Consider the following 57290-nt stretch of genomic DNA (forward strand, 5'->3'; position numbering starts at 1 on the left):
GCGTGCCTGCTCCGCCTGAGCCCAGAATGACACCCATAGGCCGGACGTTATCGATTTATGTACCGGTTCTGTCGTTACTCTGGACGGCGAACATGATGGCAATGACTAGATCAGCTTTGAAAAGGCGAAGACCATGCTCCGCTTCCGTGGGCGACAAAAAACGATGGCGGCGGTCAAAGCCGAATTCGTCGACAAAGTGCCAAAGCGTCATCAAAGCATTGAGGTGAATGGCTAGGGCCGATGCTATCCGAAGTTACGCGTGAGTATCGCCCTGCCCCCGAAAACGGGACCGTTTGAAGCGGGAGTTTCCGGCTCAGATTTCGCGTCTGGGACAGGAGTGGAAACCCACGAAAGCATCGAAGTTCACGGCATGGTTGGCTGAAACGCTGCGATCTCCACAAGGGCAATGCAACGGACTGCGCAAGAGATATAAGAGTCTGGCGATGCAATGCACCGCCAGAGTTCACCGTTTTGAGGCACGGGTTTACCCCGCTTTGATCATATCGGCCGCTTTTTCGGCCACCATGATTGTCGGAGCGTTGGTGTTGCCCGCCACGACAAACGGGAAGATCGACGCATCGACGACGCGCAAGCCGTCAACGCCCCTCACCTTAAGGCTTGGATCAAGAACAGACATCTCGTCCACGCCCATTTTGCACGTGCCGTTCTGGTGGTGATAAGACAAAACAGCGGACCGCGCATAAGCAGCCAGTTCCTCATCTGTTTGAACATCCGCACCCGGATAGATTTCACGGCCGCGCCATTCATCCAATGCCGGTTGCGTCGCGATCTCGCGCATCTGCTTGATAGATTGCACCAAAATATCAACGTCATATTGGGTTTGCAGGACCTGCGGATCGATGTCCATCATGTCGTCCGGATCGGCCGAATTCAACGTGATCGACCCGCGCGATGTCGGTTTTACGCCAGATGCAAGCAACGTAAAGGCATTCCCCGTCGGGGCCTCTTGCTCAGGCGTGTAGTAGGGCACGTGGAAAAACAACGGCTGCATGTCGGGGCCGGAACGGCTGTCGTTTGAGCGGGCAAACAGATGCGCATGTAACACTTGGATCGCCATATCCGAGGGCGGCGGAATATCCTTTGCACCCTCATAAATCACCGGACACAGCGTGTGGTCGTGCAGGTTTTTGCCCACACCCGGCAAATCAACCTTGGTCTCGATCCCGATTGCCTCCAGCTCGTCCTTTGCGCCGATGCCGGAAAGCATCAAGATACGCGGGCTTTCCACTGCACCACCGCAGACCAATACTTCGCCCTTGGCACGCAGGGTCATGGTTTTGCCATCCTGCATGACAGTGACGCCGGTCGCGCGGCCATCGTCGATCTCGACCTTCTGCACCCGTGCATTGGTGATCAGGGTCAGGTTCTCGCGTTCCAGCGCGGGGCGCAAAAACGCCGAGGCCGTCGAGGCACGTTTACCGTCCTTGGTGTTCAGATCGGTGTAGGCCACCCCATAAGGATCGGCGCCATTGGTGTCCTCATTGAGTGGCACGCCCGATTGAACGGCCGCCTCAACGATAGCCGCAGTCACCGGATGGGGGGTAAATTCGGTGGTCACATGAAGCGGCCCGCCTGCCCCGTGGAACTCATTTTCGCCGCCGGCATAATCTTCGGACTTTTTAAAATACGGCAGGACGGATGCATAGTCCCACCCCTCACAGCCAAACTCATTGGCCCATTGGTCGTAATCCGCAGCACAACCGCGCACATAGATCATGCCGTTAAGTGACGAAGATCCGCCAAGGGTTTTGCCGCGTGGCCAATACAGCGAACGCCCGACTGCATGCTCTTGCGGTGTGGTGCTGTAGCCCCAATCATATTCGGTACCCCACAGTTCAATCAGGCGCATGGGCGTTGAAATCATTTCAGAATTATCCGGCCCACCGGCCTCGACGATCAGCACAGATGCGCCGTCCTCGGTCAGGCGGTTGGCCAAGACGCATCCTGCCGACCCCGCGCCGACGATGATATAGTCATAGGCCGCGTCTTGGGCGTTGGCCGGATTGACGCTTGCGCCAAGCAGCCCGCCGCCCAAGGTCAAAACGCCCGAGGCTACTGCGGTTCGGCCCAAAAAGCTCCGCCGCGTCATGGTTTTATTCGATTTCGTCGTCATCAAGTTTTCCTCCCGTTGATGCCGTAAGAACGGCCTATTGCTATCCTCCCAGAGCGCAGCAGGCCGATGTTTGGATTAGCTAAAGATCACTTGGATATCGGTGTATTCGGTGAGGCCTTCCTCGCCGAACTCCACGCCAAGGCCCGAAGATTTCACACCGCCGAACGGTGCATTGGGTTGGATCATGCCGTGTTTGTTGATCCAGACCGATCCGCATTCCATCCGCGCTGCGATCTTCTTGGCGGCGTCAAGGTCATTGGACCACACCGAGCCACCCAATCCATTGGGGTTGTCGTTGGCCATCTTGATCGCCTCTTCGACATCCGAATAGGCGATGATCGGCAAGGCGGGGCCGAATTGCTCTTCGTCCACCAGCGGATCGCCGTTCGAAAGGCCCGAAATCACGGTCACAGGAAAGAACAATCCATCCCCCGCTTCGCCACCACACAGGACTTTGCCTTTGGTTTTGGCGTCCGCCACCAAGCGCGTTACCTTGTCGAACTGCATCTGGTTTTGAACGGGGCCAAGGATGCTGTCCTCGCTCATGCCGTCGCCCATCGGGATGGCTTTGGCGAATTCGGCCAAGGCGGCACCAACTTCGTCTGCGATGCTTTCGTGCACATAAAGACGCTTCATCGCGGCGCAGGTCTGGCCGTTGTTGATGAAAGCGCCCCAAAACAGACCCTCGGCAATCGCTTTGGGATCAACGTCGGGCAATACGATACCTGCATCATTGCCACCCATTTCAAGCGTCAGACGCTTCATGGTTTCAGCCGCCGAGCGCATGATTTTTTGGCCCGTGCCGCAAGAGCCGGTAAAGACAATCTTGCGGATGTCGGGATGCGAAGACATCAACGCACCAAGATTTTCCGACTTGTCATCACTGGTCACAACGCTCACCACGCCTTTGGGCAATACATCGTTAATGATTTCAACCAACCGAATGGTCGACAACGGGGTCAGCGGCGATGGTTTGATCACAACCGTATTACCGGTGCGCAGCGCGGGAATAATGTGCCAAATCGCAATAAGAACAGGAAAGTTCCAAGGCGTGATGGAGCCCACCACACCGACAGGTTTGCGGTGCAGTTCTACGCGGCCTTCTTCGTTGTCTTGCAAAACCTTAACCGGCAACGAAAGCCCCGTGGTGTATCCCGCCCAAGCGCCCGCGCCGCCAATTTCCCAACGTGACCCAAGCCCATTGAGAGGCTTGCCCTGCTCAAGCGTGACCAGCTCTGCCAGTTCCGCCGAATGCTCTTCGATCTTTGCGGTGACGCTTGCGCAGGCTGCCTGCAGCTCTTCATCGCTCTTGAGTGACCATGTCTCAAATGCGGCCTTGGCGGATGCCACTGCCGCGTTCAAATCCGCGCCCGTCATGTTGGGCGCATGTCCGGCGACGGCGCCGGTGGATGGGTTGATGACAGCAAAAGTGTCGCCTACGCTGTCACCTGCATCCGATTTGCCGGTGAGTCGGCGCATGAGTTTGTTCATTGATTTTCCTCCCAAAATTCCCCGCGCCCCCCGCGCGGGTGTCTTGGAAGGATAAGCCGTCGATCTTGCAAAAACTTGGGCAAGGCCGTCAGGTCTTTTGGATTAATGCGTCAATGGCGCGTCACAACTTCGCCAGGCGCCACGCCGTATTTCTTGCGAAATTCACGATAAAAATATGACACATCATTAAAGCCGCAATCTAAAATCACGTCTGTGATTGTTTGCTTTGACCCTGCGATGAGCGCGCCGGTCAACCGTCGATGTGCCAAAGCCAAACGGCGCATCAAGATCCGTTGTCCCGGCGTTTCTCCGAGCGGTTGAAAATGGCGCTGTAAGGTACGTTTCGACACGTTAAGCGAGGTTGCAAGGCTGCTCGGTCCAAAATCGGGGTTGCTGCAATGCTGGTCGATCAACGCCAAGGCCCGCGACAACAACCGTTCAGAGTCCGATGGATCTCGGGCGTTTCGCGCGCCGACAAAATAGCCGCCAAGCAGGTTGAAAAATGCTTCGCCAAGGTGGCTTTGGTGCTCCTGACCATCGATCATTTTAGAAATGACCGCGTTGATTGCCAACCAAAGCGGATCGTCCCGTGAAACCGTCGTGCCGCCCTTGACGGATTGGCCAAACCGCCCGAGCATTTCCGAACGCGGAATGTGAAATGAAAGCTGGTGCGATAGAGACTGATCGTAATGAAACACCGAGGCTTGGGTCGAATCCACCAAGAACATATCGCCCTGTTTCAGGACGACCTCCTGTCCGGCCTGCACGACACGGCTGGTGCCGCTGCGTTGGGTAAGCAAAAAGAAATGCTCTCCGGGGTCGCGTTTGATCGCCTGCGCATCGCGTATGATGCGCAGATGGCTCAATGCGACTCCCACGGTTTGGAAAGGCCCAACAGGTTGCGCCGACACGCTGCCTTTGATCGTGCCGCTTGACGCCGCAGGTTCCAAATCAAAGCGGCCACAGAACTTGCGAATGTCCGCTTCGATGATTTCTTTTGGGACCTCTTGGTGAGGCTGTAGCATTAATGAATTCATGACCCCCCCAAAGTTCACGCCGATGGTCAAGCAGTATTGTTGCCGCAACATCGAAAATCAAGTTCAACTTAATTTCAAGCGCGCGTTCATTGGCTTTTGACCGAGTGGCGATGAAAGACACCTAATATGTTACAAAATTTACCACATCAAGAATTTTGGTAACTTTAAGCTTGATCGCAGGCACAGATTCCAGTATGCCGACCATGAGGTCGATTAATTTGGGGAGGATTTGCAATGGACGCATTGATATGTGATGGCGTGCGCACACCGATCGGGCGATATGGCGGCAAGCTGTCCTCGATTCGTACAGATGATCTTGCGGCGTTGCCCATCGCCGCTCTGATGGCGCGCAATCCAAATATTGACTGGTCGAAAGTTGACGAGGTGATTTTTGGCTCTGCCAATCAAGCTGGCGAAGACAACCGAAATGTTGCGCGTATGGCGGCCTTGCTTGCTGGTCTGCCTGTAGATGTCCCCGGCACGACGGTGAACCGTCTTTGCGCCAGCGGAATGGACGCGGTAGGTTTTGCCGCGCGCGGGATCAAGGCGGGCGACTATGACCTGACCATCGCCGGTGGCGTTGAAAGCATGAGCCGCGCGCCCTTTGTGATGCCCAAGCCCGAAGCCGCGTTTAGCCGGTCGAACGCTGTCTATGACACGACAATTGGCTGGCGCTTTGTGAACTCCAAGATGAAGGCGCAATATGGTGTCGATTCCATGCCGCAAACAGCGGACAATGTCGCCGCTGATTACAACGTCAGTCGCGCGGATCAGGATGCCTTTGCCGCACGCTCGCAGGCCCGTTGGGCCGCTGCGGAGGCGGCAGGCGTATTCAGGGACGAGATCGTTCCGGTCGCTGTGCCACAGCGTAAGGGGGACCCTGTCATCGTCGATACGGATGAACACCCCCGCCCTGGCACCGACGCTGCGGCCTTGGCTAAGCTTCGAGGCGTGAACGGTCCAGATTTGTCGGTTACGGCAGGCAATGCCAGCGGCGTTAATGATGGGTCGGCTGCTTTGCTGCTCGCGTCGGAGGCCGCCGCCAAGACCTACGGCCTGATCCCGATGGCGCGGGTTGTCGGCATGTCGTCTGCGGGGGTCGAGCCGCGCATCATGGGCATTGGCCCCGCCCCAGCGAGCGAGAAAGTCCTTGAGCGCGCGGGTCTGACGGTCGACCAGATGGATGTTATTGAGCTGAACGAAGCCTTTGCCTCACAGGGGCTTGCGACGCTGCGCCAGCTGGGTGTGGAGGATGACGACCCGAGGGTGAACCCGCATGGCGGGGCCATCGCGATGGGCCATCCGCTTGGAATGTCTGGTGCGCGACTGGTTCTGACCGCCGCGCACCATTTGAAACGCACTGGCGGGCGCTACGCACTTTGCACGATGTGTGTGGGTGTGGGCCAAGGCACTGCAATTATCATTGAACGCGTCTGACCCGAAAGGAAAACGACATGTATGCACAGATGGTTAAATCCGAAGCAACGCGGGAAGATCCTGAAATGCTTGCCGCATTTCAGGCCCGCATTGACGCTGGCGAAAAGATCGAACCGAAGGACTGGATGCCCGCAGGATATCGCAAGACGCTGATCCGTCAGATCGGTCAGCACGCGCATTCCGAAATTGTCGGCCAACTGCCCGAAGGCAACTGGATCACCCGCGCCCCGACACTGGAGCGTAAAGCAATCCTGCTGGCCAAGGTGCAAGACGAGGCGGGCCATGGGTTGTACCTTTACTGCGCGGCAGAAACCCTTGGGGTCACGCGCGACGAGCTGACGGAAATGCTGCTCGACGGGCGGATGAAATATAGTTCGATCTTCAATTACCCGACGCTGACTTGGGCCGATATGGGCGCGGTCGGCTGGTTGGTCGATGGCGCGGCCATCATGAATCAGGTGCCGCTGCAGCGCACGTCCTTTGGTCCCTATTCGCGGGCGATGATCCGCGTTTGCAAGGAAGAGTCCTTTCACCAGCGTCAGGGCTACGACATCATGATGAAAATGGCGCAGGGCACCGCGCAGCAAAAGGCGATGGCGCAAAACGCGCTGAACCGGTTCTGGTATCCATCGCTGATGATGTTCGGCCCGTCAGACGCCGACTCGGTCCACTCCGAACAGTCGATGGCATGGAAAATCAAGATGAACAGTAACGATGAGTTGCGTCAGAAGTTTGTCGATCAAACCGTGCCTCAGGCCGAGTATCTGGGCCTGACCGTTCCGGACGAGACCCTGAAATGGAACGAGGAAAAGGGCGGTTACGATTTCGCCGAGCCGAACTGGGATGAGTTCTTTGACGTGATCCAAGGCAATGGTCCGTGCAACACCGAACGTCTCGGCGCGCGTAACAAGGCGTGGGACGACGGCAAATGGGTGCGCGACGGGCTTTTGGCCCATGCCGAGAAAAGCAAGATCAGAAAGGTAGCAGCAGAATGAGCTCTTCCAAATCCGCACATCCCGACACGCCCGAAACCCAAACCAAACCCAAGCGCCAAGAATGGCCCCTGTGGGAGGTGTTCATCCGCGGCCAACACGGCATGAGCCACCGCCACGTCGGCTCGCTTCATGCGCCGGACGAGGAGTTGGCGATCAAGAATGCGCGCGATGTTTATACCCGCCGCAACGAAGGGGTCAGCATCTGGGTCGTTGAGGCGCGCCATATCGCCGCCTCGTCGCCCTCGTCCAAAGGCCCGCTTTATGAACCGTCGGAAAGCAAGGTTTACCGGCACCCGACATTTTTCGACATTCCCGACGAAGTGGGAGCGATGTGATGTCAAGCGTCAACCAAGCTCAACTCTTTGAATTTATTTGTCGGCTGGGCGATAACACGTTGGTTCTGGGTCACCGTGTCAGTGAATGGTGCGGTCATGCTCCGGCACTGGAAGAGGATATCGCGCTGGCAAACACAGCGCTTGACCTTATCGGGCAGACACAGATGTGGCTTGGCCTCGCCGCGGATGTCGAGGGCAAGGGCCGCACAGCCGACGATCTGGCGATGCTGCGCGATGTTTGGGATTTCCGAAACGTCTTGCTTGTCGAACAGCCTAACGGCGATTTTGGCCAAACGATGATGCGCCAGTTTCTGTTTGACGCTTGGCATTTGGCCATGCTTGAGGCGCTGACCAAATCATCGCACGAACAGATCGCTGCCATTGCCGCAAAGTCGATCAAAGAAGTTCAATATCATGTCGAACGCTCGGGCGACACGGTCATCAGGTTGGGCGACGGTACATCCGAAAGCCATGCGCGGATGCAGGCGGCGCTGACTCTCCTGTGGCCCTATGTGGGCGAGATGTTTGTCGCTGACACGGTGGACGAAGCCATGACCGCGGCCGGCATTGCGCCCGACATCGCCGCCATGCGCGAAGGATACGATGCACAGGTCGGGTCTGTTCTGGCTGAAGCGACCCTGCGCATCCCCGAAAGCGGCTTTGCCCATAAGGGCGGCAAATCGGGTTTTCAGCATTCCGAACATTTGGGTCACATGCTGACACAGATGCAATGGTTGCAGCGCGCCTATCCCGGAGCTTCGTGGTGATATGAAGCCCGAAATGTCGGAAATTTGGAGTTGGCTGGACGACGTGCCAGACCCTGAAATCCCGGTGATTTCTGTGGTCGATCTGGGCATCGTGCGCGATGTGGCGTGGGATGGCGACACGTTAGAAGTCGCCGTCACCCCCACCTATTCCGGCTGTCCGGCCACCAGCGTCATCTCGATGGACATCGAAACGGCCATGCACGACCGAGGCATCGAGCAGGTGCGCATCAAGACCCAGATCAGCCCACCGTGGACCACCGATTGGCTGTCGGAAAAGGGGCGTGCAAAGCTCATGGATTATGGCATCGCGCCGCCCCGTGCCGCAGGGGGGCCGGACTGCTGCCCGCGGTGCAAATCAATTAATGTCACCCGAATAAGCCAGTTCGGATCGACCCCCTGCAAGGCGCAATGGCGCTGCGCGGACTGCCTCGAACCCTTCGACTATTTCAAATGCATCTAAGGAGCACATGTGATGGCGCGTTTTCATCAATTGTCCGTCACTGACGTCACCAAAACGATCCGCGATGCGGTTGTCGTGACGCTAAAGCCAGTGAACGGTGGCGATTTCGATTTCACCCAAGGTCAGTATCTCACCTTCCGTCAGGATTTTGATGGCACCGAAGTGCGGCGCTCTTATTCGATCTGCGCAGGCAAGGACGACGGTGTCTTGCAGGTCGGGATCAAGAAGGTAGAGGGCGGCGCATTTTCCACCTGGGCCAATGAAAACCTTCTCCCCGGTATGACCCTCGAAGCGATGGAGCCAATGGGCAGCTTTCACGCGCCGATCACGCCGGAGGTCGCAAAAACCTACCTCGGCTTTGCAGGCGGGTCAGGCATCACGCCGGTTCTGTCGATCATGAAAACCGTTCTGATGCGCGAACCCGACAGCACCTTTACGCTGGTTTACGCCAACCGCGGTGTGAACACGATCATGTTCCGCGAAGAGCTAGAGGACCTCAAGAACCTCCACATGGGCCGGCTGACGGTCATCCATGTGCTGGAAAGCGACGCGCAGGATATCGACCTGTTCACGGGTCGCGTCGATACAGACAAATGCAAGGCTCTGTTCGAGCATTGGATCGACATAGACAGCGTCGACACCGCGTTCATCTGTGGGCCGGAACCGATGATGCTCGGCATTGCCGCGGCCTTGCGCGACCACGGGCTGACAGAGGATCAGATCAAGTTCGAACTCTTCGCAAGTGCGCAGCCCGGACGCCTCAAGCGCAAAGCCGGAACAGGCGTCGCGGGTATCACCGCCAAGGCGACCGAGGCCACCATCTCGATGGACGGATCGGCCCGCAGCTTCACGATGGATAAGGATCAATCGATCCTTGATGCCGCCCTCGAAAACGCGATCGACGCACCGTATGCTTGCAAGGCCGGCGTTTGTTCGACCTGCAAATGCAAGGTGCTGGAGGGCGAGGTCGAGATGCTCGCGAACCACGCGCTTGAGGATTATGAAGTGGCGCAAGGCTACGTGCTTTCGTGTCAGGCCTATCCCCTCACCGACAAGGTCGTCGCAGATTACGGTTAATCAGGAATACGACCGTGACCGACACGGTGGTGTCACGCAATACCTTGCCACGCGCGCCCCTTCGACCAAGCCCGCAAACCTGCCGACACGCGACTGCGCCGCCCCGCTCAACGGCCTTTAGCGAAGCAGCCGCAACAGTATTTCAGCAAGGTCATGTACCGCATCGTCTGGTCCGACCTCTATATTTGTAAGGTGGCGATCATCCGCGACAACAAGCATCAAAGCCCCCGCAGAAAACAGCAACCGGAACGCGGCATTGGCGCGCGCGCGCGGGCAATCAAAGCGCGCCGTTAGCCACGCAATCACGTCGTGCCCGACACTTTGGCTCGCGCCAAAGCCCTGTTTGGCAAGCGCGTCGATGCTCCTGCCTTCAATCATAAAGGCGCGCAAAGCCCCTGCGTGTTGCTCAAAAACCGCTCGGTTTGCCGCCGCCAGAGCACGCAAAGCGTTTAGGTCACTAAGATCCGGACCGATGCTGTCCAAGGCCGCGTGCATCTGGGTCTCGATCTGCGAGAGCATCCGCGCCGAGGCTGCCTTAAGCAAGCTTTCACGATTGCCAAACCGATGATATAGCGCGCCGTTTGAACAGCCCGAGAGCGCCGCGATCCGCGCAATTGTAACCGCGCGAAGCCCATCCGTCTCGGCCAGCGCGAGCGCGGCATCGACCATCTTATCCGTAGAATCTTCGCTGCGCGATTGAACCGGTGCTTTCATGTTTGCTTTTCATCATGTTTGCGCTTAACAATCAAGAATAGAGTGCTCGTTCTATTTTGAGAAACCAGCTATGGGACCGGGGAGGGAACCACATGCCAGACATCATTTTTACGCCGCTCACACCTCTTTCAGACAAATATTCGCGCTATAAAGGCCCGCCCAATCCGCGCACGGAACGGCTTGTTGCCGGATACCAATACGCCAAGGGCGGGCGCCGTTTAACCTGCGATATACTTGTCGATCGCGATGTGGCGCTGACCATGCGCGATGGCGTGCGGCTCTATGCCGATGTGTTCCGCCCCGTAAGCGATGCGCCCGTGCCCGCAATCATCAATTGGGCCCCATACGGCAAAGGCGATACGGGCTATTGGACGCTTGATGAGAGCGAAGTTTTTCCAAACCGTTTCGGGATCAAACGCGGAGCCGTTTCGGGCCTGCAATCTTGGGAGGGCAATGACCCCGCCTATTGGTGTGCCCACGGCTATGCCGTCGTCCAGATCGATGCTCGCGGCGCGTTCAACTCCGAAGGCGATGTTTGGTTTTTGAGCCAAGGCGAGGGCCGCGACGGGGCCGACGCCATTGAGGAACTTGCCACGCTTGATTGGTGTTCGGGCAAGATCGGCATGGCGGGAAATTCATGGCTGGCAATGTCACAGTGGCGCATTGCGTCCGAGCGCCCGCCGCATCTCACAGCCATCGCGCCTTGGGAAGGGCTCTGTGATCCGCACCGCAACAGCACCCTACGCGGCGGCATTCCCGCACTGGCTTTCCCGAATTTTATTCGCAACAAAATGTATGGCGCGGGCAAGGTCGAAGACATCACGGCAATGGCCGAACGCGAGCCGCTTTACAACGAATACTGGGCCGACAAGACCCCGCCCATCGAGCGCATAGACGTCCCCGCCTATGTGGTCGCCAGCTATACAAATCAGGCCCATACCGGCGGAACCTTTAGCGCGTGGAACCAATTGACCAGCCCCAAATGGCTGCGCATTCACAACACCCAAGAGTGGCCCGATTTTTATAACCCCGCCTATACCGACGATCTGCGCCGCTTCTTTGATGCGACCCTGCGTGGTATCGAAAACGGTTGGGAGAAGACCCCTAAAGTGCGCATGTGTGTGCTTGATCCGGGGCACAAGGATATCATTGATCGTCCCGAGGCAAGCTTCCCGCCGCAAGGGGTTTCCTCGCGCACCCTGTTCCTTGACGCGGGGAGCAAACAGCTTTCCCCTGCCCTCCCATCAGCCGAGAGCCAAACAGGCTATGCGCTCCAAGACAAGCACCCCGAAGTCGACTTCCTGCACCGGTTTGACGCGGACATTGAGATCGCCGGAACGCCTCTGCTGGCGCTTTGGGTTAGCGCTCAAGGGCACAATGATCTCGACTTGTTCGTTTATATCCAGAAGCTAAGTGCCTCTGGCAAACAGCTCTGGCATCAAACGGTCGACCTTGGCCTGCCGCTTGGGCGCATGTGGATGCCAAAGGTGTTTGCTCTCGGGGCAAAGGCCATGGCGCCGGCGTTCTTTGGCGGGCCGGATGGATTGCTCCGTGTCTCGCGGCGCGGGCTTGATCCCGATGCCCCCGCCCACCAGCCCGAGCTGTTGCTGGATAAGGAGCGCTTCATCCCTGAAGGCGACATCGTTGAGGCGGAGATCCCCTTCTGGCCTGTCGCGATGCGCTGGCATAAAGGCGAACAATTGCGGCTGAAAATCTCTGGCAAACATCTGTTGCCCGGCCTCTTGCCCGATTTACCAGAGCCACCCATGCAGCGCGGCAAGACCCATACAATCCACACCGGCGGGCAGTATCCGTCGAAATTGGTGCTGCCGTTTAACCCTGGCTAAGGCGTGCATTTACGTCTGTTCCAAAAAGCGCGCGGAGTGTTGCACTAAACGGCTTCATGGATCAGTCGGGGCTTCAATAAGGCTCGGTATGACCGGCAAGTCTCGCGTCATATGCCGTCGTTTCTCCGCGGTCATATCAGAGCACCGCCGATTTTCTCGCCGAGTGCGGCCGAGCAGTTGAACGTTCGGCGGTGTATCGATGGGTCCGCAGGTTCGGGCCTCGGACCGGCCACGGCATCGGAACGCGCCGCCAGTGGGTCGGTCTGACTTGGCAGGTGGACGAAACTTGTAACCGTGCCTGCGGGAAATGACACGGCCTGCGGCGTGCTATTGATCGGCACGGACGGTTGATTGATTTTCCCTGACGGCAGGCGATATGAGAAGCCCGTGAGAACCTTCCTTCTCAAGCCTCCTACGAAGTTGCGAGACAGCCGAATTGAGCGTGACCAGCCCCCTTTGAAAGGGCATCTTGGGTGGGCCATAAAGGACTGGTCAGCCCCATCTGAGTGGTCCGGCTTGAGTGTTAGTGCATGACCGGCCTCGGGTCCATCGGGACGATGGTTTCCGGTGCTGGTGGGCGATAGCCCAACGCACTGTGCGGTCGTTTCGTGTTGTAGTGTTTCCTCCATTGTTCGATCAGAATCTGGGCTTCCCTTAAACTGTAGAAGATCTCGCCATTGAGCAGCTCATCGCGGAACCTCGCGTTGAAGCTTTCGCAATATCCATTCTCCCAGGGCGACCCGGGTTCGATGTAGGCCGTCTTTGCCCCGACTGCGCTGATCCATTCCTGAACCGCTTGAGCGATAAACTCAGGACCGTTGTCGGAGCGTATGAACGACGGTACGCGGCGCAGGATGAACAGGTCGCTCAATGCATCGATTACATCTCCCGAGTTCAACCGACACTTCACCTTAATGGCGAGGCACTCCCGGCTGTGCTCATCCAGGATGTTCAGCGTTCGGAAGACCTTTCCGTCCTCGGTCCGGCAATGAACGAAGTCGTAGCTCCAGACATGGTTTCGATGTTCAGGCCGGAGACGAACACAAGATCCGTCATTCAGCCAGAGCCGCCCCTTTTTCGGCTGCTTGGTAGGCACCTTCAGCCCCTCACGTCGCCACAGTCGTTCGACACGCTTATCGTTCACCTCCCAACCCGCTTCTCTCAGCAAGGCCGCGATGCGACGGTAGCCATAGCGGCCATACTGGCGAGCCAGCTCAATCATGTCCGCGACCAGTTGGTCCTCATCGGACCGACCTTGAGGAACCTTCCTCTGCGTCGAGCGATGCTGCCCGAGAACACGACAAGCGCGTCTCTCAGACAATCGGAACCTTGTACGGACATGATCGATGCAAGCCCGGCGACGCGCGGGGCTCAGTAGTTTCCCCCTGCAGCCTCCGCGAGGATGAGCTTGTCCAAAGTCAGGTCAGAAACTGCCTTTCTAAGTCGCTCATTCTCTTTCTTAAGGCGTTTGAGCTCCTTTAGCTGGTCGGCCCCCATCCCACCATATTGCTTGCGCCAGCGGTAGTAGGTCTGCTCGGTAATACGAACCTGTCGGATCGCATCGACACGCGCTGCGCCTTGACCGACAAGTACTTCAACCTGTCGCAACTTCGTAACGATCTCTTCCGGCTTGTGACGTTTCATAGCCATCTCGGCCCTCCGTTTTCCTAAATAATACGGTGGACCACTTCAGTGGGGGAGGACCAGTTCATGAGATTACTGTTCCATTGGACGCGGTTGGACGGCCACCCGATTGCGCAGATTCCGGTTTCAAAACGCAAAGATCGATCCGTGCCGGAGGCTTTCGCGATACCTTGGCGACCTTGCGCTCGTCATCGGCAAAGACCACCAGACCGCATCGGCTTTTTGTGCGTCTTGCATCGGGAGCACGGGTTTTCGCGGTCATGCGCATGGCGGCTTCTCCTGTGCTGGGCTATTGGTCAGGCCACTTGCACCGCGGGGCTTGGCATCTTTTCCAGTGCTTCGATGAAGAACGGGCGGAAGCCCTCAGGGTGTTCACTCATCGGGAAGTGGCCCAGTTCATCCATGACCGCCAGCGTGGCGCCCGTTATGGCCTTGGCCGTGCGTTCGGCGTCTTCGGGCGTACATGTCAGGTCGTAGGCACCGACGATCATGTGCACCGGCGTTTGCTTCGTATCAATCGTTGGCAGGCGCGGGATCAAACTGTCATCGCGGGTATAAAAGCTTAGATCGCCGCGGAACACGCCCGGGCCGCTTTGCATAAACATCCAAAGCGTGTTCCAGCGCTCGGCCTTGGGCGCATATGGCGAGATATTGGCAGATACGAGAGCGGCCCCCATCTCGCCGCCATGGGCATCAGGCCTGTGGAACCAGTCGATATCGTACCATGCAGGTTGGAAATCCGAGGCCTCTATCGCGATGAAGCCGCTGAATTTTTCCGGATGCAGGGCTGCCAGTTGCAGCGCAATCCGCCCGCCCATCGAACAACCTGCCAGAACCGGACGGTCAAGGCCCAGCCCCTCGATCACGGCCAGAACCGTTTCGATATAGGCCTCTGTCGTCAGCAAATACTCCTGTGTCTCGAACCCTTCGGGCGGCAGGGATTTTCCGTGCCATGGCATGTCGAAGGCGATCAGGCGATTCGATACGGTGATCTCTGCGTCATTCATCAGATGACGCCACTGGCGGGTGTCGGCGCCGGCGGTGTGCAGGCAGATGATCGGACGCCCCTGCCCCGATTCTTCGAAGTAAATACGGTGCGCGACACCGCCCACGGAGATGGTGACATAGCGCCCTGTGATCGGTTCAATGCTCATACTGCCAACTCCTCTTGCGCACGGGCGAGGCCTAGGACCTCTTTGAAGAAACGCAGGTTCTTGACGAGGCTCAGAATATCGCCGTCGATCCGGCCACGGCCGATCTTTACCAGCCCGAAGATGTCATGGAAGCCGGGCTCGGGCCGGGCTTCCCAGACTTTGTTCAACGCTTCGGCATCGGTCCGCAAAGCAAAGCGCCAAGGCGTCTTTCGGCTTGCACCTTCCTTGACCGACACGATGTGTCCCTTCTCGAAGGATAGGTAGAACTCCACCCCCCCCACATCGATGAGCACGGTTTCGGAAAACAGCCGGCCAAGGCGCAGCAAATGCGGTGTTGCCTCAAGGCGGGTTTGAATTTGTGTGAAGGTATCGATCACATTTGCCTCCCATACGGTCATAAGCTGGGGACTAGCTGCCATGACCGAGGGTCTCTGGGCCATGCCAGCGAGAGTATGGGGCAATACTCTGCATTGCGACTTTTCAAGAAATGCCTCGCCCACAATGCGCCTCTCATCGGCGGTATCACCCCATACCGTGGCGGGCATTGGGCTGCGCGACGGATTGGGCAATGGCTATAGGACGAGAGGCGCGACGGCGTCTCACCCCGAATACCTAATGTTTCAGGAGGAGGAACTACCCATGGGCATCGTCAACCAAGACAACATTACCGACGTCGTGATCGCGAGCCTCGGCAAGCATGGAGACATCACCGAGCGTCAGCGCCAACTGGCCACGGGGCTGGTCACGCATCTGCACGCCTTCATCAAAGACGTGCAGCTGCAGCATGACGAATTCCTGTTCGTTTGCGACTATCTCGCCCGCGCGGGCAAGCTCTGCAACGACAATCGTCAGGAGTTCATCCTTCTGGGCGACATCCTCGGCGTCGAAGTTCTCGTCGACATGATGACCAACCCTGTCGATGGCAACGAAAGTGAATCCACCGTTCTGGGCCCGTTCTACCGCGAAAACCCGCCGGTTCTGCCCAAGGGCGGTTCGATCATCCAAAAGCACTATGACAACGAAGAAACCGCCTATTTCGAGGGTTACATCAACGATGAGAACGGCAACGGAATCGCCGGTGTGACGATGGATGTCTGGGAAGACGCACCGAACGGCGTCTATGAGAACCTCGATCCCGATCAACCCGAGTACAATCTGCGCGGACGGTTCGAAACCGACGAAAACGGCCATTACGCATTTATCGCGGTCCGTCCCGTCCCCTATCCGATTCCGGACGATGAAACCGCCGGAGAGCTGCTGCGCTTCATGGGCCACCACCCAAACCGTCCGGGGCACATGCACTTCATCATCTCCAAAGACGGCTATCGCCCGCTGATCAGCCAGATCTATGATGCGGACAGCGATTGGCTCGAAGAGGACAGCGTCTTTGCGGTCAAGAAAAGCCTGATCGGAAAGTTCCAGCCTGCGTCTAAGGAACTGGGCACTGACCTGCACTTCGAATTTGACTTCGTTCTCAAGACTGCGGCTGACGAAAACGCAATCGCCGCAGAGTAATCCCCGATACTTCCCAGAAGATTGGCCCTCGCATGCCGGGGGCCTGTCTTCATTTACGGGTATGGCGTATCATGAGCTCTTGGGAGGACGGCAAAATTGAATTTCAAACAGCTGACCTATTTCATCGCGGTTGCGGACGAGCTGCATTTCGGTCGCGCTGCCGAGCGTCTCGATATGGCGCAACCGCCACTCAGTCGACAGATCAAGCAACTCGAGGAGGAGTTGGAAGCCACTCTTTTCAACAGAGGCCGAAGCGCGATCACCCTCACACAGGCCGGTGAGCGGTTGCTCAAGCGTGGCAAAGCTATCCTCGCAGAACTGGAAGACATGCAACTGGAAGTGCGCCGCTTGGGACAAGGGGCCGAAGGACGGCTCAGGATCGGCTTTGTCGGTTCTGCGACATTCGGAATTTTGCCCAACATCATCCGGTCCTATCGAGCAAATTATCCCGAAATGAACCTAAGCCTGATCCCGATGAACACGGCCGAATTGCATCGGGCCTTGGTGTCGCGCGAACTCGACGTGGTCTTCGCTCGGCCAACCTTGAAAGATCCGGAATTCCTGTCGAAGCACTTGGTCGAGGAAAAGCTGATCCTCGCCTTGCCGGACATCGTCGATACAGGCACCCGCACGGTGGCCAAGCTCGAACGGCTGATGACACATCACCTGATCCTATACCCCGAACGGCCTAGGCCCAGCTATGCGGATATGGTTCTCAAAGCGGTTGAAGCTGCGGGGTTCAAAGTGCCGCTTCGCATCTGGTGCATGGATCTGCAAACCGCCCTGAGCCTTGTCGCGGTCGGCGAAGGCGTGTGTATCGTCCCCGCGTCTGTCGCAAATGCGCCGCGCAAGGGTATGAAATTTCTCGACATCGAACCCGAGATTGCGCGGACCGAGCTTTCGATGAACTATCGACTGGATGAACAGGGAGTCCATGTCCAGAATTTTGTCTCCTTGGCTCAGAAGGTCGCACGAAAGAGCCCTTTGAAGAAGTGATATCAGGCCCTGCGGCACGTCACGATGCCGAACATGCGATCCCGCGTCAGCAGATAGCCGTCGATGCCCAAATCACTCCTCGTTTGCTTGGCCCGACGGCGGCAAATCTCCTCCGCTTCGGCAGCGGTTGTCTTGCCCTAGAGGTTCGCTTGGCGTCGCCCGAGCCAGTTCATTTTCGGGCCCCTCAGCAGCAATATATTTGGACGCTACCGCCGTGTGGTTTCAATCATCTTCACCCTGAGCGCCATGTTCATACCCCCAGCCATGTATGCTGGGCCTCCTCGTCAAGCTTGATGGCTTCGGCATCACCGGTCCAAACAATCTGACCTTTGCTGACCACAACAACGTCATCCGCCAAAGAGGTTGCAAAGCCGAAATTCTGCTCGACGATGATCATGGACAGTCCTGCCATTTTGAGGTCTTGCAGCTTGTCGTGGATCAGTTTGACGATGATCGGAGCTAGGCCCTCGGTCGGTTCATCTAGGATCAGCAGCTTGGGGTTCATTAGCAAGCCGCGCGCGATCGCCAACATTTGCTGCTCTCCGCCCGAAAGCTGCGTGCCGCCGTTGTCCAAACGCTCCCCCAATCGCGGAAACAGATCGAGCACCCGCTCCATCGTCCATGCAGCCTCTGACCCGCCGAACCGCTTGCTCGCGATTTCAAGGTTCTCACGCACGCTAAGCGACGGGAAGATGTCACGTGTTTCGGGCACATATGCGATACCGCTTTTGGCGATATCAAAGGGTTGCCCTCCGATCGGCTCCCCGTTGAACAGGATCTCGCCGGACGTCAGCGGCAAAAGGCCCATGATGGTTTTGAGCGTTGTGGACTTGCCAGCACCGTTGCGACCAAGGATCGCCATGACCCTGCCCCGCTGTGCCCGAAGCGACAATCCATACAGAACCTGCGTTTCTCCATAGCCGGATTCGATTGCATTCAGTTCAAGCATCTTCCCAGCTCCCCAGATAAATGTCCTTGAGCAGAGTCGATCCTCGCGCCGCGTCGGGCTGACCATCGAAAACCACTTCGCCGTAGTTGAGCACCGTAATCGTGTCGGCCACGTCAAAGGCAAGGTCCATGTCGTGCTCGATGATCAGCATGGTCAGGTCGCGCGGCAGATTGTTCAGCAGATCGTGAAATCCTTTGGACATTTCCGGCCCGACACCGCTGGTCGGTTCATCCATAAGCAGGACAAGAGGCTTTGTGGCCAGTGCCACGCCGACCTCAAGCTGTCGACGCACACCATAGCTGATCTCGGACACTTTCGCGTGAAGAAAGGGCATTAGATTCACCTGCTCGGCGACCTCCTCCACAATTTCTCGGACTTCGGATTTTGCTAGGCTGTCCGACCAAAGATTTGTCCCATTGCCCGTGTGAACCGCCGCGGCAAGGCCAAGGTTTTCCTCGACCGTCAAACCGTCAAACAGCGTGTTTTTCTGGTAGCTGCGCGAAAGCCCGCGACGGGCGCGTTTGGCAACCGGCAGCGCGGTGACATCCTCACCAGCAAGATGGACCGATCCGCTGTCGGGGGTCAGTTCACCAACGAGCTGATTGAACAATGTCGTCTTGCCCGCCCCATTCGGTCCGAGGATAACACGGCGCTCGCCTCGTTCCAGCTTCAACGACACGTTGCGCGTGACGTGGACGGCGCCAAAGCTTTTGTCCAGATTGCGTGTCTCAAGCATCGGTCAACGCCTCCTCGGTTTCGTGTTTGCGGGTTGCATCAGCAAGACGGCGGTCGAATACGCCGCCCCATCGGGCCTCGATCCAGCCGAAGATGCCGTTGGCGCGGCTCGTCACGACGGCGATCAGGATGACACCGACAACAAGGTGCCAATAGGTCGTGACTGAACTCAGCTCATGTTTCAGGACGACAAAAGCCGCCGCTCCGATCAGGGGGCCGACAAGCGTTCCAAGCCCTCCGAGGATCACAACAACCAGTGCCTCGCCTGAAACGGTCCAGCTGAGCAGCCCCGGCGAGATATACATGATGTTCTGCGCGGCCAGCGCACCGGCAAGGCCCGCGATCATGCCGGACAGGCCAAACACATCGGCCTTTACACGCCAGACCGTCAGGCCAAGCGCGCGCATCCGCTGCTCATTGTGCATGACACCGGTGAACGAGCGGCCCAGACCGGAGCGCAAGATCACCACCGACGCGCCATAGACGGCGCCAAGCACGCTCAGGCAGAACAGCGCAAAGCTGCGACTGTCATTCAGATCAACGCCGATGAAACCCAGATCCAGTCGGGAAATGCCGCCCAGCCCATCGTCGCCACCAAAGATCGGCGCCTCGAATACATAGGAATAAGCCATTTGTCCGAAAGCAAGTGTCGCCATGATGAAATAGATACCGTGACTGCGCGAGCCGATTGCACCAATGGCCCAAGCAGCCGCGCCAGTCAGCCCGATGCTGCCAGCCATGGCAACCGGCGGCGCGATCCCAGCCTTTGTCGACAGGATTGCATAGGCGTAGGCCCCGATCCCCATCAAAGCGCCATGGCAGAGCGAGACCATGCCCCCAAAGCCCGCAACGACGTCAAGCGCCAGAACCAGCATGGCAAGGATCACGATCTCGGTCAGGATCTCCAGCCCGAAATATTCGGCGGTGAATGCTTGAAAGAGAGCACCGGCCGCAAGGAGGGCCAGAGCGGTGTAACGAAGAGTGTTGTGGCGAAACATCGTCTATCCTTTCGCGGGAAAGAGGCCTTCGGGCTTGATCACGAGGACCGCAGCCAAAAGCGCGTAGATGAGGACTGAGGCCAGCCCAGGGGCCAGAACGGCACCAAAGGTCTGCACAATGCCATAGATCAGCGATCCGGCGATGGCCCCCTTGAGCGAGCCGAGCCCCCCGATCACGATCACGATCAGCGTCGGTATCAGAATCTGCAGTCCCATATCAGGCGTCACACTCAAAAGCGGTGCCGCGACGGCCCCCGCTAGGCCTGCAAGGGCACAGCCCACACAAAAGACGATGAAGAATAGCCGTTCCACGTTTATGCCCAGACAGGCAGCCATGGCATCGTTATCGACACCCGCGCGGATCATTGCGCCGATCTGGGTTCGGCTCAGCACGAAAGCAAGTGCGCCGAAGATGGCGAGCCCCAAAACGATGATGAACAGCCGGTAGGTCGGATAGGCGACACCAAGGACGTCAAGACGACCGCCAAGCAGCGCTGGCACGTCGATCGCGAGCGCCAGATCCCCCCAAAAGATGCGTGTCAGATCGAGCAGGACAAAGATCAGACCGAATGTGACGAGAACCTGTGCCATAGGTCCCGATTTCCGCATCCGTTTGATAAGGCCGGAATAGAGGAGGATCCCCACCCCGGCAACCGCCACAGGTGCCAGAAAGAACCCCATCCAGTAGCCGCCCACAGCCGCCAGCGAGGCCGCGAAATACGCACCAAGAGCATAAAGCGAACCATGCGCGAGGTTAACGAAATGCATCAGCCCGAAAATGACCGTCAGGCCGATGGAAAGTAAGAACAGAAGCATGGACAGTTGCAAGGCATTCAATGCCTGAAGTGTCCAGAATCCAAGATCGTGTGCCATGAGCTAGGTCCTCCTCGGACGTGATGCCTCGGCCGCAGGCGTGCGGCCGAGGCAATTTAATCATTTGGAGACCGGTGCCATTTTGCATCCGTTGACCAGGTCAGCTTCTGCGGGAAGCTGAGCGAGAATTTTCTGCGTCAGTCCAGCTTCGCCTGCGACCGTTTCATAGACATAGACGGATTGGATGATATTGTTGGTCGCGGGATCAATCGATAGCTTGCCGCGCGGCCCTTCGAAGCTAACCTGCCGCAACGCGTTTGCCAAAGATGCTCGGTCGTTTGCGCCGCTCTTGGTCGCCTCAATCAATGAACGAGCCGCATCGTAACCCTGCACTGCAAATTCCGAAGGAACCCGTCCCGTTTCTTCCATGAACGCGTCAACGAAAGCCGCGTTCAGACCGCTGTCAATTGTCGGAGCATAATGTAGTGCCGTGATTACGCCCTTGGCAGCATCGCCTTGCGCGTTGACATACAACGGAGAGGTCAGGAAACCCGAGCCATAGAGCGGGAGGTCGGATTTCAAACCAAAACTGTCATATTGCTTGACGAAGGAAATCGCCTCGCCGCCCGCATAGAAAACATAGACTGCATCAGCACCGCTGGCCTTGGCTTGGGCGAGATAGGGACCGAAGTCTTGCGTCTTTTGGAACGGAGTGAATTCCTGACCTGCGATCTCGCCGCCTGCGGCGGTGAAGGTCTCGGTGAAGGCATTGATCATCTGGCGACCAGCGGCGTAGTCAGGCGCAAGCGTGAATACCTTCTTGACGCCTTGTTGCGCCATCCAGGTGCCCATCGGGCGATTGATCTGACCGTTGGAGAACGACATCCGCGTAATGAAGGGCGAGCAGGACTCGCCAGTTGCTGCGTCATTGCCAGCATTCGCGACGATGAGCGGCACACCTGCACCATGCACCATGTCGCGCACCGCGCCCAGAACACCGGAACTGACGATCCCGACCATGACATCGACCTGATCCTGCAAGATCAGTTTCTTGGCCTTGCCAAGCGCGACAGGCGGCTTCACCTCGGTATCTTCGCGGGCGACCTCAAACGTCACATCGGTTTCGGAACCGAACTGCCGCAGCCCGAGGTTGAAGCCGGTCTCGATTTCATTGCCAAGCGACGCGTAGACGCCCGAGAAAGGGAGCAACAGGCCCACCTTGATGTCTTCTGCTGCCACAGCAGGCAAAGCGAAGCTGGTGGCGAACCCGAGGGCCGCCAGGATTGTGCGTTTCATTGTGAATTTCCTCCAGTTGGTTACTGACCCCTCCTCAGGGCCTATCCTAAGTCGCCCCCGCCCACCGGCACGGTAACGCCGGTGATGTAGGAGGCCTCGTCCGACGCAAGAAACAGGATTGGGCCTGCCTGTTCGTCGAGCGTTCCGTATCGTTTCATGAACGAGGACTGGATCGTCTGGTCGACGATGGTTTGGTACCAATCTTCGCGTTGTTCTTCTTCGGCGTTTGGGTTTCGCGGCACGACCCGTGGCGGGGCTTGGGTTCCGCCTGGAGCAGTCGCAACCACACGCACCCCCCGTTCGGCGACTTCCCAAGCCAGGCTCGCGGTGAGCGCGTTCACTCCGCCCTTCGCCGCCGCGTAGGGCACGCGATTCAAGCCACGGGTCGCAATGGACGACACATTGACGATTGTCCCTGAGCCTTGCGGCAGCATCCGTTCAATGGCTGCATGGCAGCAGTAAAGTGTCGGAAACAGCGACCGTCGCACTTCGGCGTCAATCTGCTTGGGTTCGTAATGCTCATATGGCTTGGCCCAGATCGTGCCGCCAACATTGTTGACGAGGATGTCGATCCTACCCCACAGATCCATCGCTTTCTGGATGGCTTTGTCGCACCCAGACCATGTTTCAAGGTTCACCGAAATCGCCTCGGCCGTTCCCCCTGCGTTGCGGATCGCACTCACCGCGTCTTTGCGAGCAGGAGAGCGGTCGACGATCAGCACCTTCGCACCTTCGCATGCGGCAAGTTCAGCAACTCGGCGACCGATACCCTGAGCGGCCCCTGTCACGACCATGATTTTACCCTCGAAACGGTTGGTCATGCGGCCTCCGCTTCCGCTTCAGTGGGGTTGAACTTCTCATAGTAGAAATTCGCCGGATCTACGCCAAGCTTGCCGAAGTGGTCGCGAACGGCGTCAACCATCGGCGGCGGCCCACACAGGTAAACGTCGCAATCCCCGTCGTTGAGATCATCCCCGCCGAGGTGATCGGTCACGAAACCCTTGCGCTCATGCGCGTCTTCTTCGGCGGCCAGAACGGTGATCACGGTGACGTTGCCGATGTTTTCAGCAAGGGCGTTTACTCGGTCCAGTTCCACAAGGTCGGCGGCACGGGTCACGGCATAGTAAAGGGTAATCGGGTGCTCCGCGCCCTGCTCTGCCACCTGCTCCAGCATCGACAGGAACGGGGCCAAACCAGTGCCGCCAGCGAGCCAAACCTGCGAGCGCTCGATTGGCCTAAGGTAAAAAGTTCCCATCGGACCCGTTGCAGTGAGAGCATCGCCAGCCTTCGCCTGCTCGCCAAGATAGCGGCTCATCACCCCGCCCGGTAGGTTGCGGATCAGAAAGCTGGCCTCCTGCGCACCCGGAGCGGATGAAAAAGAATACGACCGGTGCTTGTCCGTGCCGGGAATCGACAGGTTTACATACTGCCCCGCCAGAAAGTTGATCGGCTTGGCCAGCTTTACCCGCAAACCAAAGGAGGTCTCGGACAGCTGATCAACGCCCTTCACCTCAGCCTCGATAGCCTCCGGCGCGGTCTTGCAGATGGCGGACGAGACCGGAACCTGAACAACGCAATCGCTCTGTGGGGTCATCTGGCAGGTGAGCGCATAGCCTTGTGCGGCTTCATCGTCGCTCATCGACTCGTCCATGTAGAATTCCAGCTCGTATTCACCTTTTTCGATAAAACACTTGCAGGTGCCGCAAACGCCATCGCGGCAATCCATCGGCAAGTTGATTTTTTGACGGAAGGCCGCATCGGTCACCTTCTCATCGTCATCGCATTGGATGACGCGCGTGACGCCATCTTCGAAATTCAAGGCAACGTTATAGATCGTCAAGGCATGCTCCTCCCTTGGCCGCGCACCCTGATGTGGATGCGCAAAGGTCTTTAGGCTCCCGAAATGAACGGGCTTAGGTGTGATAGACGTCGATCACGTGGTGGATGTGATCGTTCTTCAGGACCACCTTCTTGTCGGTGATCAACAATTTGGGCCCACTGGTATCGAGCGTGTAGAACGATGTGCCCCAGTGCTGGTCGGTTTTGCCGTAGCGATAACTCAGCGTTTGCCAGTTGAAGCGCAGCTTGATTTGGCTGCCTTCACGGCTCACCACCTCGATACCGGACAGGTAATGGCTGGTGCGCGGTTCCGGCAGCGAGGTCGCAGAAGACCGGTCCGTCTTGATCCGAAACACACGATCTTCAATCCCCTGCTTGTTGGGGTAGTACATCAACGACATTTCGTTCAGCGGGTCCTCGGTGAGTGTGTCGTAGTCATCCCATGCGGGCATCCAGAACGGGCAGTCCTTGTGATAAAAGGTCAGCCATGTGTCCCATTCACGATCATCCAGCGCGCGCGCCTCGGCAAAGAGGAAGGCCTGAATGTCTTCATAGCTCACTGTCGTATCGGCCGTGCGGTCAAGCGTTGCAGTTGTCATTGTCTTTCCTCCTCACTCGGCTGCCACCGGCGCTTTTGGCGCGGTTTCGCGTTCCTTGGCGATGGCCTCTCCCATCCGTTTGGACCAATTGCTGTGCTGAATAACGAACAGCCCTTCGTCCTCGGTGCGGGCACCGGACATGACGGGGTTGATGCCAAGGGCCTTGGCGTCTTCGTCCGGGCCTTCGATCCACTGGGTCGCACCGCGGGTCAGGTCATTCCACTGGGCATGTGCAGCACCCGCATAGCCGCGCTGTGTGGCTCGGAATTCTTCGGTGTCATCCGGTGTCGCCATTCCGGAAGCATTGAAGAAATCTTCGTACTGGCGGATGCGACGGGTCCGCGCTTCCTGACTCTCGCCTTTGGGCGCAATGCAGTAAATGGTGACCTCGGTCTCGTTCACGCTGATCGGGCGAAAGACGCGGATCTGGCTGGAGAACTGGTCCATCAAGAAGACATTGGGATAGAGGCACAGGTTGCGCAGAACGCCGACCATCCAATCGGCTTTGGTCTTGCCGAATTTCTCCGTCCACTCTTCGAGGCGCGAATAACCTGGACGGTTTGTCGGGTCGGCCCATTCGGTCCAAAGCAGGATGTGACCGTTTTCATAAGCATGAAAACCACCGCGCTGCTTGGCCCATTTGGACGCATCGGTTGCCTTGATGTTGTCTTCCTTACCGTCGTCGGTGCGGTGTGCAGTCGTCGCCACATAGTTCCAATGCACGGCAGAGACATGGTAGCCATCCGCACCGTTTTCGGCCTGAAGCTTCCAGTTGCCGTCATAGGTGTAGGTCGAGGATCCGCGCAGCACCTCCAGTCCCTCGTCGGCCTGATCAACCATAATGTCGATCATCTTGCGCGCCTCACCGAGGTAGTCTTCCAGCGGCTTCACATCTGCATTCAAAGATCCGAACAGGAAGCCACGGTAACTCTCGAAGCGGGCAACCTTGGTCAGATCATGACTTCCGTCCTTGTTGAACTGTTCGGGATAGCCCGCGCCCTTCGGATCCTTGACCTTGAGAAGCTTGCCGGTGTTCGAGAAGGTCCAACCGTGGAACGGGCAGGTAAATGTCTTTTGGTTGCGACGCTTGAAACGGCAAAGCTGCGCACCACGGTGCGAACAGGCGTTGACCAGCGCGTGCAACTCACCGTCCTTGTCGCGGGTGATGACAGCGGGCGTGCGGCCCATGGTCAGGGTAAGATAGTCGCCCGGCTCGGGGATCTGGCTTTCATGCGCCATGTAGATCCAGTTGCCTTCGAAAATGTGCTTGATCTCAAGCTCGAAAAGCTCCTCGTCGGTAAAGATGTCACGGCGACAGCGAAACACGCCATTTTCCGGGTCATCCTGTATCGCGCCGTCGAGCCGCGCTTCGAATTCATCGAGATTGGATTGCTTGAACATTGGTGGTCCTCCTCCTGACCGCCTTGGCGCCTACTGACATGCCCTGGCTAGATTGGATATCGGTGTCGCGGGTCTATTTTCCGGCGACGGCTTTCATTGTCCGCTCGCGATCACGGCGGAAAAATTCGATCTTGTCGGGATCAAGAGCCACGCCAAGGCCCGCCCCTTGGGGCACCTCGACGCAGAAATCACGATAGACGATCGGGGTGGCGAGAATGTCCTCGGTCAGAAGTAGCGGACCAAAGAGTTCGGTGCCCCATGCCATCTCCCCCACCGTCGAGAACAGCTGCAATGCCGCAGCCGTGCTCAGACCGGTTTCCAGCATCGTGCCACCATAAAGGCCCAGCCCCGCAGCCTGCCCGATTGCGATCACCTCAGACGCGCGTTTGAGACCGCCGGATTGCCCGATCTTGACCGCGAAGACATCCGCCGCCCGCGCTGATGCGACGTCCAATGCGTCCTCGGGGCCGTTCAATGCCTCGTCGGCCATCACTGCAATCTCGTAACCTTTGACCAGTTCTGCCATGGCGCGTCGATCGCGTGCGGGCACCGGCTGTTCGGCCAGTTCGCAACCGGCCTCTTGCAAGCCTTTGAGACCCCAGCGCGCATCGTGCAACGACCAAGCCGTGTTGATGTCCACGCGCACGGTGCCCGCGCCGCCGATGGCTTCTATAATCTTTGCCACATGCGCCACGTCCTCGCGGACAGACCGCTTGCCGATCTTTAACTTGAAGATATTGTGCCGGCGTTTTTCGATCATCTCCTGCGCTTCGGCGATATCGGTGTCCGTATTGCCGGAGGCCAACGTCCATGCGACGGGCAGGTGATCGTGAACGCCGCCGCCGAACAGTTGCGACACCGGAACACCCAAGCGCTTACCCAACCCGTCCCAAAGGGCGATCTCGACTGCCGTCTTGGCGATGCGGTTGCCCTTTACCAGCTTATCAATCAGCTGGTTCGCACCATTCACGTCGTCGCCGTTGCGGCCAATCAAAGCGGGCGCGATATAGGTCTCGATCGCCAACTGGATGCCCTCAGGGCTTTCAGGTCCATAGCTCAGCCCGCCAATCGTCGTGCCTTCGCCAATGCCTTCGGAGCCGTCCGAAAACCTGACCCTGACCAGCACGGCAGTTTGCGTACGCATCGTGGCCATCGAAAGCACATGACCGCGAATGGTGGGAACTTCGAGGATCAGGGTCTCGATCTGGTCAATCTTGGTCACGAGGGGGCACCACATTTGCAGGTTTCTGTTCTGTGCAACTTGCCCGCCCCAGCCGGATTTTGTCGATGATTAGGGGGGTCTTGGATGATACCCTAGTCGGATGGGACGATACGTACCGAGCGAAGATCAAACGCGGTTACGGACTGCTCTTCGCCATCAATTGACCGATCGCTGTTTTGATGGGATCGCCAACTGAACTGACGGCTTTTGCCAAGTCACAGAGCTTGCATTTTCAAATGTCACACCGGACGGGTTTCAGGCGTCAAAAGCGTTGAGCATGTGGCATCGGATCGCCATCACGAAGCGGCGGAGTGCTGGGCGCAAAAGCAATTTCTCGACCTCGCAAAGGCTCATATTGAACCGGCAACAAAGCCAAACCGCCTGCGCAATGATCTGGTGTGCGAAACGGTGACGTTTGTGATTGATCGCGGAGTGCGCATCGACGCTGACGATCCATGCGGTCCGCTACCAGCAATGCTCACCGGCATGATGCGACAACACCGAATGCCCGTATCGTTGCTTTGCGAGGCTGAAATTACTGCAAGGCGAGAGCGCCGAGTTCGATCCCCTACCGGCAGACACTATTGAACCGGATCGGTTGCAATAAAGGCTTCCAGTTCATCCAATTTTGGTCTCGGATATTTGTGGAGCAATTGCGAAACCATTTCGCGGCAGCGGGGTCCCTGCCAATGGCTCGGAAACACGTGATCAGGCAAGAGCGGCGTTTTCAAGACGATACGCCGCCAGTTATGGATCAAGAGAACGCGGAGAGCCGCGACCTCCAAAATGCCAAGATCGGGCGCGCCGTCAATGTGAGGTTTGATATCCGCCAACTGTGCGGCAAAGAGCGCAGACATCTCCACAATTTTCTCATCACAAATTTTTGTCGTCATCCACTCTGGCATGAAGGTGTCTTCGTGTATCGCACAGACAAAAGTCTGCGCGGCGTCCAAATTTGCTGAAGTGATCAATACGTTTGAAGAAACCCAAACTGCGAGAGGGTCGTCGTGATGGATCGGCTGTCCTGGATTGAACATCGCAAAACATGCCGTTTCGGCAGCCTGATCCGCCGAATAAATGCGCGGTGATGCTGACGCACTCAGCGAGCGCCCGAGCTCTGTAAGAAAATATGTGCTGGTACGCCCATGCCGTTCGCTGTCAATCCAGCCATCTTTACGCAACCTGTGTATGGCCACGCGCATTGCTTCGGGCTTGATACCGACTTGCTCGGAGATGTGGCGTAGTAAGTTGCCGCTGATCCGGGCCCCAGTGTCTTGGGTCAATTCACCGAAAACAGAGATCAAGAAAGACCAGACCCGCGGGATCTGGTCTCTTGTCAGGTGGTTTATCACAGTTTGGAACGGTGTGGGTTTCATAGCAAATCCTTAGTCGGAATTTGCCTGCTCTCCAAGCCTAGGTTTCGTAGGCATTCATCGTCAAAAGCTCGTACTCGGCCACAAGTTCATCATTTTGGTTGGTCAAGGTCGCGTGCCAGCGTACCTCGCCATAGTCGTCGTTGCGCGGTGTCTTGTGCTTGACTGTGAGACGCACCTTGATGCTGTCGCCTGCTTCGACGGGTTTCATGAATCGCAGCGAATCCAGACCGGTATTGGCGAGAACCGGTCCTTCGTTTGGCTCCACAAACAAACCGGCGGCAAAGCTGAGTAGCAAATAGCCGTGGGCGACGCGTCCGGGGAAAAACGGGTTTCGCTTCGCGGCGTCCTCGTCCATATGCGCATAGAAGGTATCGCCCGTGAATTCAGCGAAATGTTCGATGTCGGCAAGCGTGATGTCACGCGGATCCGTGTGGATCGTCTCGCCGATGTCCAATTCATGAAAATTGCGGGTGAACGGATGCGCTGGCGCCGGCTTTTCTGTCGCTCCTGGCACCCATTTCCCGCTGATCTGTGTCAAGATGTCGGGGCTGCCCTGAATGGCCGTGCGCTGCATGTAGTGCATCACGCCGCGCACACCGCCCAGCTCCTCGCCGCCGCCTGCACGTCCGGGGCCGCCATGCACCATGTGCGGCAAGGGCGATCCGTGACCCGTGGATTCCTTCATGCTGTCGCGGTTGTTAAAATAGAGCCGGCCGTGGAATGCGCCTGCGCCCGAAGCAACCTCTTGCGCGATCTTCGGGTCATGAGTGATCACCGATGCCACCAAAGAGCCTTCACCGCGATTGGCAAGCGAAATGGCGTGATCAAGATCGCGGTAACCCATGACGGTCGAAACAGGGCCGAAAGCCTCGGTATCATGAATGCGGGTCGCCGCGTCGGGATTGGCGCAATGAAACAGCATGGGCGGGACGAACGCGCCTTTGCCCCCGTCCGCGCCCTGGGTCTCGAAATTGTCCGGATCTCCAAAGACGCGTTCGGCTTCAGTTGCGATGATTGCGGCCTTCTCCAACACGTCGGACTTTTGGCTATTGGACACCAGCGCGCCCATGCGGACGCCTTCGGCTTGCGGATTGCCAATGACGGTCTTGACCAGTCGCGCGCTGAGCGCTTCTATGACGGCATCAACCTGCGCATGCGGGGCAATGATGCGGCGAATTGCGGTGCATTTTTGACCCGCCTTGGTGGTCATCTCGCGATGCACTTCCTTTACGAAAAGGTCAAACTCCGGCGTTCCGGCGACCGCATCGTGGCCAAGGATTGTTGCATTCAGGCTGTCCTGCTCTGCCACAAAACGGATCGAATTGCGTATGATATGCGGCGCTGAGCGTAGTTTGAACGCGGTCTGTGCAGAGCCGGTAAAGCTGACAATATCTTGGCAGGTCAGCCTGTCGAGCATGTCGCCCAAACCGCCGGAAACCAGCTGCAAGGCACCTGCGGGCAGGATGCCGCTATCGATCATGATTTTCACGGCCAGTTCGGTCACGTAGCAGGTGGCGGTTGCGGGTTTCACGATGGCGGGCACACCGGCCAGAAGTGTGGGCGCGAGTTTTTCCAACATGCCCCAGACTGGAAAGTTAAAGGCGTTGATGTGCACTGCCACCCCCTGAAGCGAGGTCGCGATATGTTGGCCCAAGAAGCTACCATCGCGCGACAGCTGCTCGACCTCGCCATCCACATAGATATGCGCATCGGGCATTTCGCGGCGGCCTTTCGAGGCATAAACGAACATCGTGCCGATACCGCCGTCGATGTCGATCATGTGATCGGCCTGCGTGGCTCCGGTGGCGAAGGAAAGATCATAAAGCGCCTGCTTGTGTTTGCCCAATGCCGCCGCCAGTGCCTTGAGCATGCGCGCACGGTCATGGAAGGTCAGCGCGCGCAGCGCCGGCCCGCCCGTATCGCGCGCATAGTCCAGCATTGCCTGCACATCGAGCGCGTCATTGCCCGCGCGGCCCAAAGCCTCGCCCGTGACCGCATTTTCGATGCTGCGCGCGGTTGCATCAGGGGCGACCCATTTACCCGCCGCGTAGCTTTTGACTTCAAGAAGGCTCATATCATTTCCTTTCGCGATCGGCTGGCCCGTTAATGACCCAGACCGCCCATTTGGTTTGGCAAGTAGAGAACGAGGATCGGCAGGGCCACAATCAGCGCGAGGCGAAACAGATCGGCAATCCAGAACGGTGTGACGCCCTTGAAAATCGTGCCGGTTGAAACATCCCCGACGACCCCCTTGAGGATGAACACATTCAATCCCACAGGCGGGGTGATCAACGATATCTCAACCACCACCACAACGACGATGCCAAACCAGATTGGATCGAAGCCCAGCGAAGTCACCAGCGGGAAGAAAATAGGCACCGTCAGCAGCAACATCGACATGCTCTCGAACACGCATCCGAGCACCATATAGACAACGAGAATCATCAGCAGGACCATCATGGGCGACACATCATAGGCCGTCACAATGCCGATCAGCGCCTCGGGCATGCCCGCAACATTGACGAAGTTTGAAAAAACCTGCGCCCCGATCAGCACGGCGAAAAGACTCGCCGAGGTCAGTGCGGTTTCCGTCAGAACCTCGATCAATCCTTTGAAATCAAGCCCGCCGCGCGAAAGCGCGATGACAAAAGCCCCCATCGCGCCCATCCCTGCAGCTTCGGTCGGAGAAAAGGTCAGGTTAATCGGCTCAAAGTCGAACAGGCCGTATAGGCCGCCGATCACCAAAAAGAACAGTAGCAGCACTGCCCAGACCGACTTTAGCGCAACGATCCGTTCGCGCCACGACGTGCGCTCACCAGCCGGTCCGGCATCGGGCTGACGCCAGACCGTCCAGCGCACGGCGCCAAAATAGAACAAGATACCCAGAACACCCGGAATAATCCCGGCCATGAACAACTTGCCGATCGAGGTTTCGGTCAGGATGCCATAAATCACAAGGATCACCGAGGGCGGGATCAAGATGCCAAGCGTGCCGCCCGCCGCAATGGAGGCGGTGGCCAGCTTGTCGGAATAATTAAAGCGGCGCATTTCGGGCATGGCGACCTTGGACATGGTAGCTGCCGTGGCCAGCGATGACCCGCAAATAGCCGAAAACCCGCCGCAAGCCATGACCGTCGCCATTGCCAGCCCGCCGCGCATATGGCCAAGAAAGGCATTGGAGACCGCATATAGTTCGCGTGCCATGCCACCCTTGTTCACGAAAAGGCCCATCAAGATAAATAGCGGGATCACGGACAGGCCGTAATCTTGTGCCGTGTCGGTGACCTGACGCCCCACCATCGACAGGGACGCCCGAAGACCGCGATCATCGAACAGGCTTCCGCCCCGCTCATACGCGTAACCGAGCGTCCCGACGAGACCCATCGCAAACACGATTGGCAGACGCAGCAAAACAAGAATGAGAACGACGAAAAATCCAATCAATGCAGCGGTCATGTTGTCAGCTCCCGCGTGACTTTGGGTAGGAACAGGGTCAACAGCCCCGCGATGACCATGGCAACAGCCGCAAGGGTGCTCCCCGCGCCGATCAGATACATGGTCAAAAATTGAGGCAGCCCGAGATACTCGGTGACATCGCCATAGCCGCGGGTCCGTTCCGCCAGCTTCCAGACCTGCGCCACCGGCCAAAACAACATCACGCCAGAAAGGAGCAAAATCACCCCGTTTCGAAGGCGCGTCAGCCGGTAGCGTTGAAACAAGCCATCGGTCAGATCGACAGCGATATGCCCGCCTGTCACGGAAATATGCGGCATGACCGAAAACACCATGACGGCCACGAATATACGGGTCATTTCCGTTGCCGCTTCGATCGGTGCGTCAAAACTGGAGCGCAAGATCACGTCCGAGAAGGTCATCGCCATCAGAACGAAGAGACAGGCACAAGCAAGCCAGATCGGCAGCCGCACCAGAAATTGAAAGGCTTTCTTGAACGTCGACATTCGGCGTCTCCACGCAGTAGCGGGCCCGGGCATCATGCGATGCCCGAGCTGCTTGGATCAGGATGCTTTACTTGACACCCAGTTCGGAACGGAACGACGCAAGGGCCGTTGCGGCGTCGATGCCCTTGGCGCCGACTTCTTCCAGAACCTTGGCAGTTACGTCCTCGATGATTGGCGCGAAGACGGCGATATCTTCAGCCGAGGCTTGTGTGATCGTATTGCCTTCGGTGTCCTTGGTCAGCTGGATGCTGAACGCATCACCCTCGTCCCATACCGCGCCGGACATCCGGCTGATGGGTTCGCCAAAGACTTTTTCCTCAAGCGCGGCTTGCAGATCTTCGGGCAGGTCGGCAAAGACGTCTTCATTCATTATGTATGCGAAAGACCCGCGAAAGAAGCCGCCGGGAATTTCATAATAATGCGGCGCCACCTCTGTCAGACGAAAACCCTGACGACTGTCGATGGTCATCATCACCCCATCAGCGGCGTTAGAGGAAAGCGTCTCGTACACCTTCGGGGCCGGAACCTGAATCCCTGTGGCACCAAGGGCCGCACCCGCATCGCTGGCCACACCACCAGGCATGCGCAGCTTGAGGCCGGAGACCTCCGCGAGGCTTTCGACTTTGGTGTTGGTATGCAGCTGGCCGGGGCCATGGGTATGCAGACCAATCACCTTGACGCCGCGGTGTTCATCGAGCGCGGCAAGGTGGTTTTGGTGCAAGTTCCAATAGGCGACGGAGGCCGCTTCGGCGGTGGTCTCCACACCGGGCAATTCAACCAGCTTGTACCCGACAAAGCGGCCTGGCTGATACCCGTGGAACACATAGGCAACGTCAACCGCGCCATCCAAAACAAGGTCCATTTGTGCAGGCGGCGGGGCGATGCCCAAGCGGACTTCGCCGGTCACGCGGCCATCTGTAGCCTCTTCGATCATTTCGATGATCTTCGGCAACATCTGTGTGTTGATGTTATGCGTCGGCGGCACCCAGCTTGAGAACACAAGCGTATGCTCGGCTTCGGCATGAGCGGTGGAAGCGGCCACCAGCGACAGCGCTGTCAGCGTTCCTAGCAGTGATTTATTCATGGTTTCCTCCTCTTGAATTTCTATTCGTTTAGTCGTTATCGAAACCGTTTGCCCCTGATCCATGACCCCAGGCTTTGTGCCTCCAGCGTGTTCAACGCTGTGCAGAGTGCGGCGTCACCGGCGACCCACACGGCGAACATCAGCCCGCCACCCAAGCCAGCCCGTTTTCGATACCTACATCGACAATGCTCACGATTGCCCTCCACCAGAATCGTTGCTGTAACATTAATTGACCAACTGGTCGGACTATGCAAGGATCAATTTATGATTACCGGAAAGTGACCACGAAATGACCAACTCGATTCTTGTGCAAGCATATGAAAACTGGACAGAAATTACTTTGAACCGACCTGACCGACTCAATAGTTTCAATGACGAGATGCATCTCGCTCTTCGGACAGCTCTTGAGGAGGCGCGTGACACTGGCATGCGCGCCGTTCTTCTTACAGGTGCCGGACGAGGGTTCTGCGCCGGTCAAGATTTGGGGGACCGTGATCCTTCAACGATGACATCGCCGCCCGATCTGGGTGCGACGGTTCGCACGTGGTATGCTCCGCTGGTGCGGTTGATCCGGTCGTTGGAATTTCCGGTCGTCTGCGCGGTGAACGGCGTTGCGGCGGGGGCGGGAGCCAACATTGCTCTGGCATGCGATATTGTGCTCGCGGCCCATAGCGCGAAGTTCATTCAGTCATTCTCCAAGGTTGGCCTGATCCCCGACACTGGCGGAAGTTGGCATTTGCCACGCCTGTTGGGCGAGGCCCGCGCGAAGGGTCTGGCTTTGACCGCTCAGCCACTGCCAGCCGAGCGAGCCGAAGAGTGGGGATTGATTTGGAAGGCCATTCCTGACGATGCGTTGATGGAGCATGCACGCGCGATGACTGCGCAACTCGCAAACGGACCGACGCTGGGACTGGGATTGAGCAAGGCAGCGATTCAGGCCGCGGCAACAGATACGCTTGACCTACATCTCGATCTTGAGGCCGACTATATGAAAACCTGTGGTGAAAGCGCCGATTATGCCGAAGGTGTATCGGCCTTTTTGGAAAAACGCGCACCGCAGTTCAAGGGGAAGTAGCATGGACGCAAAAGAACGTGCACAGCGTTCCGCCGCAGCGATGTGGTCGGATGACGAAGCCTCGCAATGGCTTGGCATGACGCTGGTTTTTGTCGATGAAGGCACCGCCCAGATCTCGCTTGTCGTTCAAAAACATCATTGCAATGGACTTGGAATCTGTCACGGCGGCATCACGTTCTCGCTCGCGGACAGCGCCTTTGCCTTTGCCTGCAATAGCCGCAACCAATCGACGGTCGCGCAAAACAACATGATCACCTACATCGCGCCCGCCCGCGTTGGTGATACGCTGACCGCAACCGCGCACGAGACGTCCCTGAGCGGACGTAGCGGCATCTATGACGTGCGCGTCAGCAATCAGGAAAATACAACAATCGCCGAAATGCGCGGCCTGTCACGGTCGATCAAAGGCCAGTTGTTCGAAGAATGATCCAAGGGATGGAGGACCCGACATGAAAGACCTGAGCCCGGCCAAGGCCGACCTAGACCCGATCGAAATTGCCAGCCGCGACGAGATTTCGGCCTTGCAAGTCAAGCGGATGAAATGGTCGCTGCGCCATGCCTATGACAACGTTCCAATGTATCGCAAACGCTTTGACGAGGCGGGCGTGCATCCCGATGATTTTAAAGAGTTGAAGGATCTGGCCAAGTTCCCTTTCACCTACAAGGATGACCTGCGCGATAACTATCCTTTCGGTCTGTCAGCGGTCCCAAGGGAGAAGCTCGCGCGCATTCATGCCTCGTCGGGCACAACGGGCAAACCGACAGTGGTCGTCTATACCAAGAACGATATTGATATCTGGGCCGATACGCTTGCACGCAGCTTGCGTGCGTCCGGCCTGCGGTCGGGGGATGTCATCCACAATGCCTACGGCTATGGCCTGTTCACCGGCGGGCTAGGTGCGCACTACGGCATCGAGCGGTTGGGCGCAGCGGTCGTGCCGATGGGCGGCGGCCAGACCGAAAAGCAGGTGGGGCTGATAACCGATTTCGAACCCAAGGGCATTCTGGTGACCCCGTCATATATGCTCAACATCCTAGAAGGGTTTCGCAAAGCGGGTCTCGATCCGCGCGATTCGTCCCTACAGGTTGGTGTATTTGGTGCCGAACCCTGGACCAACGCCATGCGCAAAGAGGTCGAAGAGGCCTTTGATATGCATGCGGTCGATATCTACGGGCTGAGCGAGATCATGGGCCCCGGCGTGGCGAACGAATGTGTCGAAAGCAAAGACGGGCTGCACGTTTGGGAAGATCACTACTACCCCGAGGTGATCAATCCGGTAACGGGCGAAGTTGTCGAAGATGGTCAAGAAGGTGAACTGGTTTTCACCACCCTGACCAAAGAAGGCATGCCAATGATCCGCTACCGCACCCGCGATCTCACGCGGCTTTTGCCTGGCACCGCTCGCAGCATGCGGCGGATGGAGAAAATCACAGGCCGGTCCGATGACATGATGATCCTGCGCGGCGTTAACGTGTTTCCGACCCAGATTGAAGAACAGGTCATGGCGACTGGGGGGCTTGCACCCTATTTCCAGATCGAACTTTATAAATCAGGTCGTATGGATGCGATGCGCGTGCTCGTAGAGGCCGAACCCGACGCCGCGGATGAACTGTCCAAGACAGCTGCGGCCCGCATGTTGACCAAGCATATCAAGGATATGGTTGGTGTCTCGACCGAAGTTGTTGTAGGGCAACCAGGCACTATTGTACGTAGCCAAGGCAAAGCCGTGCGCGTTGTGGACAATCGTAACAAGGAATAGCTGTGTCTCGACCCATTGCCAAAGATCACGACGCCAAGCGCGTTCACATCCTGCGCGTCGCCGCACGCCTGTTTGCCGACAAAGGCTATGCGCGGGCGTCGATGTCGCAGGTTGCGAAGGAATGCGGGATATCGAAAGCGAACATCTATCACTACTACAGCAGTAAGGACACGCTGCTGTTCGACATTCTGGATACCTACCTGTCGGCGCTTAGCGCGCGCATCACCGGTTTGGCGCTGGACGGGCTTGAACCGCCCGATCAGCTGGGGCGGGTTATCGTGGAGACATTGCAATCTTACGAAGGTATGGACCACGAACATAAGATCCAGACCGAAGGCATTCCGCTATTGCCCGAAGAGCAGCAGAAAATTCTGAAATCTTATCAACGCGATATGGTCGTCCACATGAGCAACATCGTGCGAAGCATCGCGCCGGATGTTTTTACCGATGACCCGCGTAAATTACGTGCGACGGTGATGTCGATCTTTGGCATGCTCAACTGGTTTTATATGTGGAACAGCAGCACGGGCCACGAGGCGAGAGATGACTACGCCAAGCTGGTTACCAAGCTGACACTGACAGGCGTGCACGGGCTATAGGAGCCGCGCACGGGGGATTGCCAACCTGACGGCAGCAGAGCGAAGCGGCCGCCAAGTGTATTTGTGTCAGGCGGTCATTTCGAGCTCATCATTGTGCCAGAGGCCGAAAGCACAGGATCTTGCAGGGCGCGCCCCAACAGGATCAACGCAACACCCGTGGTCAGGAAATTGAAGCCAAGTTCCAGACCCAAAAGCCAATTGGCGGTATCGGGCCAACCAAACAGGATCAAAAAGCCCACGATCAAAGCAACGATCCCAGATGCGAACATCCAAATCTATCCGGCATGTCCCACTTTGAGCGAGAGGGACGACAAAATGGAGTAGATGCCCTCCAAAAGCAAGGATGCCACAACCATCAACGTAAGCACCTCGGCACCAAGGCCGGGGAAAATCAGGACCATCACACCGACGACAGCAACCAACACAAAAGCCAGCGTTACGATCCGAGTGTCGAGGACGTTTGCATTATCGGACATCAATGAATATGCTCGGCGACATGTCAGAAAACACCGAGAAATCGAGCTCAGAACCACCGATCGGGTCTTCGGCCAACGAGGACAACGAGAGAGATCGTCCTGACGGCGAGGCCTTGAGCCTGCCTTCCTTTGTGGCTGGGTCCGGCACCCTCGATCGGCTGGTCGACACCGCGCGCGACTATGCCCGCGCCGCGGCCTCGGACAACACGCTGAAGGCCTATGCCAAGGACTGGGCGCATTTCGCGCGCTGGTGCCGGATGAAGGGCGTCGAGCCGCTGTCTCCGTCACCTGAAATGATCGGGCTTTATCTCGCCGATCTGGCGTCCGGATCAGGCTCCTCCCCTTCGCAGTCGGCGTCCCGACCCCTGTCGGTCAGTACGATAGACCGCCGCCTGTCCGGTCTCGCCTGGAACTACGCGCAGCGCGGCTTCAACCTTGATCGCAGGAACCGCCATATCGCCACCGTGCTCTCAGGGATCAAGCGCAAGCATGCGCGTCCCCCGGTACAGAAGGCAGCGATCCTGGCCGAAGACATCCTCGCGATGGTGGCCACCCTGCCCTACGACCTGCGCGGGTTGAGGGACCGGGCGATCCTGCTCTTGGGCTATGCCGGCGGCCTCCGGCGCTCGGAAATCGTCAGCCTCGACGTTCACAAGGACGACACGCCGGACTCTGGCGGCTGGATCGAGATCTTCGACAAGGGTGCCCTCCTGACCCTCAACGCCAAAACCGGTTGGCGCGAGGTCGAGATCGGCCGCGGCTCCAAGGACCATACCTGCCCCGTGCACGCACTCGAAGAATGGCTGCGCTTCGCCAAGATCGACTTCGGTCCGGTCTTTGTCGGCACCTCGCGCGATGGCAAAAAGGCCTCCGAAGCGAGATTGAACGACAAGCATGTCGCTCGGCTGATCAAACGCACGGTTCTGGACGCCGGAATTCGGTCCGAGCTGCCCGAAAAGGACCGGCTCGCGCTGTTTTCCGGTCACTCCTTGCGCGCAGGGCTCGCCAGTTCGGCCGAAGTCGACGAACGCTACGTGCAAAAGCAACTGGGGCACGCCTCAGCCGAAATGACCCGCCGCTATCAACGCCGCCGCGACCGGTTCCGAGTGAACCTGACGCAGGCAGCCGGGTTGTGACGTGGATCAGGAGTCTTCGGACTTCAAAGCCGAAAGTGAGGCCACATGGCGAGGGAGATCGCTGCGGGAATGGAGGATATCCACGATATTGACCTCGTCCGATCGATCCAGAAAGACGAGGAAATGCTCCCCTGCCCTGATGAACCGCAGGTCTTCGACATCATCAACGAGACCTGCGCAGCTCCGGCTATGGGCTTGACCATTCAGAGTACTTTCACAGCGGTTGTGCAATTCGGCCTCGCAAAGCCCTGCTTGGCTCAACCCGAAGGTTTCAACCGTCCATCTGGCGATTTCGGTAAGGCTGGCTTCTGCACGGCGGCTCAGCCGGACGGATCGGCTCATGAACGCGCGCGCGCTGGTCTAGGCCCAAAAACAGACTCTATTCCGCCTCAAATGCCTCTGGATCGAGGCCGCGCCAGAAGCCTTCGATCGCCTCGAAGTTCAGCGCGGACATCCATCCGTGGCGCTCGAAATCGCTGCGCGCGGCGGCGCCGGACAGTTGCGACAAGAACAGCCGCTTGTCGGCATCGCGCTGCGTCGGGCTGCGCGCGGCCACCAGATCGCGGATCCGAGCCAGCCGCCCTGCCCTCTCGGACACCGGCGCCGCCGCTGCCGCGGCTTCGGGCGCGCGGTAATCGGCTTTGAGCGCCGCCGAAAGGTACCGCACCGGATCCTTCACCCCTTGCTGCGCGCGGGTATAATCGAGCTTGCCGCGCACATAATCCTCGCCATGTTCGGCCACCCATTGCCGCGCCAACCGATCACTCGCGCCAAGCTCGCGCAGGCTGGTGTAAACCGGCGCATTGCGCAGCCCTGCCCCGTCATCGATGTCCAAAATCGCCAATTGCGGATTTTCGGCGATCTTGAACCGGATCTCGCTCACCGTGCGGCCGCGTTTGCGAATTTCCGGTGTCACGATGATGTTCGAGGTCTTGTTGACCTCGGCCACCGCCGGTTTGATGATCTTGGCGTTGAGGTGTTTGTAGCTCTCGTAATAGCTGCTGTCCGCGACCCCCATGAGCCTGCGGAACAGATCAAGGCTCCACCACCCCGTGCTTCCGGTGCGCACGAAGCGATAGCAATTCTCGTAAAGCGCCAAAGCATGGCCGGAGGTAAAGCGGCGCTGGATATTGAGATTGATCAGCGCAAAGACCTGCGGATCGCTGAGCTTTTCGGCCAAGGCGGGCGAATAGGCATATTCGCAAATCCCGCCCTTGAGCTTGGCATAGCTGAGCAGCGAGGAGACGCCCCATTCCTGCGTGCCGCTGGCATCGAGCATATCCCACTCGGCAACAGTCTCTGCAAGGCCGCGTAGAGACTGTTTTAGCGTGTCCATATCGTTGGAATTATACCCCACCATGAGGCATAGGGTGCGCGCATCGATTTGAAACACCTGTTCGCGGGTCAACATGTCATAGGCGTTGAGCAACAAGACATTGGACAGCTTGCGCTGGAGCAGCGTCAGCTTGCCGGACACATGGATCGCCGCCACATGTTTCTTCACCGCGCCGCGGCGCAGGGATCCTGATAATTGCTCGCGTGGAATGTCCTGCACGGATTCTTCTCCACCTCCTGCTCTATTGCCTTAACTTGCCCGAAAAGGTACCCGTCTTCAAGTCCCTTCAAGGAACCTTTGCGGGCTGTGGCGCGTGGGGCATCGGGGTGCGGCACGACCAGCGCAGAGGCGCCAAAGGAACCCATTTGCGGGATGGGCTGTGACGGCGATTCGCTTGGATCAAGCAAAATCGACCCTAATTCAGCCAAACCCGTGCATTGGCGCCCTTCCTCCCGCGAATCGGGACCCTTGATCCCGTAAACTGGTCCCCCTGATCCTGTTCTCGGGTCCGCATGGTCCCGTGATCGGGCACCCAGAATGGATTATCTTATTGAAATTTAATGGATTTCTGCGCTTAAAGAGTCTTAAAGACTCCTAAAGATACTACAACATATAGGTGTGTTGTTTTCTTGGATCACTATTTTTCCTTTGAAAGAGCGGGTTGCGATTCCCAATTGGCCTTGGATGTGCGATATTCATCGTAATATCGTAGAAACATGCGAACATCATCGAGGTAACATGGCATCTTCTGGCAAAGGCCCGATCCCCCCCTACTTCCATATCGATCCGGAAAAAGCGGCGGGCAAGCTCTCTGATCCTATCGACACGGCGCGATTCGCGAAAGCCGCTGCCTTTGTCGCCAAGGGGCGCGATGATCTGGCCAAGCGGGGCTATTCCCCCGATGGCAAGAAGCGTCTGCGCAAATTCTCCACTTGGGAAGTCTGTCGCTACCTGCTCTCGGTCGCGCCCGCCCATCTGCGCCGCGTGCTCAAGGCCAACCCCGATTTGCCGCAAGGCCAAGGCGAGGGCAATTCCAAATGGTTCACCCTCGAAGAGGTCCTCGCGTTGCGCGATTTTTTCGCCGAGGAAGGCGCGGTCAACCGTGAATACCGCTCGTGGCGGCCCGAGGGCCTGCCCGCCAAAACCATCGCAGTGGCGAATTTCAAAGGCGGCGTCGGCAAGACCTCGACCGCCGCGCATCTGGCTATGTCAGCGGCGCTGGACGGCTATCGCGTCTTGGTGGTCGATCTCGATAGCCAAGGCTCGATGACGTCGATTTTAGGTGGAACAGTCTCTGATGAATGGGAAACCGCCTTTCCGCTTCTGGCCAAGGATTACGCCCAACATGTGGTGGCCGAAAACACCGTGCGCGCGGCCTCCGGCGCGGCGCCCCTGCCCCTCGACGAAACCCTTACCGAAGCCTTAACGGTTTCGCCGCGAAACCTGATCCAATCGACCCATTGGCCCAATATCGACCTGATCGGCGCGCAGCTGAACCTCTATTGGGCCGAGTTTCAGGTCCCCGTCTGGCGGATGCAGCTCAAGTCCTGGCCGCTATGGGATGCGCTGACCAATGCCTTGGAGAAGGAAAAAATCACCGATGATTACGACATTATCATCCTCGATACGCCCCCTGCCCTCGGCTATCTGACGATCAACGCCCTCGCCGCCGCCGACATCCTTTTGGTCCCTCTTGGGGCCTCCTTTTTGGAGTTCGATTCGACGGGGCGTTTCTTCGATATGCTCTACTCCACCTTCGCCTCGATCGAGGACGGCGAGAACCGCGTTCGGCGCCGTGACGGCTTGCCGGAGATGAAGTTCGAATGGGACGCGGTGCGGGCTTTGATTACCCGTTTCGATGCGGGGCAGCAGACCGATCTGGCCAATGTGATTCAGGCCTATTTCGGCGATTTCATGACCACCTACCGGCAGGAGGTCACCGCCATGGTCGGTCAAGCGGGCGTGCAGGTGAACGGGATCTACGAGGCCGATTATCGCGAGTTCAACCGCGATACCTATGTGCGCGGGCGCGAGACGTTTGACCGCACTTGGGCCGAGATCAAGGAAGTGGTTTTGGGCACGTGGTGGCGCGATTTACAGATGCAGAACGCCGAAGCGGGCGAGGAGGAATAGGATGGCAAAACGCAGGAAGCTGGAGGCCCCGACGGCCGATGATCTGAGCCGGATCGAGGAGGAGTTTCGCCGCGAAACCCAAGGGCGAAAAAGCGCCATGGCGCCGATTTCGCAGGTCGCGGCAGAAGCCGCCGAGGCCCATGAGGTTGCCCCCGCGCAGCAGCGCGCCAAACAGGCCAAGGACAGCGCCGATGCCGAACGGCTGCGCCGTGCGCAAGAGCAAGGGCTTGTTATGCTTGAGCTACCTCTGGGCGTCATTGAGGCCGATGCGATGGTGCGCGACCGCACGGTGATCGACCCCGAGGAAATGACGGAATTACAGACCTCTATCGCCGCCAACGGGCTGCGGCTTCCGATCGAGGTTTACCTGCTCGGCGCGGGTGCGGACGCAGTCGATACGCCGCGTTATGGATTGCTCTCGGGCTACCGTCGGCTGATGGCGGTGCGCAACCTGCGCGCCCTCACGGAGCAGGGGAAATACGACACGATCAAAGCGGTGCTGCGCGACCCCGAGGCCATGGGCGGGGCCTTTGCCGCCATGGTCGAGGAGAACGAAGTGCGCGCCTCGCTGAGCCAATTCGAGCGCGGGCGCATCGCGGTGATCGCGGCGCAGCAGGGGGCCTTTGCCAATACCGAAGAGGCGGTGAACGCGTTGTTTCCGGCGGCCTCGAAAGCCAAGCGCTCCAAGATCCGCAGCTTCGCGCTGATTTTTGAGGAGCTGGGCGACATGCTGCGTTTTCCCGAGGCGCTCAAGGAGCGTGAGGGGCTGCGGGTGGCGGCGGCGCTGCGCATGGGGGGCGAGGCGCGGCTGCGCGAGGTTCTGGCCAGCGACGCGGGCGAGACGCCCGATCTGGAATGGGATTTGATCGCCGCCGCTTTGGCCGAATTCGAGGCCAAGGAAAAGGACCGCTCGCGCGGCGGGCGGCCCAAAACCGCGCTGCCAAAACCGGGGTGGCAGGGGGCCGATACCTTGCGGCTGTCCAGCGGCGTCACCCTGCGCAAACAGGCGGATTCGCGCGGCTATCTGATCCGGCTTGAAGGCAAGCCCGTCAATGCCGATCTGGTCGATATGATTATGGTGGAATTGCAAAACCTGCTCGAAAAACCATAGGTTTCGCCGCGAAAAGCTTAGAAAAATTGTTTTTTATCAGTGGCTTAGCGCGTCGCTCTCGCGCTAAGCCACTGATTGCATCTATTGCCCGAGCGGCGGGGTGATCACATCGCCCATACGGGCGCGATGTTGCGCTGCGCTGGTCGGGCCTTGGTCCTCGCGCGCGGGCACGGCAGGGCAGGGGGCAAACCCCGCCATCACATCGCGCCCTGCGGCGGCGTTGATCACCATCCGGCGCGCGACCTGCGGCGTCGCCCCAGAGGTGCCGATCAGCCGCGACAGCCCGCCCGAATGGCACCCGATCGAAGGCGTTCCGCGCAGGATTAGAGACTGATCCGCCACGGCGCTGACCGTGGTTTGCGCGCCCCATGTGGCGGGCACGCCGCCTTGCACGCGCAGCCCGCCAGCGGCGCTATAGGAGGCGGGGGTGCCGGTGACCTGCACATAGCCCGCCACGCGGGTTACACGCGGCGCAGAGCCGACGCCGCTCAAGCTGCCGTAACCCGAAATCGGGCCAGTTGCGGTGGAATAGACCCGATATGGCGGGGCAGGGGGGGCGTGCGGCCCCGCGCCGCGCGGCGCCAGATCGACCAGACGGCTTTGCCGCCCGCCGGTTTGCAAAGCGCTGGGATCATCGTCGCGCTGCACCCAAAGGCGGATGTCTTCGCCCGCGGGCAAGGCGGGCGCGGCGCTATCGCGGGTGATCTCGACCTGCCACAGGCCAGAGGGCGCGCGGCGGCTTTGTGCGCGCACAAAGGCCGTGGGGATCAGCGCCACCAAGATGCGCCAACGGTTGCCGCGGTGCAGATCGACCGAAAGCTGGCCGATGTTTTCCCCGTCCATCTCCAATTCGGTAAAGCGGCGCGGATCGCCGATCTGGCCGAAATCGGGGGTCACAGGGATGGTGCCGCCCGCAGAGAGAGAATAGCCCTTTGGCGGTGTAACAGAGACGGAATAGGGCGCGCCATCGACCCCCTCGGGGAGCCAGATTTCGAGATAATTCGAGGTCCGGTCCTCGGGCTGCATCTGCCATCCGATCCGGTAGCTGCCGGTCGAAAGCGCCGCCTCGCTGATCGCCGCATGCATGTTGCTGTCGAAATTGTTGCCCGTCGGCATGGTGATTTCGGTTTTCGGTTGCAGGGACTGGCGCTCGGCCAGCAGTTCCTCGATCGCCAGTTCCATTTCCGATTGCCCGTCATGGCGCCCCGCACTCCAGCCGTAGCTGAAATTGAGGATCAGCGGCAATTCCTCGGGATTGGCCGGATCATCGGCATATTTGGTGGCAATGGCGCGGGCGCGGTCAAAGACGTAGTGGATGGCGCTGAGCATATACATCTCTTTGCCAAAGCCCGAGGTGTCCCATGCGATGGTATTTGGCAATTGCACGGCGATGATCTGGATATCGTCGCCCAGCGTGCTGTCGCCGTAAACCGAGGCATTGCCCGCCGCCATCCCCATGACATGGGCGCCATGGGTCATAGAGCGGCGCATATGGGGGCCAAGTTCATCCAAAACAGGGTCTATTGCACCTGAATTGCGGTAAAATGCGGCGTCGTCATCGCCTGCGGCGGCGCGCAGGGCATTGATCTCGCCGTTCATATATTCGCGCCCGAAGGGCACAGCGCTATGGGGGGCGCTGGCGCGGGCCGATTGCAGCCAGATATGCGAAACGCGGGTTTTGCCGGTGCTGTCCAGAAAGGCGCGGTGGCCAAAGGGCAGCCCGTCGTCGATCACCGCGATGATGGCTTTGGGGCGGGTGGCGGGCACCGTCCAGTTGTCCATATCGCAATGGGGGTGGTAGGTGGCGGTCCATGCCTGCGGGGCGATGGGGAAATTGACCCGAAACCGCGGGCGGATGGCGCTGCGCGCGGTGCTGTCTTCGGTCACCGCATCGAGCAGCGAGGCGATCTCGCGGTCGACGCGGGGGCGGCGGTTTGGGTCGTTGGCCTGTTTGTCGTAGAAGGCAAAGGGCACGATGGTGCGTTTGCGCGCCAGAGGGTTCCACAGCGGCGGCAGGCGGGTTTCAAAGCGCGGGTGGCTGGGCAAGGTGTCGGTGCCCTCCAACAGCGCCGTGTAATAGCCCGAGGTTTCATCGGCGATGGCCGGAAAGGCGAAGGGCTGGCCCAGCTCTTCGGAGAAGACATAGCGCTCGTAGGGACCCGAATAATTCGAAATCCGCTCCTTGGGTTCGCGTTTTGCATACATGGGTTACACCCCTGCCGGCGCTTGGTGTTCGGCGGCGGCCAGATCCCACAGCCATGTGAAATTGGGCGCGGCCGCGGCGCTATAGGCGGGCCCTTCGGTCAGCCCGTGGGCGGCGGCGCTTTGGGTGAAATCGTGATCGTTGAAATCGCTGTTTTGCGCCGTGTAGCTCAAGGAGGGCAGGGCGGCAGGGGCCTGTCCGCAGCGGCCCAGCAAGGCGCGGCCAAGCGCGGTGCCAAGCGCCGCTCCGGCCCAGCTGTCGATCGGGTAATGCACGCCCGCCACGGTGCGGTTGACGGCGATCCGTTCGGCCAGACCGCGCAGCATGGCCAGACGCGGCGCCATATCGCCAAGGCTGCCCCATGCGCCCACCAGACCTTCAAGAACCGTCAGCGCGGTATAGGCTTCGGTGGCATGGGCCGAGGGGAAGCTGCCATGCCCGGGCGTCGGGATCATCGGCAAAATCCGCCCGTCGATCTGGTCGGGGCGGCGCACGGCGAGCGCATGTTTGACGATCATCGCCGCATGGGCCGCCATGACCTGCACGGCCATCAGCAATTCAAAGGTTTTGGGGTGCTGACCCACATGCAGGCCAAGGATCATGGCGAAATATTCGGTTGGAAACCCGAGTTGCGAGGTGATCTCGGAGGCGCGGTCAGGGCGCAAATCGGCATAGTTAGAGACGAATTCGATCTGATCGGCCAAAAGCGCATCCGAAGGCCGTGCCAAGGTCACCATCGGCGCGCCGTCAAAATCGAGCGTGACGGTTTGCGCCGCCGGATCGGTGGAAAATGTCAGCGCGGGAAACACTTCGGAGATATAGAGCGAGCCGCGCACCCATTGCGCCCAGCGGTTGAGGTTGCTCGGATCGTCAAAGGCGAGAGGCGCGGGGTCGGGCGCCGCCGCATTGCCTGCCAGATGGCGCAGCCCGTCGGCGGTGGTCATCAAACCGGCGGTCGCCGCGCCGCTATAGCCGCCCACATCGCCCGCGCCCAAAAAGCCGCCAAGTCCGGTTTGCGCACCCAAACCGCCCAAGCCACCGAGGCCGCCAAGCCCCCCGAGACCGCCCAAACCACCAAGTCCACCAAGGCCGCCGAGACCGCCCAAACCACCATATTGTGCCATTCTGTAAGTCCTTTTCAAAAATTTAAGTAATGCCGGAAGAGTGCAGCGCCTCGATCACCATTTTGCCGACGCGGTGGTCGGCCGAAGGGTGGCTTTTGCGATATTCATCAAGGCTGAATTCGGGGTGGCGGCGCAAGATCATCAGCGCGGTCTCGCGCGCTTCCTCATGGCGGCCAAGATTGTGCAGCGCCGCCACTTTGGAGCGCAATGTCGACAGGTGCCGGTCGTTGACCGCCAAGGAACGCTCGGCAAATTCGAGGCCCTTTTCGAATTGCTCGGCAGAGACATAGGCAGTGCTGGCGAGGCTGTCGTAGTAATAGCCAAAGGGGTCGATGGGCGAGAGCGAGCGCGCGGTTTGCGTGGCGCGGATCGCGGCCATGCCATCGTCTTGAAAGGCCATCAGCGCCCCGCGCAGCAGCCAAGACAGGCTCTCGTTGGGGTTCACATCCAAGGCGGCGGTATAGCGCGCCTCGGCCACATCCATATTCTTGAGCAGGTTGTTATTGGCAAAGCCGTCGATTGTGAGACTAAAGCTGCTTTCAGGGTCGATATCGAGGGCACGCGCCGTGGCGTCCAAGGCTTTTTGCGTATCGCCCGCACGGTCGGTGGTAAAGCCTTTGAAAACCGATAGAACATACCATTTGCCCAGCCACGCATGCGGCTCGGCGGCGCGCGGCATACGTTTGGCGGCCTCGACCAGATAGTCGCGCGAGGAGAGGAAATCGCGCATTTGCGGGCGGTGCATGAGCGAGACACCGGCGATGACAAGATGTTGATCCTCGATCATCGGCAGCGGGCGGTCGCGCACATAATGGATCGCCGCATCGGCGATGGTGCGCCCGATGCTTTGGATCACATTGACAAGGCGGCCTTGCAATTGGTCGGTGAAATCACCGGCGGGGCAGGCCAGATTGCGGTTCCACAAAATATTGCCGCTGCGCGCATCGACGAAATCGAAATCGGCGACCAGATCGCCTTTGAACCGGCGCAGGGTGCCGGTGATCAGGTAATCCACATCCAGCGTTTCGCGCACCGAGGAGATATCGATCATCTGATGCGCCATGGCGCGGCTCGACAGATGCGAGATCACCGTCAAAAGGTTGGAGCGCGACAAGGAGCGGCACATTTCCTCGGCGGCCCAATCGCCCAGCACCCGCAATTCGGGGTCGGGGGTCAGAACCGTGAGGGGCAGGGCGGTGATGCGCGGGCGCGGGCGGCCCAATTGCGCGCGCGGGGTGATCCGGTAGAGGGCGGCGACCTGTTCGGGGGCGGCGCGGATGCCGTCCACCCAATCGCGAAACTCCTGTTCGTTGATGTTGAGGTCTTCGAGAAACAGCCCCGCATCGGGGGTGCCGACAAAGGTGACATATTCGAGGTCAAGCTCGATATCGCTATTGGTGGTATGGACGAAAGCGTCGAAATCCTCGCCCATCAGCTTGCGCAAATCCGACAGGGCGCGGCGCAGGTTTTGATGCCCGCTGTCATAGCCCGCATAGCCCCAAAGCGTGTTTTGCAAATAGGTGCGCGTGCGCCGTCCCAAGGGGGCGGTGGCGAGCAGGGCAAAGAGCGCACGATGCTTGGCGCCGCGAATCTCGCGGGTCTCGCTGCCGACCACGCGAATGGCGCAGGTGCCGAACAAGGATATCTCAAGTCGTGCTGTCAAAAGCGTTTTCTCCTGCTTCCCTTGGGGAAACGTTAACACCGGATTAATGGCGAACAAAGCACTTCACAGTTTATTCACGCACGCCCCGTGCAAAGGTTATCGTAGGGTTAACGGGTAATCATCAACCGAAGGGTTTTACGATGCTGCCACCCACTGGCGATCATGCCATCCAGGATCTCGTCGATTTTTACCACCGCTGGCCGGAGCTGCGCGAAGAGGCTGTGTCTGTAGCCGAAACCTGCAAGCTCGAGGGCGGTCAGAGGGAGATTTTGGGTTGGATGATCAAGGTGATTGACCGCGTCGGCCCTGCCGATCTGGCAAAGGAGAACAGGGATGTTGAGTAGACTTCAATCCACGCGTTGGAAGCCTGTGGAGCTTACGGGTTGGGTGCGCCGCGCTTACGGGCGCCGCATCATGCTTGAGACCGAAGGCGGCAGCCTGCGCACCAGACTGGACGCCGAAAAAGGTGCCGAGCAATTGTATTTGCAGGTCGAGGTGACGGGGCGGATGCTGATCCAGCTCTATTGCAACGATGTGCTGGTGCTGGACGAGTTGGTCGCCCATGGCGAGCTTGATACATTGGTCGATCTGTCCGATTTCGGCGGCGGGATGCTTGATGTCGAATTGCAACTGATCCCCGCCACCTATGGCGAGGCCAAGGTCGGTCAGGAATTGCGTCTTGTGGCTTTCGATTTCGGGATGGAGAAGATCGCCGTTTGAAAGCCCCTCCCCCCCCGCGCCATCTGCCTGACCCGCTTGGAAGCTTACCTCTTCGCTAGGCGGTGAGGGCAGGGGCCGGACCCCGGATGCCGTAATCCCTATCGCATCGGGCCATGGTCGCTCTCTGTCTCCCCAGAGCGTTTGACCGATTATGGCGGCATTGGTGTCTTGCGCATCAATGCCGCCTTTTTTGGCCCTGCGTCCTTGCGGCTCATTGGGGTCATACGGTCCCTGCACGGCCCCTGCGCTGCGCGTCCTTGCGTGCATTTATGCGCAGGCTCATGCGCATGTTCTGGCGCATGGGGGCGGGATGTGATAGGGTGGGCGGTATCGACACCCATGCCCATCCTACACCGGAGCCTCCCATGCCGCAGCCCGAAGGGCGCAAGCCCACCAATTTGAGCCTCGACGCCGCCCTTGTCAGCCGCGCGCGCGAAAGCCGTGTGAACCTGTCGCGCGCCGCCGAAGAGGGCATCCGCGCCGCCCTGCGCGCACGCCGCGCCGAAGACTGGCGCGATGAGAACGCCGAGGCGCTCGACAGCTCGAACCGCTTTGCCGCGCAAAACCCGCTGCCCTTAGCCGGTTTCCGGCGCTTCTGACGTGGCGCGCCATGATGTTTACCGCCTCGCCAGCGGGGCTTTGGTGCTTGATGTGCAGGCCGATCTTCTGGAGCCGCTGAACACCCGCATTGTCGTGCCGCTCATGGCGCGCGATGCGGCGCCCAAACCCGCGCGCCACCTCAATCCGGTGTTCTTGCTCGGCGAGGCCGAGGTGGTGATGGTGACGCAATTCCTCGCCGCCGTGCCCTTGGCCGAAATGGGCGCGCCCTTGGGCAGCCTTGATGCCCATCACGCGCAAATCACCCGCGCGCTCGATATGGCGTTTCAAGGCATCTGAGCGCCCCCCAAGCGCGACCTTGCGCGCCAGCGGGCGGGCCGTGAATGCGGCCTCGGGCGGCACTGTGTTGACCTGCGTCAACGCCCCGCGCGGCGCTATGCGCTATGATTCCCCCGTAACTCAGGAGGACCACAAGATGCTGAACGTCACAAAACCGTCCGCCAATCGGGTGGATATCGAATTTCGCGGCGCCTTGGACGCTGATGGCATGCGCGCGGGGCTGGATCAGCTGATTGCCCTGTCGGAAGGCGTGAAAAACGGGCGGATGTATTACACGATCACCGATTTCACCATTCCCACATTGGGCGCTTTGGGGGTCGAGATGACGCGTTTGCCGCAAATGTTCGGCCTGCTGGCCAAGTTCGACAAATGTGCCGTGGTGTCGGATTCGGGGTTCTTGCGCAAAGCCGCCACCGTCGAGGGCGCGCTGTTTCCCGGCATGACGATCAAAAGCTTTGATTTTGGCGAAGAGGCGCAGGCCGAGGCATGGCTCGCCGAGACCTGAGCGCGCCCGCGCGCGGCCAATAGGATTGCCGCGCCGGCGGTCAGCGTGTCTTGCCTCGGGGCCAGTCGGGCGCGCGTTTTTGCGCAAAGGCGCGTAGCCCTTCGGCCAGATCGGCACCATTCAGATGGTCTTGAAAGGCGGTGATTTCGGCCGCCAGCCGCGCGCGGCGTGCGGGGTCTTGGGCCTGCGCCATGCTCAGGCGCTTCATCTGGCGGATCACCTCGGGGCTATTGGCGGCGATTTGCGCGGCTTTGGCGCGGGCGCGCTGCATCAAATCCTCGGGCGCCGCCACCTCGCACACCAGCCCCCACGCCAGAGCCGTTTCGGCCGAAATCATCTCGGCGGTATAAAACAGCTGCGCCGCGCGGGCCGCGCCGATGCGTTCGGGCAGGCGCAGGCTCGCGCCGCCTGCGGGCACGATGCCGTATCGGGCATGGGCGTCGCCAAGGCGGGCGGTTTGCGCCGCGATCACCATGTCGCAGCACAGCAGCATTTCCAACCCGCCTGCCACGGCGATGCCATTGGCCGCGCCGATGACGGGCACGGGCAGCTCTTCGATCATGCTGATCACCCGTTGGTTATGCGCCAGCGTGTCGATCAGCGCGCGGCCGCCCGCGTCGCGCGCGGCGGCAAATTCGATCAGATCGCCGCCCGCACAAAAGGCGCGGCCCGCGCCGGTTATGATCACCGCGCGCAGATCGGGCAGCGCGGCCAGTTGCCGAAGCCGGACCTCCAGCCCGCGCATCATCGCCCGTGATGCGGCGTTCAGGCTTTGCGGGTGGTCAAGGGTCAGCGTCGCAATGCCGCCCTCGACCCCTAGCCGCACCCGCGGCGTCTCGAATGACAGCGCATAGCTTTGCGGCAGCGGAGCAAGCGCCGCGCGCAGGGCCTCGGCCTGCTGCGCCCCCGTGTCTGTGCCGGCGTCCGTGCCCGCGCCCGCATCTGCCTCTGTGCCCGCGAGGGCCACAGTGGCGCTCACGGCGGTGCGGCCCTGCGGGTCTGTGCCGACCTCGGCCTCAAAGACCGAAGCCGGCCCGCAATGCTGCGCAATCTCAAGGCGCAGTTTTTCAACGATCGCGCGCTCGCGCAGAGCCGGTTTGAACAGCTTGCCCACCGCCGTCAGCGGCAAGGCGTCGATCACGATGATGCGTTTGGGGCGGGCCGGCGGCTCGTGCAGCTGCGCCTCCAGCATCTCTTGCAGCGCGCGGATGTCGACCTCGCGCCCCTGCGCCGCGACGACGAAGAGGGCGGGCACCTCGCCTGCGTATTGGTCGGGCATGCCGACGGCGGCGCTGATCTCGACATCGGGGTGGCGGTTGGCGACCTCTTCGATCGCCGTGGGGTCGATGTTATGGCCGCTGCGCACGATCAGATCCTTGGCCCGTCCGGTCAGAACCAGCCGCTCGTCGGTGGTCAGATAGCCGATGTCGCCGGTGCTCAGCCAGCCATCGGCGTCCAGCACCCCGCTGTTATGGGCCGGATCGACATAGCCCGCAAAAACCTGTGGGCCGCGCAGTTGCACCTCGCCGCTGACCCCCGCAGGGCAGGGGGTGTCGGGCGCGCCGCTTTGGATGATGCGGGTCTGCGAGAAGGGCGCGCGCAGCCCGACGCTGCCGCGGACCGGATCGCCGTGGCGCGGGGTAAAGGCGATGGCGGCGGCGGTTTCGGTCATGCCGTAGGTTTCATACAAGCGCACGCCGATCTTGCGCTCGAAGGCCTCGGCCACGCTCTCGGGCAGGCCCGCGCCCCCCGTGACGGCCATGCGCAGAGCGTCAAGGCGCAGATCCTGCGGATAGGTCGCGCTCAGCGCCGCGATCGAGGTCGGCACGCCGCTGACCACGGTGGCGCCGAAGGCCTCGGCCAGACGCCAGTAATTTTGCACCACCTCGCGCGGGCGCAGGGCATAGGGCGAGGGGATCACCATATGGCCGCCCGCCGCCAGCACCGCCAGCCCGACGGTCATCGTGCCGCCGACGTGAAAGAAGGGAAATCCGTTGAGCACGCAATCGGTCTCGCAATATCCAAAGACCTGCCCGAAGCCGAAAGCGGCGTGGATCTGGTTGCCATGGGACAGCGGGACCAGTTTCGGCCGTCCGGTGGTGCCGCCCGTGTGGAACAGGGCGCTTACCGCGTCGGGATCAGTGGTCGGAGCAAAATCGAGCCGCGTCTCGCAGGCCGCTTCGAGCAGCGGATCAAGCGCGCGAAACCCTTCGGGCAAAGGCCCCTGCGCGCCGATCACCAAGACATGCTCAAGGCTGGGCACCTCGGCGCGGATGGCCTCGGCCCGCGCCCAACAATCGGCGTCCAGATGCGCCGCAGGGATCACCAGAATGCGCGCCGCTTCGGCATTGAGCAGATCGACGATGGCGTCGCGGCTGAGCAGGTAGTTGAGGGTGCTGGCCACGCCCGCGACCTGCGCGCCCAAAAGCAGTTCGGGAAATTGCGGCAAAGTGGGGGACAAAAACGCCGCCACACCGCGCTCCTGCGTCAGCCCCAAGCTGCGGAACATATTGGCCGCGCGCGTCACTGCGCCGAGCAATTGCGCATGGCTCAGCGCCCTGCCGATGTCTTGGGGATCGGGGCTGCGCAGCACCGTAAGGGCAGGGCGCGCGCCGCCGTGATGGGCGGTGGCGCGCAGCAGATCATAAATCCCGCGCGCCGTGACCAAAGCGCGATAATCCTGCGCTTCGATGGCTTGGACTTCGGCGATGCTGCGGACCTCCATGATCGGGCGGGTGGTTTTGAGATCGGTCATGCGGCGGGGCCTTTCGGGTTGTGGGCGGTAGAGCGTGTGAGGCGGCGGGCAACAGCGGGCGAGAGGGCGGCGGGGCCGGATCAGGCGCGGCCTTGGGCCCCATGGGGTGCCAAGGTTTGCCTCGGGGGGCCGCGGGGTGCCGCGTGGTGCCGAGGGTCGACGGGGAGCTCGGGGTTGATGACGCCTGTTTGGTCCTGAGCGCCGCGCGGCGCACAGGCGCGCGCATCAGGCGGGGCGGGTATATCCCGCATGTTCAAGCTCCTGACGGCCTTGCGCCGCGCCGCTGCCTGGCACGGTTTCGCCGCCGCGCGCGGTCACATCCGACCAATGCGCCAGCAGGGCCTCGGCGGCCCCCTCGCCGGTGCCGACATAGGCGCCTTGGCTCAAGGTCACATGGGCGGCGGCAAAGGCTCCCGCGCCCGCGCAAAGAATGGTCCGGCTGGGCGCGTCATCGCGCAGCAGCGCCACGATCGCGGGGCTGACATGGGCGGGCTTTAGCAGATCCAGTTCGGCCTGCGGCAACAGCCCGTCGAGCATTTGCGTCGCAGCCGTGGGCGCGATGCAATTGACGCGGATATTGTCGCGCGCGCCTTCCAAAGCGAGGGTCTGCATCAATCCGACCAGCGCCATTTTCGCGGCGCCGTAATTGGATTGCCCGAAGTTGCCGTAAAGCCCCGAAGAGGAGGTCGTCATCACGATCCGCCCGAAGCCCTGCGCGCGCATCTGTGGCCAGACGGCCTTGCAGCAATGCACCGCGCCCATGACGTGGACCTCCATCACCAGACGGAAATCGGCAAGCTCCATCTTGGCAAAGGATTTGTCGCGCAAGATGCCCGCATTGTTGACCAACATATCGATGCGGCCCCAATGAGCGATGGTTCGGGCGACCATGGCTTCGACCTCGGGCCAATCGGTGACCGAGCAGGCATGGGCCAGCGCCGCGCCGCCCGCATCGGCGATTTCATCGGCCACGGTTTGCGCATGGCCAAGGTCGAGATCATTGACCACAACGCGGGCGCCGCGCGCAGCCAGAAGATGCGCATGTTCGCGCCCCAATCCGCCGCCCGCGCCGGTCACAATCGCCACTTTTCCGGTGAAATCAATCATTGTCGTCCTGTCCTTTTTGCTTGCCTGTCCATGTCGGCGCATCGCCTGAGCGATTGCGTATCAGCGGGTTTCATCGGGGCCGCGCAGCGGCGAGGCGACGCCGACGCTCCAGTTCCACGGCAGATTGCCCGCTGCGCGTTTGCGGGCGAAATCTGCCTCGATCAAGTCATACATGCCGCCAAAGAGGTCATAGCGCAGGGCGGGTTGATCGGCGAAATGCAAGACCGCGCCCGCGGCGGCGGGGCGGTCTGCGCCCTGCTGTGCTGCCGCATCTGCGGGCTGATCCGCCGCGCCCCTGCGCCCTGTGCCGTAATCGGGCCAGAGCGGCGCGCCGTCGCTGCGCGGCTGTCCGTCCTTGGCAAAGCTGGTCCAATACTCGCCTATGGTGCGGGTCAAAGCGGCCTCGGCGCCGCTGCGCGGGGCCTTGGGCCATGCGGGGGGCGATTGCTCCATCGTGTCGAACAGATAGGCCAGCTCGCAGGCATGAAACCCGTGCAATCCGCGCGCCTGTGCCTGCGGGTAGCCGTGGTCGAAATAATAGACAAAGACCGGCAATTGCGCGCGCGCCTGTGCCTTGGCCGCGCTCAAAACGGTCCAGCCAAAGAGCGCCTCGCCAACGGCCCGTTCGGTGCTGTCTTTGATATCGCTGGCGGGGTAGCGCGCGAGGAAGTCACCCGCTAGATCGCCGTAGCGGGCCTTGATCATGGCCGTATAGTCTTCGCCGCTTTCGGGCAGGGGCGGCATCAGGAATTCGAGGGTCAGGATCTCGCCGCTGTTAAATCCCGTCAGCAGGGGCACGGGCGCGGTTTTGCCGCTGTTGAACAGATGCAGCGGCTGGTCGGGCAGGATCACGCCATCGACCACCCCCTGCGCGGCAAAGCCGATCCGGTCCGCCGCCAGAGCCAGTTCCTGCGCGTCCCATGCGCGCAGATCCGCGATGCTCTTGGCGCCAAGCCCGGCGGCGGTTTGCAGGCCTGTGTCATGTCCGGTGCCCATGCCGTTTGCCTCACGGCTCAGGTGCTGCGCCGAACAGATATGGCCGCTTTGGGCGATGGCGCGGGCAAACAGGCCGCGCGCGGCAGGGGCGCACATCAGGTAATAGACGCTCAGCGCGCCGGCGGATTCTCCGGCCACGGTGACATTGGCGGGGTCGCCGCCGACCGCCGCGATATTACGCTGCACCCATTGCAATGCGGCGATCTGGTCGAGCAGCCCGTAGTTGCCCGACAGGCCCTGCGGGTCTTCGGCGCTCAGTTCGGGGTGGGCGAGATAGCCCAAGATGTTGAGGCGGTAATTGATCGTCACCACCACCTGCCCGCGCCGTGCCAGCGCCGCGCCATCCGTCAGCGCCTCGCTGCCCGCCCCGCGCAGAAGGTTGCCCCCGTGAATCCAGACGAGGACCGGCAGGTCTTTGGCATCCTCGGGCGCCCAGATGTTGAGATTGAGGCAGTCTTCGTCCTTGAGCGGGATGTCGCATTCATAAACGCTGCCCGCGCGGCGCTGGGGTTGCGGGCAGGCGGGGCCGAAGCGGCCCGCATCGCGAAGTTCGCTCCGGTCGGGCAGAGGCGCGGGGGGCCGCCAGCGCCGCGCGCCCGTGGGCGGCAAGGCGTAGGGCAGGCCGCGATAGACCTGCAACCCGTTTTCATGGCGGCCCCGCGCGGGACCGGCGGGAAATTGTGCGATGGGGTCGGTCTGGCTCATATCATTCTTTCCTCAAAAAGCGCGCAGGGTCGGGGGGCGCCAAGCGGGCGGGGGGACGCATGGACAAGATCGGGCAGCAAGATCGGGCGGCGAGACGGCGGGCCGCTCAGGCGGCGCCGTGACCCGTTCGTGCGCCTGTATCGCCGAGCGCGGCGAGGTCGGCCTCGCTCAGCCCTGCGGCGCGCAACACCTCCAGCGTATCGGCGCCAAGGCGGGCAGGCGCATGGGCCGGATGCGGGTTTGTGCCATCGGCCTTGAACGACATATTGGGCACATGCACGGGGGCGTCATGGCCGTTGATCGCCATTTGCGAGACCAGATCGCGGGCGGTGAATTGCGGCTCTTGCGTCACCTCGTCGAGGCTGCGCACCCGCGCGGCGGGCACATCGGCGGCGGCGAGCAAGGTTTCCCAGTCCGCCGCAGGGCGGGTCAGGAACAGCGCCACCAATTCGGCGCGCAGGGCAGGGGCATTGGCATGGCGCGCCTCGGGCGTGGACCAGCGCGGATCGCGCGCAATGTCGCCGCGCCCGCAGGCGGTGCACAGTCTGGCAAATTGGCGCGCGTTATTCGCGGCCAGCATCAACACGCCGTCGGCCGTATCGAAGGCGCCCGACGAGGGGCTGGCGCTCCATGCTTCATTGCCGTTTTGCGCGGGCATCCACCCCGTCGTCATATGCTGCGTGACCAGCGAGGCCATCATCATCAGCGCCGTGTCCAGCATCGCCACATCAAGGCGCACCGCCTTGCCGGTGCGGCGCATTTCCAACAGCCCCGCCAGAACCGCCATGGCCGCATTCATGCCGGTGGCGAAATCGACATAGGGCGCGCCGACCTTGGTCGGCCCGTCGCCCGCATGGCCGGTGGTCAGCATGATGCCGCACATGCCTTGGATGATGTGGTCATAGGCGGGCCGCCCGCGCATCGGGCCGTCCTGACCATAGGCGGAAATCGAACAGTAAACGATATCGGGGCGCAGGGCGCGGACCGCGTCAAAGCCCAGCCCGAGGCGCTCCATCACACCAGGTTTGAAGTTCTCGACAAAGATATCCGCACCGGCAATCAAGCGTTTGAGCGCCGCCATGCCTTGCGGGGTTTTCAAATCCAGCGCGACGGAT

The 57290-nt window shown here is 59.8% G+C and carries 54 protein-coding genes and 1 pseudogene (1 of these 55 running past the window's edge); 21 read left to right on the forward strand and 34 right to left on the reverse strand.

Annotation, left to right across the window (positions count from 1 at the left end):
- Positions 1 to 484: 484 nt before the first annotated feature.
- From ABWV64_RS14205 to ABWV64_RS14215, 3 genes are all read right to left on the reverse strand, one after another.
- Positions 485 to 2134, reverse strand: a complete 1650-nt coding sequence (locus tag ABWV64_RS14205; RefSeq protein ID WP_353346416.1) for a GMC family oxidoreductase — start codon at positions 2132 to 2134, stop codon at positions 485 to 487.
- A gap of 75 nt (positions 2135 to 2209) precedes the next feature.
- Positions 2210 to 3613, reverse strand: a complete 1404-nt coding sequence (locus tag ABWV64_RS14210) for an aldehyde dehydrogenase family protein (RefSeq protein WP_353346418.1) — start codon at positions 3611 to 3613, stop codon at positions 2210 to 2212.
- A 122-nt stretch (positions 3614 to 3735) separates the two neighbouring features.
- Positions 3736 to 4692: a helix-turn-helix domain-containing protein gene (locus ABWV64_RS14215; RefSeq protein ID WP_353346420.1), complete on the reverse strand. Its 957-nt coding sequence runs from the start codon at positions 4690 to 4692 to the stop codon at positions 3736 to 3738.
- A 204-nt stretch (positions 4693 to 4896) separates the two neighbouring features.
- Here ABWV64_RS14215 and pcaF point away from each other — a divergent pair, with 204 nt between their 5' ends.
- Genes pcaF through ABWV64_RS14245 form a run of 6 tightly spaced genes read left to right on the forward strand, consistent with a single transcriptional unit; the run spans position 4897 to position 9733 of the window.
- Complete coding sequence (gene pcaF, locus ABWV64_RS14220; RefSeq protein WP_353346422.1) at positions 4897 to 6099, forward strand: 3-oxoadipyl-CoA thiolase; 1203 nt, start codon at positions 4897 to 4899, stop codon at positions 6097 to 6099.
- 17 nt (positions 6100 to 6116) lie between these two features.
- Positions 6117 to 7094, forward strand: a complete 978-nt coding sequence (gene paaA, locus ABWV64_RS14225) for a 1,2-phenylacetyl-CoA epoxidase subunit PaaA (RefSeq protein ID WP_353346424.1) — start codon at positions 6117 to 6119, stop codon at positions 7092 to 7094.
- Complete coding sequence (gene paaB, locus ABWV64_RS14230; RefSeq protein WP_353346426.1) at positions 7091 to 7429, forward strand: 1,2-phenylacetyl-CoA epoxidase subunit PaaB; 339 nt, start codon at positions 7091 to 7093, stop codon at positions 7427 to 7429. Before paaA ends, paaB begins: the two co-directional genes overlap by 4 nt.
- Positions 7429 to 8196 carry a 1,2-phenylacetyl-CoA epoxidase subunit PaaC gene (paaC, locus tag ABWV64_RS14235; RefSeq protein ID WP_353346428.1) on the forward strand — a complete coding sequence of 256 codons (768 nt, stop codon included), beginning with the start codon at positions 7429 to 7431 and terminating at the stop codon, positions 8194 to 8196. Before paaB ends, paaC begins: the two co-directional genes overlap by 1 nt.
- Before the next feature lie 13 nt (positions 8197 to 8209).
- A complete protein-coding gene (gene paaD / locus ABWV64_RS14240) occupies positions 8210 to 8656 on the forward strand; it encodes a 1,2-phenylacetyl-CoA epoxidase subunit PaaD (protein WP_502902677.1) in 447 nt (148 codons plus the stop codon).
- 12 nt (positions 8657 to 8668) lie between these two features.
- Positions 8669 to 9733 carry a 2Fe-2S iron-sulfur cluster-binding protein gene (locus tag ABWV64_RS14245; protein ID WP_353346432.1) on the forward strand — a complete coding sequence of 355 codons (1065 nt, stop codon included), beginning with the start codon at positions 8669 to 8671 and terminating at the stop codon, positions 9731 to 9733.
- 117 nt (positions 9734 to 9850) lie between these two features.
- On the opposite strand, the gene ABWV64_RS14250 is transcribed toward ABWV64_RS14245, so the two are convergent.
- Both ABWV64_RS14250 and ABWV64_RS14255 read right to left on the reverse strand, forming a co-directional pair.
- Positions 9851 to 10216, reverse strand: a complete 366-nt coding sequence (locus ABWV64_RS14250; protein WP_353346601.1) for a hypothetical protein — start codon at positions 10214 to 10216, stop codon at positions 9851 to 9853.
- A 57-nt stretch (positions 10217 to 10273) separates the two neighbouring features.
- Positions 10274 to 10447 (reverse strand): annotated as a pseudogene (locus tag ABWV64_RS14255) (TetR/AcrR family transcriptional regulator); the annotation flags it as partial.
- Between the two features lie 92 nt (positions 10448 to 10539).
- On the opposite strand from ABWV64_RS14255, the gene ABWV64_RS14260 reads away from it, so the two are divergent.
- Positions 10540 to 12294, forward strand: a complete 1755-nt coding sequence (locus tag ABWV64_RS14260; protein ID WP_353346434.1) for a CocE/NonD family hydrolase — start codon at positions 10540 to 10542, stop codon at positions 12292 to 12294.
- A 523-nt stretch (positions 12295 to 12817) separates the two neighbouring features.
- Here ABWV64_RS14260 and ABWV64_RS14265 read toward each other — a convergent pair.
- From ABWV64_RS14265 to ABWV64_RS14275, 3 genes are all read right to left on the reverse strand, one after another.
- A protein-coding gene (locus ABWV64_RS14265) for an IS3 family transposase (RefSeq protein WP_353346436.1) occupies positions 12818 to 13944 on the reverse strand; the annotation gives its coding sequence in 2 pieces (ribosomal slippage) (positions 12818 to 13683 and positions 13683 to 13944; 1128 coding nt in all).
- 290 nt (positions 13945 to 14234) lie between these two features.
- Positions 14235 to 15092, reverse strand: coding sequence for an alpha/beta fold hydrolase (locus ABWV64_RS14270; RefSeq protein ID WP_353346438.1), 858 nt, complete (start codon positions 15090 to 15092; stop codon positions 14235 to 14237).
- Positions 15089 to 15469: a hypothetical protein gene (locus ABWV64_RS14275; protein WP_353346440.1), complete on the reverse strand. Its 381-nt coding sequence runs from the start codon at positions 15467 to 15469 to the stop codon at positions 15089 to 15091. Before ABWV64_RS14275 ends, ABWV64_RS14270 begins: the two co-directional genes overlap by 4 nt.
- 262 nt (positions 15470 to 15731) lie before the next feature.
- On the opposite strand from ABWV64_RS14275, the gene ABWV64_RS14280 reads away from it, so the two are divergent.
- A complete protein-coding gene (locus ABWV64_RS14280; protein WP_353346442.1) occupies positions 15732 to 16607 on the forward strand; it encodes a dioxygenase family protein in 876 nt (291 codons plus the stop codon).
- A gap of 96 nt (positions 16608 to 16703) precedes the next feature.
- Entirely contained in the window at positions 16704 to 17603 is a 900-nt protein-coding gene (locus tag ABWV64_RS14285; protein ID WP_353346444.1) for a LysR family transcriptional regulator, read from the forward strand.
- 250 nt (positions 17604 to 17853) lie between these two features.
- On the opposite strand, the gene ABWV64_RS14290 is transcribed toward ABWV64_RS14285, so the two are convergent.
- The 15 genes from ABWV64_RS14290 to ABWV64_RS14360 form a co-directional block, all read right to left on the reverse strand.
- Positions 17854 to 18552 (reverse strand): ABC transporter ATP-binding protein, encoded by a 699-nt coding sequence (locus ABWV64_RS14290; RefSeq protein WP_353346446.1) that lies wholly within the window; start codon positions 18550 to 18552, stop codon positions 17854 to 17856.
- Positions 18545 to 19288: an ABC transporter ATP-binding protein gene (locus tag ABWV64_RS14295; RefSeq protein WP_353346448.1), complete on the reverse strand. Its 744-nt coding sequence runs from the start codon at positions 19286 to 19288 to the stop codon at positions 18545 to 18547. The genes ABWV64_RS14290 and ABWV64_RS14295 overlap by 8 nt, the downstream gene beginning before the upstream one ends.
- Positions 19281 to 20285 carry a branched-chain amino acid ABC transporter permease gene (locus tag ABWV64_RS14300; RefSeq protein ID WP_353346450.1) on the reverse strand — a complete coding sequence of 335 codons (1005 nt, stop codon included), beginning with the start codon at positions 20283 to 20285 and terminating at the stop codon, positions 19281 to 19283. Before ABWV64_RS14300 ends, ABWV64_RS14295 begins: the two co-directional genes overlap by 8 nt.
- Before the next feature lie 3 nt (positions 20286 to 20288).
- The gene (locus ABWV64_RS14305) at positions 20289 to 21158 is read right to left on the reverse strand and encodes a branched-chain amino acid ABC transporter permease (RefSeq protein WP_353346452.1); all 870 of its coding nucleotides are present in this window, start codon (positions 21156 to 21158) and stop codon (positions 20289 to 20291) included.
- A 60-nt stretch (positions 21159 to 21218) separates the two neighbouring features.
- Positions 21219 to 22394 (reverse strand): ABC transporter substrate-binding protein, encoded by a 1176-nt coding sequence (locus tag ABWV64_RS14310; RefSeq protein WP_353346454.1) that lies wholly within the window; start codon positions 22392 to 22394, stop codon positions 21219 to 21221.
- 41 nt (positions 22395 to 22435) lie between these two features.
- Entirely contained in the window at positions 22436 to 23215 is a 780-nt protein-coding gene (benD, locus tag ABWV64_RS14315; protein WP_353346456.1) for a benzoate diol dehydrogenase BenD, read from the reverse strand.
- Positions 23212 to 24234 (reverse strand): benzoate 1,2-dioxygenase electron transfer component BenC, encoded by a 1023-nt coding sequence (benC, locus tag ABWV64_RS14320; protein WP_353346458.1) that lies wholly within the window; start codon positions 24232 to 24234, stop codon positions 23212 to 23214. Before benC ends, benD begins: the two co-directional genes overlap by 4 nt.
- Before the next feature lie 73 nt (positions 24235 to 24307).
- Complete coding sequence (gene benB / locus ABWV64_RS14325) at positions 24308 to 24832, reverse strand: benzoate 1,2-dioxygenase small subunit (protein ID WP_353346460.1); 525 nt, start codon at positions 24830 to 24832, stop codon at positions 24308 to 24310.
- Positions 24833 to 24844: 12 nt separating this feature from the next.
- On the reverse strand, positions 24845 to 26233 hold the full coding sequence (gene benA / locus ABWV64_RS14330) for a benzoate 1,2-dioxygenase large subunit (RefSeq protein WP_353346462.1): 1389 nt from the start codon (positions 26231 to 26233) through the stop codon (positions 24845 to 24847).
- 73 nt (positions 26234 to 26306) lie between these two features.
- Entirely contained in the window at positions 26307 to 27455 is a 1149-nt protein-coding gene (locus ABWV64_RS14335) for a muconate/chloromuconate family cycloisomerase (RefSeq protein ID WP_353346464.1), read from the reverse strand.
- A 581-nt stretch (positions 27456 to 28036) separates the two neighbouring features.
- Complete coding sequence (locus tag ABWV64_RS14340; RefSeq protein ID WP_353346466.1) at positions 28037 to 28831, reverse strand: PaaX family transcriptional regulator C-terminal domain-containing protein; 795 nt, start codon at positions 28829 to 28831, stop codon at positions 28037 to 28039.
- Positions 28832 to 28868: 37 nt separating this feature from the next.
- Positions 28869 to 30905: a phenylacetic acid degradation bifunctional protein PaaZ gene (gene paaZ / locus ABWV64_RS14345; protein ID WP_353346468.1), complete on the reverse strand. Its 2037-nt coding sequence runs from the start codon at positions 30903 to 30905 to the stop codon at positions 28869 to 28871.
- Positions 30906 to 30934: 29 nt separating this feature from the next.
- Positions 30935 to 32287, reverse strand: a complete 1353-nt coding sequence (locus ABWV64_RS14350) for a TRAP transporter large permease (protein ID WP_353346471.1) — start codon at positions 32285 to 32287, stop codon at positions 30935 to 30937.
- On the reverse strand, positions 32284 to 32790 hold the full coding sequence (locus tag ABWV64_RS14355) for a TRAP transporter small permease (RefSeq protein ID WP_353346473.1): 507 nt from the start codon (positions 32788 to 32790) through the stop codon (positions 32284 to 32286). Before ABWV64_RS14355 ends, ABWV64_RS14350 begins: the two co-directional genes overlap by 4 nt.
- Positions 32791 to 32857: 67 nt before the next feature.
- A complete protein-coding gene (locus ABWV64_RS14360; protein WP_353346475.1) occupies positions 32858 to 33874 on the reverse strand; it encodes a TRAP transporter substrate-binding protein in 1017 nt (338 codons plus the stop codon).
- Positions 33875 to 34163: 289 nt separating this feature from the next.
- On the opposite strand from ABWV64_RS14360, the gene paaG reads away from it, so the two are divergent.
- The 4 genes from paaG to ABWV64_RS14380 are packed head-to-tail and all read left to right on the forward strand — an operon-like array spanning position 34164 to position 37308.
- Complete coding sequence (paaG, locus tag ABWV64_RS14365) at positions 34164 to 34949, forward strand: 2-(1,2-epoxy-1,2-dihydrophenyl)acetyl-CoA isomerase PaaG (RefSeq protein ID WP_353346477.1); 786 nt, start codon at positions 34164 to 34166, stop codon at positions 34947 to 34949.
- A gap of 1 nt (position 34950) precedes the next feature.
- Positions 34951 to 35376, forward strand: a complete 426-nt coding sequence (gene paaI, locus ABWV64_RS14370; RefSeq protein WP_353346597.1) for a hydroxyphenylacetyl-CoA thioesterase PaaI — start codon at positions 34951 to 34953, stop codon at positions 35374 to 35376.
- A 22-nt stretch (positions 35377 to 35398) separates the two neighbouring features.
- Positions 35399 to 36709, forward strand: coding sequence for a phenylacetate--CoA ligase PaaK (gene paaK / locus ABWV64_RS14375; protein ID WP_353346479.1), 1311 nt, complete (start codon positions 35399 to 35401; stop codon positions 36707 to 36709).
- Positions 36710 to 36711: 2 nt separating this feature from the next.
- Positions 36712 to 37308 carry a TetR/AcrR family transcriptional regulator gene (locus ABWV64_RS14380; RefSeq protein ID WP_353346481.1) on the forward strand — a complete coding sequence of 199 codons (597 nt, stop codon included), beginning with the start codon at positions 36712 to 36714 and terminating at the stop codon, positions 37306 to 37308.
- 74 nt (positions 37309 to 37382) lie between these two features.
- Here the strand turns inward: ABWV64_RS14380 and ABWV64_RS14385 are convergent, their stop codons facing one another.
- Both ABWV64_RS14385 and ABWV64_RS14390 read right to left on the reverse strand, forming a co-directional pair.
- Positions 37383 to 37577, reverse strand: coding sequence for a hypothetical protein (locus tag ABWV64_RS14385; protein ID WP_353346483.1), 195 nt, complete (start codon positions 37575 to 37577; stop codon positions 37383 to 37385).
- Positions 37578 to 37583: 6 nt separating this feature from the next.
- Positions 37584 to 37784: a hypothetical protein gene (locus ABWV64_RS14390; RefSeq protein ID WP_353346485.1), complete on the reverse strand. Its 201-nt coding sequence runs from the start codon at positions 37782 to 37784 to the stop codon at positions 37584 to 37586.
- 8 nt (positions 37785 to 37792) lie between these two features.
- Here ABWV64_RS14390 and ABWV64_RS14395 point away from each other — a divergent pair, with 8 nt between their 5' ends.
- Complete coding sequence (locus tag ABWV64_RS14395; RefSeq protein WP_353346599.1) at positions 37793 to 38920, forward strand: tyrosine-type recombinase/integrase; 1128 nt, start codon at positions 37793 to 37795, stop codon at positions 38918 to 38920.
- 6 nt (positions 38921 to 38926) lie between these two features.
- On the opposite strand, the gene ABWV64_RS14400 is transcribed toward ABWV64_RS14395, so the two are convergent.
- Both ABWV64_RS14400 and ABWV64_RS14405 read right to left on the reverse strand, forming a co-directional pair.
- Positions 38927 to 39262, reverse strand: a complete 336-nt coding sequence (locus tag ABWV64_RS14400; protein ID WP_353346487.1) for a type II toxin-antitoxin system RelE/ParE family toxin — start codon at positions 39260 to 39262, stop codon at positions 38927 to 38929.
- 37 nt (positions 39263 to 39299) lie between these two features.
- Entirely contained in the window at positions 39300 to 40475 is a 1176-nt protein-coding gene (locus ABWV64_RS14405) for a replication initiation protein (RefSeq protein ID WP_353346489.1), read from the reverse strand.
- 519 nt (positions 40476 to 40994) lie between these two features.
- Here ABWV64_RS14405 and ABWV64_RS14410 point away from each other — a divergent pair.
- Positions 40995 to 42389, forward strand: a complete 1395-nt coding sequence (locus ABWV64_RS14410) for an AAA family ATPase (RefSeq protein ID WP_353346491.1) — start codon at positions 40995 to 40997, stop codon at positions 42387 to 42389.
- A gap of 1 nt (position 42390) precedes the next feature.
- The gene (locus tag ABWV64_RS14415; protein ID WP_353346493.1) at positions 42391 to 43500 is read left to right on the forward strand and encodes a ParB/RepB/Spo0J family partition protein; all 1110 of its coding nucleotides are present in this window, start codon (positions 42391 to 42393) and stop codon (positions 43498 to 43500) included.
- An 81-nt stretch (positions 43501 to 43581) separates the two neighbouring features.
- Here ABWV64_RS14415 and ABWV64_RS14420 read toward each other — a convergent pair whose 3' ends face one another.
- The 3 genes from ABWV64_RS14420 to ABWV64_RS14430 are packed head-to-tail and all read right to left on the reverse strand — an operon-like array spanning position 43582 to position 48490.
- Entirely contained in the window at positions 43582 to 45705 is a 2124-nt protein-coding gene (locus ABWV64_RS14420) for a S8/S53 family peptidase (protein WP_353346495.1), read from the reverse strand.
- A gap of 3 nt (positions 45706 to 45708) precedes the next feature.
- Positions 45709 to 46827 (reverse strand): phosphatase PAP2 family protein, encoded by a 1119-nt coding sequence (locus tag ABWV64_RS14425; RefSeq protein WP_353346497.1) that lies wholly within the window; start codon positions 46825 to 46827, stop codon positions 45709 to 45711.
- Positions 46828 to 46849: 22 nt separating this feature from the next.
- Positions 46850 to 48490 carry a hypothetical protein gene (locus ABWV64_RS14430; protein WP_353346499.1) on the reverse strand — a complete coding sequence of 547 codons (1641 nt, stop codon included), beginning with the start codon at positions 48488 to 48490 and terminating at the stop codon, positions 46850 to 46852.
- Positions 48491 to 48630: 140 nt separating this feature from the next.
- Here ABWV64_RS14430 and ABWV64_RS14435 point away from each other — a divergent pair, with 140 nt between their 5' ends.
- The 5 genes from ABWV64_RS14435 to ABWV64_RS14455 all read left to right on the forward strand — a co-directional run bounded on the left by ABWV64_RS14435 (position 48631) and on the right by ABWV64_RS14455 (position 50612).
- Positions 48631 to 48834 carry a hypothetical protein gene (locus ABWV64_RS14435; RefSeq protein WP_353346501.1) on the forward strand — a complete coding sequence of 68 codons (204 nt, stop codon included), beginning with the start codon at positions 48631 to 48633 and terminating at the stop codon, positions 48832 to 48834.
- Positions 48824 to 49210, forward strand: a complete 387-nt coding sequence (locus ABWV64_RS14440; RefSeq protein WP_353346503.1) for a hypothetical protein — start codon at positions 48824 to 48826, stop codon at positions 49208 to 49210. The genes ABWV64_RS14435 and ABWV64_RS14440 overlap by 11 nt, the downstream gene beginning before the upstream one ends.
- 365 nt (positions 49211 to 49575) lie before the next feature.
- Positions 49576 to 49809 (forward strand): type II toxin-antitoxin system CcdA family antitoxin, encoded by a 234-nt coding sequence (locus tag ABWV64_RS14445; protein WP_353346505.1) that lies wholly within the window; start codon positions 49576 to 49578, stop codon positions 49807 to 49809.
- A gap of 1 nt (position 49810) precedes the next feature.
- Positions 49811 to 50107: a CcdB family protein gene (locus ABWV64_RS14450; RefSeq protein WP_353346507.1), complete on the forward strand. Its 297-nt coding sequence runs from the start codon at positions 49811 to 49813 to the stop codon at positions 50105 to 50107.
- A 136-nt stretch (positions 50108 to 50243) separates the two neighbouring features.
- Positions 50244 to 50612, forward strand: coding sequence for a SpoIIAA family protein (locus ABWV64_RS14455; RefSeq protein ID WP_353346509.1), 369 nt, complete (start codon positions 50244 to 50246; stop codon positions 50610 to 50612).
- Positions 50613 to 50652: 40 nt separating this feature from the next.
- Here ABWV64_RS14455 and ABWV64_RS14460 read toward each other — a convergent pair whose 3' ends face one another.
- From ABWV64_RS14460 to ABWV64_RS14475, 4 genes are all read right to left on the reverse strand, one after another.
- Positions 50653 to 53367 (reverse strand): AMP-binding protein, encoded by a 2715-nt coding sequence (locus ABWV64_RS14460; RefSeq protein WP_353346511.1) that lies wholly within the window; start codon positions 53365 to 53367, stop codon positions 50653 to 50655.
- Positions 53368 to 53592: 225 nt separating this feature from the next.
- Positions 53593 to 54474 carry an SDR family NAD(P)-dependent oxidoreductase gene (locus ABWV64_RS14465; protein WP_353346513.1) on the reverse strand — a complete coding sequence of 294 codons (882 nt, stop codon included), beginning with the start codon at positions 54472 to 54474 and terminating at the stop codon, positions 53593 to 53595.
- 60 nt (positions 54475 to 54534) lie between these two features.
- Positions 54535 to 56175 (reverse strand): carboxylesterase/lipase family protein, encoded by a 1641-nt coding sequence (locus tag ABWV64_RS14470; RefSeq protein WP_353346515.1) that lies wholly within the window; start codon positions 56173 to 56175, stop codon positions 54535 to 54537.
- A 106-nt stretch (positions 56176 to 56281) separates the two neighbouring features.
- Positions 56282 to 57290, reverse strand: the 3' portion of a protein-coding gene (locus tag ABWV64_RS14475) for a CaiB/BaiF CoA transferase family protein (protein WP_353346517.1). Its footprint extends 278 nt past the window's final position; the window shows 1009 of its 1287 coding nt (coding positions 279–1287); its start codon lies off the right edge, out of view — the gene reads right to left on this strand; the stop codon is at positions 56282 to 56284.

Origin of the sequence: Litorivita sp. NS0012-18, assembly GCF_040371945.1 — a bacterium.
Lineage (GTDB): Bacteria > Pseudomonadota > Alphaproteobacteria > Rhodobacterales > Rhodobacteraceae > Litorivita.

Bases quoted from the DNA above. Each gene is read 5' to 3' on its own strand.
- ABWV64_RS14455 (WP_353346509.1), top strand. From the start codon at position 50,244: ATGCTGAACGTCACAAAACCGTCCGCCAATCGGGTGGATATCGAATTT.
- ABWV64_RS14290 (WP_353346446.1), bottom strand. From the start codon at position 18,552: ATGCTTGAACTGAATGCAATCGAATCCGGCTATGGAGAAACGCAGGTT.
- ABWV64_RS14400 (WP_353346487.1), bottom strand. From the start codon at position 39,262: ATGAGCCGATCCGTCCGGCTGAGCCGCCGTGCAGAAGCCAGCCTTACC.
- ABWV64_RS14280 (WP_353346442.1), top strand. From the start codon at position 15,732: ATGGGCATCGTCAACCAAGACAACATTACCGACGTCGTGATCGCGAGC.
- paaG (WP_353346477.1), top strand. From the start codon at position 34,164: ATGACCAACTCGATTCTTGTGCAAGCATATGAAAACTGGACAGAAATT.
- pcaF (WP_353346422.1), top strand. From the start codon at position 4,897: ATGGACGCATTGATATGTGATGGCGTGCGCACACCGATCGGGCGATAT.
- ABWV64_RS14470 (WP_353346515.1), bottom strand. From the start codon at position 56,175: ATGAGCCAGACCGACCCCATCGCACAATTTCCCGCCGGTCCCGCGCGG.
- ABWV64_RS14300 (WP_353346450.1), bottom strand. From the start codon at position 20,285: ATGTTTCGCCACAACACTCTTCGTTACACCGCTCTGGCCCTCCTTGCG.
- ABWV64_RS14415 (WP_353346493.1), top strand. From the start codon at position 42,391: ATGGCAAAACGCAGGAAGCTGGAGGCCCCGACGGCCGATGATCTGAGC.
- benD (WP_353346456.1), bottom strand. From the start codon at position 23,215: ATGACCAACCGTTTCGAGGGTAAAATCATGGTCGTGACAGGGGCCGCT.
- ABWV64_RS14270 (WP_353346438.1), bottom strand. From the start codon at position 15,092: ATGAGCATTGAACCGATCACAGGGCGCTATGTCACCATCTCCGTGGGC.
- ABWV64_RS14395 (WP_353346599.1), top strand. From the start codon at position 37,793: ATGCTCGGCGACATGTCAGAAAACACCGAGAAATCGAGCTCAGAACCA.
- paaK (WP_353346479.1), top strand. From the start codon at position 35,399: ATGAAAGACCTGAGCCCGGCCAAGGCCGACCTAGACCCGATCGAAATT.
- paaA (WP_353346424.1), top strand. From the start codon at position 6,117: ATGTATGCACAGATGGTTAAATCCGAAGCAACGCGGGAAGATCCTGAA.
- ABWV64_RS14410 (WP_353346491.1), top strand. From the start codon at position 40,995: ATGGCATCTTCTGGCAAAGGCCCGATCCCCCCCTACTTCCATATCGAT.
- benA (WP_353346462.1), bottom strand. From the start codon at position 26,233: ATGTTCAAGCAATCCAATCTCGATGAATTCGAAGCGCGGCTCGACGGC.
- paaB (WP_353346426.1), top strand. From the start codon at position 7,091: ATGAGCTCTTCCAAATCCGCACATCCCGACACGCCCGAAACCCAAACC.
- ABWV64_RS14205 (WP_353346416.1), bottom strand. From the start codon at position 2,134: ATGACGACGAAATCGAATAAAACCATGACGCGGCGGAGCTTTTTGGGC.
- ABWV64_RS14425 (WP_353346497.1), bottom strand. From the start codon at position 46,827: ATGGCACAATATGGTGGTTTGGGCGGTCTCGGCGGCCTTGGTGGACTT.
- ABWV64_RS14260 (WP_353346434.1), top strand. From the start codon at position 10,540: ATGCCAGACATCATTTTTACGCCGCTCACACCTCTTTCAGACAAATAT.
- paaD (WP_502902677.1), top strand. From the start codon at position 8,210: ATGTCGGAAATTTGGAGTTGGCTGGACGACGTGCCAGACCCTGAAATC.
- ABWV64_RS14390 (WP_353346485.1), bottom strand. From the start codon at position 37,784: ATGTCCGATAATGCAAACGTCCTCGACACTCGGATCGTAACGCTGGCT.
- ABWV64_RS14350 (WP_353346471.1), bottom strand. From the start codon at position 32,287: ATGACCGCTGCATTGATTGGATTTTTCGTCGTTCTCATTCTTGTTTTG.
- ABWV64_RS14445 (WP_353346505.1), top strand. From the start codon at position 49,576: ATGCCGCAGCCCGAAGGGCGCAAGCCCACCAATTTGAGCCTCGACGCC.
- paaZ (WP_353346468.1), bottom strand. From the start codon at position 30,905: ATGAGCCTTCTTGAAGTCAAAAGCTACGCGGCGGGTAAATGGGTCGCC.
- ABWV64_RS14420 (WP_353346495.1), bottom strand. From the start codon at position 45,705: ATGTATGCAAAACGCGAACCCAAGGAGCGGATTTCGAATTATTCGGGT.
- ABWV64_RS14210 (WP_353346418.1), bottom strand. From the start codon at position 3,613: ATGCGCCGACTCACCGGCAAATCGGATGCAGGTGACAGCGTAGGCGAC.
- ABWV64_RS14245 (WP_353346432.1), top strand. From the start codon at position 8,669: ATGGCGCGTTTTCATCAATTGTCCGTCACTGACGTCACCAAAACGATC.
- ABWV64_RS14355 (WP_353346473.1), bottom strand. From the start codon at position 32,790: ATGTCGACGTTCAAGAAAGCCTTTCAATTTCTGGTGCGGCTGCCGATC.
- ABWV64_RS14385 (WP_353346483.1), bottom strand. From the start codon at position 37,577: ATGTTCGCATCTGGGATCGTTGCTTTGATCGTGGGCTTTTTGATCCTG.
- ABWV64_RS14465 (WP_353346513.1), bottom strand. From the start codon at position 54,474: ATGATTGATTTCACCGGAAAAGTGGCGATTGTGACCGGCGCGGGCGGC.
- ABWV64_RS14440 (WP_353346503.1), top strand. From the start codon at position 48,824: ATGTTGAGTAGACTTCAATCCACGCGTTGGAAGCCTGTGGAGCTTACG.
- paaC (WP_353346428.1), top strand. From the start codon at position 7,429: ATGTCAAGCGTCAACCAAGCTCAACTCTTTGAATTTATTTGTCGGCTG.
- ABWV64_RS14310 (WP_353346454.1), bottom strand. From the start codon at position 22,394: ATGAAACGCACAATCCTGGCGGCCCTCGGGTTCGCCACCAGCTTCGCT.
- ABWV64_RS14305 (WP_353346452.1), bottom strand. From the start codon at position 21,158: ATGGCACACGATCTTGGATTCTGGACACTTCAGGCATTGAATGCCTTG.
- benB (WP_353346460.1), bottom strand. From the start codon at position 24,832: ATGACAACTGCAACGCTTGACCGCACGGCCGATACGACAGTGAGCTAT.
- ABWV64_RS14435 (WP_353346501.1), top strand. From the start codon at position 48,631: ATGCTGCCACCCACTGGCGATCATGCCATCCAGGATCTCGTCGATTTT.
- ABWV64_RS14360 (WP_353346475.1), bottom strand. From the start codon at position 33,874: ATGAATAAATCACTGCTAGGAACGCTGACAGCGCTGTCGCTGGTGGCC.
- ABWV64_RS14295 (WP_353346448.1), bottom strand. From the start codon at position 19,288: ATGCTTGAGACACGCAATCTGGACAAAAGCTTTGGCGCCGTCCACGTC.
- paaI (WP_353346597.1), top strand. From the start codon at position 34,951: ATGGACGCAAAAGAACGTGCACAGCGTTCCGCCGCAGCGATGTGGTCG.
- ABWV64_RS14460 (WP_353346511.1), bottom strand. From the start codon at position 53,367: ATGACCGATCTCAAAACCACCCGCCCGATCATGGAGGTCCGCAGCATC.
- ABWV64_RS14340 (WP_353346466.1), bottom strand. From the start codon at position 28,831: ATGAAACCCACACCGTTCCAAACTGTGATAAACCACCTGACAAGAGAC.